The sequence below is a fragment of the Sebaldella sp. S0638 genome (assembly GCF_024158605.1).
In the GTDB taxonomy this organism is placed as follows: Bacteria; Fusobacteriota; Fusobacteriia; order Fusobacteriales; family Leptotrichiaceae; genus Sebaldella.
Map to the genome: position 1 here is coordinate 57,672 of NZ_JAMZGM010000002.1, position 57,671 is coordinate 115,342.

52 protein-coding genes (2 of these 52 cut by a window edge) are annotated in these 57,671 nt (G+C 35.0%); 7 read left to right on the forward strand and 45 right to left on the reverse strand.

Features of this window, described 5'->3' with window-relative positions; translation table 11 throughout:
- Nucleotides 1-93: the 3' portion of a hypothetical protein gene (locus NK213_RS01230; protein ID WP_253346119.1), read on the forward strand. 480 nt of this gene lie to the left of the window's left edge; only the last 93 of its 573 coding nucleotides appear in the window; its start codon lies off the left edge, out of view; it ends in the stop codon at nucleotides 91-93.
- A 44-nt stretch (nucleotides 94-137) separates the two neighbouring features.
- Here NK213_RS01230 and NK213_RS01235 read toward each other — a convergent pair whose 3' ends face one another.
- The 37 genes from NK213_RS01235 to selD form a co-directional block, all read right to left on the reverse strand.
- Entirely contained in the window at nucleotides 138-650 is a 513-nt protein-coding gene (locus tag NK213_RS01235; RefSeq protein ID WP_253346120.1) for a DKNYY domain-containing protein, read from the reverse strand.
- Nucleotides 651-671: 21 nt separating this feature from the next.
- Complete coding sequence (locus tag NK213_RS01240) at nucleotides 672-1,526, reverse strand: ATP-binding protein (RefSeq protein WP_253346121.1); 855 nt, start codon at nucleotides 1,524-1,526, stop codon at nucleotides 672-674.
- 70 nt (nucleotides 1,527-1,596) lie between these two features.
- Nucleotides 1,597-2,127 (reverse strand): hypothetical protein, encoded by a 531-nt coding sequence (locus NK213_RS01245; RefSeq protein WP_253346122.1) that lies wholly within the window; start codon nucleotides 2,125-2,127, stop codon nucleotides 1,597-1,599.
- A 129-nt stretch (nucleotides 2,128-2,256) separates the two neighbouring features.
- Nucleotides 2,257-3,090 (reverse strand): XdhC family protein, encoded by an 834-nt coding sequence (locus tag NK213_RS01250; protein ID WP_253346123.1) that lies wholly within the window; start codon nucleotides 3,088-3,090, stop codon nucleotides 2,257-2,259.
- A 99-nt stretch (nucleotides 3,091-3,189) separates the two neighbouring features.
- Nucleotides 3,190-3,996 carry a selenium-dependent molybdenum cofactor biosynthesis protein YqeB gene (yqeB, locus tag NK213_RS01255; protein ID WP_253346124.1) on the reverse strand — a complete coding sequence of 269 codons (807 nt, stop codon included), beginning with the start codon at nucleotides 3,994-3,996 and terminating at the stop codon, nucleotides 3,190-3,192.
- Between the two features lie 162 nt (nucleotides 3,997-4,158).
- Nucleotides 4,159-4,401, reverse strand: a complete 243-nt coding sequence (locus NK213_RS01260) for a DUF3343 domain-containing protein (protein WP_253346125.1) — start codon at nucleotides 4,399-4,401, stop codon at nucleotides 4,159-4,161.
- An 85-nt stretch (nucleotides 4,402-4,486) separates the two neighbouring features.
- A complete protein-coding gene (moaC, locus tag NK213_RS01265) occupies nucleotides 4,487-4,972 on the reverse strand; it encodes a cyclic pyranopterin monophosphate synthase MoaC (RefSeq protein ID WP_253346126.1) in 486 nt (161 codons plus the stop codon).
- A gap of 117 nt (nucleotides 4,973-5,089) precedes the next feature.
- Entirely contained in the window at nucleotides 5,090-5,521 is a 432-nt protein-coding gene (locus NK213_RS01270) for an MOSC domain-containing protein (protein WP_253346127.1), read from the reverse strand.
- Between the two features lie 105 nt (nucleotides 5,522-5,626).
- Complete coding sequence (locus NK213_RS01275) at nucleotides 5,627-6,724, reverse strand: M20 family metallopeptidase (protein WP_253346128.1); 1,098 nt, start codon at nucleotides 6,722-6,724, stop codon at nucleotides 5,627-5,629.
- Between the two features lie 16 nt (nucleotides 6,725-6,740).
- Nucleotides 6,741-7,715: a molybdopterin-binding protein gene (locus NK213_RS01280; RefSeq protein ID WP_253346129.1), complete on the reverse strand. Its 975-nt coding sequence runs from the start codon at nucleotides 7,713-7,715 to the stop codon at nucleotides 6,741-6,743.
- 25 nt (nucleotides 7,716-7,740) lie between these two features.
- Nucleotides 7,741-8,232: a molybdenum cofactor biosynthesis protein B gene (locus NK213_RS01285; protein ID WP_253346130.1), complete on the reverse strand. Its 492-nt coding sequence runs from the start codon at nucleotides 8,230-8,232 to the stop codon at nucleotides 7,741-7,743.
- 18 nt (nucleotides 8,233-8,250) lie between these two features.
- Entirely contained in the window at nucleotides 8,251-8,838 is a 588-nt protein-coding gene (locus NK213_RS01290; RefSeq protein WP_253346131.1) for an NTP transferase domain-containing protein, read from the reverse strand.
- A gap of 45 nt (nucleotides 8,839-8,883) precedes the next feature.
- A complete protein-coding gene (gene yqeC, locus NK213_RS01295) occupies nucleotides 8,884-9,636 on the reverse strand; it encodes a selenium cofactor biosynthesis protein YqeC (RefSeq protein WP_253346132.1) in 753 nt (250 codons plus the stop codon).
- 18 nt (nucleotides 9,637-9,654) lie between these two features.
- Complete coding sequence (gene hydA / locus NK213_RS01300; RefSeq protein WP_253346133.1) at nucleotides 9,655-11,049, reverse strand: dihydropyrimidinase; 1,395 nt, start codon at nucleotides 11,047-11,049, stop codon at nucleotides 9,655-9,657.
- A 4-nt stretch (nucleotides 11,050-11,053) separates the two neighbouring features.
- Nucleotides 11,054-12,037, reverse strand: a complete 984-nt coding sequence (gene moaA, locus NK213_RS01305; RefSeq protein ID WP_253346134.1) for a GTP 3',8-cyclase MoaA — start codon at nucleotides 12,035-12,037, stop codon at nucleotides 11,054-11,056.
- Between the two features lie 27 nt (nucleotides 12,038-12,064).
- Nucleotides 12,065-12,757: an ATP-binding cassette domain-containing protein gene (locus tag NK213_RS01310; protein ID WP_253346135.1), complete on the reverse strand. Its 693-nt coding sequence runs from the start codon at nucleotides 12,755-12,757 to the stop codon at nucleotides 12,065-12,067.
- Nucleotides 12,758-12,857: 100 nt separating this feature from the next.
- Nucleotides 12,858-13,487, reverse strand: a complete 630-nt coding sequence (locus tag NK213_RS01315) for an ABC transporter permease (protein WP_253346136.1) — start codon at nucleotides 13,485-13,487, stop codon at nucleotides 12,858-12,860.
- Nucleotides 13,488-13,499: 12 nt separating this feature from the next.
- A complete protein-coding gene (locus NK213_RS01320) occupies nucleotides 13,500-14,384 on the reverse strand; it encodes a substrate-binding domain-containing protein (RefSeq protein WP_253346137.1) in 885 nt (294 codons plus the stop codon).
- Nucleotides 14,385-14,534: 150 nt separating this feature from the next.
- Entirely contained in the window at nucleotides 14,535-15,215 is a 681-nt protein-coding gene (locus NK213_RS01325; RefSeq protein ID WP_253346138.1) for a HesA/MoeB/ThiF family protein, read from the reverse strand.
- A 5-nt stretch (nucleotides 15,216-15,220) separates the two neighbouring features.
- Entirely contained in the window at nucleotides 15,221-15,445 is a 225-nt protein-coding gene (locus NK213_RS01330; protein ID WP_253346139.1) for a MoaD/ThiS family protein, read from the reverse strand.
- Nucleotides 15,436-17,259 carry an aldehyde ferredoxin oxidoreductase family protein gene (locus NK213_RS01335; RefSeq protein WP_253346140.1) on the reverse strand — a complete coding sequence of 608 codons (1,824 nt, stop codon included), beginning with the start codon at nucleotides 17,257-17,259 and terminating at the stop codon, nucleotides 15,436-15,438. Before NK213_RS01335 ends, NK213_RS01330 begins: the two co-directional genes overlap by 10 nt.
- Nucleotides 17,260-17,334: 75 nt before the next feature.
- Nucleotides 17,335-19,236 (reverse strand): molybdopterin biosynthesis protein, encoded by a 1,902-nt coding sequence (locus tag NK213_RS01340; protein ID WP_253346141.1) that lies wholly within the window; start codon nucleotides 19,234-19,236, stop codon nucleotides 17,335-17,337.
- 8 nt (nucleotides 19,237-19,244) lie between these two features.
- Complete coding sequence (locus tag NK213_RS01345) at nucleotides 19,245-20,456, reverse strand: molybdopterin molybdotransferase MoeA (protein ID WP_253346142.1); 1,212 nt, start codon at nucleotides 20,454-20,456, stop codon at nucleotides 19,245-19,247.
- A 163-nt stretch (nucleotides 20,457-20,619) separates the two neighbouring features.
- Nucleotides 20,620-21,003, reverse strand: coding sequence for a RidA family protein (locus NK213_RS01350; protein ID WP_012861128.1), 384 nt, complete (start codon nucleotides 21,001-21,003; stop codon nucleotides 20,620-20,622).
- Nucleotides 21,004-21,272: 269 nt separating this feature from the next.
- Complete coding sequence (gene xdh, locus NK213_RS01355) at nucleotides 21,273-23,849, reverse strand: selenium-dependent xanthine dehydrogenase (protein ID WP_253346143.1); 2,577 nt, start codon at nucleotides 23,847-23,849, stop codon at nucleotides 21,273-21,275.
- A 236-nt stretch (nucleotides 23,850-24,085) separates the two neighbouring features.
- Nucleotides 24,086-25,414, reverse strand: a complete 1,329-nt coding sequence (gene ssnA / locus NK213_RS01360; RefSeq protein ID WP_253346144.1) for a putative aminohydrolase SsnA — start codon at nucleotides 25,412-25,414, stop codon at nucleotides 24,086-24,088.
- Between the two features lie 9 nt (nucleotides 25,415-25,423).
- Nucleotides 25,424-28,453 (reverse strand): putative selenate reductase subunit YgfK, encoded by a 3,030-nt coding sequence (gene ygfK / locus NK213_RS01365; protein WP_253346145.1) that lies wholly within the window; start codon nucleotides 28,451-28,453, stop codon nucleotides 25,424-25,426.
- Between the two features lie 154 nt (nucleotides 28,454-28,607).
- Nucleotides 28,608-30,005 (reverse strand): nucleobase:cation symporter-2 family protein, encoded by a 1,398-nt coding sequence (locus NK213_RS01370; protein ID WP_253346146.1) that lies wholly within the window; start codon nucleotides 30,003-30,005, stop codon nucleotides 28,608-28,610.
- Nucleotides 30,006-30,342: 337 nt separating this feature from the next.
- Nucleotides 30,343-31,731 (reverse strand): 8-oxoguanine deaminase, encoded by a 1,389-nt coding sequence (locus NK213_RS01375; RefSeq protein WP_253346147.1) that lies wholly within the window; start codon nucleotides 31,729-31,731, stop codon nucleotides 30,343-30,345.
- Between the two features lie 217 nt (nucleotides 31,732-31,948).
- Nucleotides 31,949-33,346, reverse strand: a complete 1,398-nt coding sequence (locus NK213_RS01380) for a uracil-xanthine permease family protein (protein WP_253346148.1) — start codon at nucleotides 33,344-33,346, stop codon at nucleotides 31,949-31,951.
- 48 nt (nucleotides 33,347-33,394) lie between these two features.
- Nucleotides 33,395-34,747 (reverse strand): solute carrier family 23 protein, encoded by a 1,353-nt coding sequence (locus NK213_RS01385; RefSeq protein WP_253346149.1) that lies wholly within the window; start codon nucleotides 34,745-34,747, stop codon nucleotides 33,395-33,397.
- Between the two features lie 68 nt (nucleotides 34,748-34,815).
- Complete coding sequence (locus tag NK213_RS01390) at nucleotides 34,816-35,097, reverse strand: hypothetical protein (RefSeq protein ID WP_253346150.1); 282 nt, start codon at nucleotides 35,095-35,097, stop codon at nucleotides 34,816-34,818.
- 149 nt (nucleotides 35,098-35,246) lie between these two features.
- A complete protein-coding gene (gene arcC / locus NK213_RS01395; RefSeq protein ID WP_253346151.1) occupies nucleotides 35,247-36,188 on the reverse strand; it encodes a carbamate kinase in 942 nt (313 codons plus the stop codon).
- 130 nt (nucleotides 36,189-36,318) lie between these two features.
- Nucleotides 36,319-37,524, reverse strand: a complete 1,206-nt coding sequence (gene ygeW, locus NK213_RS01400; RefSeq protein ID WP_253346152.1) for a knotted carbamoyltransferase YgeW — start codon at nucleotides 37,522-37,524, stop codon at nucleotides 36,319-36,321.
- A gap of 98 nt (nucleotides 37,525-37,622) precedes the next feature.
- On the reverse strand, nucleotides 37,623-38,930 hold the full coding sequence (locus NK213_RS01405) for a YgeY family selenium metabolism-linked hydrolase (RefSeq protein WP_253346153.1): 1,308 nt from the start codon (nucleotides 38,928-38,930) through the stop codon (nucleotides 37,623-37,625).
- 76 nt (nucleotides 38,931-39,006) lie between these two features.
- A complete protein-coding gene (gene dpaL, locus NK213_RS01410; protein ID WP_253346154.1) occupies nucleotides 39,007-40,224 on the reverse strand; it encodes a diaminopropionate ammonia-lyase in 1,218 nt (405 codons plus the stop codon).
- Between the two features lie 318 nt (nucleotides 40,225-40,542).
- On the reverse strand, nucleotides 40,543-41,571 hold the full coding sequence (selD, locus tag NK213_RS01415; protein ID WP_253346155.1) for a selenide, water dikinase SelD: 1,029 nt from the start codon (nucleotides 41,569-41,571) through the stop codon (nucleotides 40,543-40,545).
- 778 nt (nucleotides 41,572-42,349) lie between these two features.
- Here selD and NK213_RS01420 point away from each other — a divergent pair.
- Nucleotides 42,350-42,511 carry a hypothetical protein gene (locus NK213_RS01420; protein WP_253346156.1) on the forward strand — a complete coding sequence of 54 codons (162 nt, stop codon included), beginning with the start codon at nucleotides 42,350-42,352 and terminating at the stop codon, nucleotides 42,509-42,511.
- A gap of 222 nt (nucleotides 42,512-42,733) precedes the next feature.
- Complete coding sequence (locus NK213_RS01425) at nucleotides 42,734-42,994, forward strand: hypothetical protein (protein WP_253346157.1); 261 nt, start codon at nucleotides 42,734-42,736, stop codon at nucleotides 42,992-42,994.
- 92 nt (nucleotides 42,995-43,086) lie between these two features.
- On the opposite strand, the gene NK213_RS01430 is transcribed toward NK213_RS01425, so the two are convergent.
- The 8 genes from NK213_RS01430 to NK213_RS01465 form a co-directional block, all read right to left on the reverse strand.
- Entirely contained in the window at nucleotides 43,087-44,535 is a 1,449-nt protein-coding gene (locus tag NK213_RS01430) for a contractile injection system protein, VgrG/Pvc8 family (protein WP_253346158.1), read from the reverse strand.
- A gap of 9 nt (nucleotides 44,536-44,544) precedes the next feature.
- On the reverse strand, nucleotides 44,545-45,147 hold the full coding sequence (locus NK213_RS01435; RefSeq protein WP_253346159.1) for a hypothetical protein: 603 nt from the start codon (nucleotides 45,145-45,147) through the stop codon (nucleotides 44,545-44,547).
- A gap of 30 nt (nucleotides 45,148-45,177) precedes the next feature.
- Complete coding sequence (locus tag NK213_RS01440) at nucleotides 45,178-45,906, reverse strand: hypothetical protein (RefSeq protein ID WP_253346160.1); 729 nt, start codon at nucleotides 45,904-45,906, stop codon at nucleotides 45,178-45,180.
- Nucleotides 45,890-47,164 (reverse strand): hypothetical protein, encoded by a 1,275-nt coding sequence (locus NK213_RS01445; RefSeq protein WP_253346161.1) that lies wholly within the window; start codon nucleotides 47,162-47,164, stop codon nucleotides 45,890-45,892. The genes NK213_RS01440 and NK213_RS01445 overlap by 17 nt, the downstream gene beginning before the upstream one ends.
- A gap of 100 nt (nucleotides 47,165-47,264) precedes the next feature.
- Nucleotides 47,265-48,449 (reverse strand): hypothetical protein, encoded by a 1,185-nt coding sequence (locus tag NK213_RS01450; RefSeq protein ID WP_253346162.1) that lies wholly within the window; start codon nucleotides 48,447-48,449, stop codon nucleotides 47,265-47,267.
- Nucleotides 48,450-48,567: 118 nt separating this feature from the next.
- Nucleotides 48,568-49,692 carry a hypothetical protein gene (locus NK213_RS01455; protein ID WP_253346163.1) on the reverse strand — a complete coding sequence of 375 codons (1,125 nt, stop codon included), beginning with the start codon at nucleotides 49,690-49,692 and terminating at the stop codon, nucleotides 48,568-48,570.
- 116 nt (nucleotides 49,693-49,808) lie between these two features.
- On the reverse strand, nucleotides 49,809-50,630 hold the full coding sequence (locus NK213_RS01460) for a hypothetical protein (protein ID WP_253346164.1): 822 nt from the start codon (nucleotides 50,628-50,630) through the stop codon (nucleotides 49,809-49,811).
- Nucleotides 50,631-50,725: 95 nt separating this feature from the next.
- A complete protein-coding gene (locus NK213_RS01465) occupies nucleotides 50,726-55,144 on the reverse strand; it encodes a PAAR-like protein (protein WP_253346165.1) in 4,419 nt (1,472 codons plus the stop codon).
- Between the two features lie 580 nt (nucleotides 55,145-55,724).
- Here NK213_RS01465 and NK213_RS01470 point away from each other — a divergent pair.
- The 4 genes from NK213_RS01470 to NK213_RS01485 all read left to right on the forward strand — a co-directional run.
- The gene (locus NK213_RS01470) at nucleotides 55,725-56,594 is read left to right on the forward strand and encodes a class II fructose-bisphosphate aldolase (protein WP_253346166.1); all 870 of its coding nucleotides are present in this window, start codon (nucleotides 55,725-55,727) and stop codon (nucleotides 56,592-56,594) included.
- 26 nt (nucleotides 56,595-56,620) lie between these two features.
- Entirely contained in the window at nucleotides 56,621-57,100 is a 480-nt protein-coding gene (locus NK213_RS01475) for a PTS sugar transporter subunit IIA (RefSeq protein WP_253346167.1), read from the forward strand.
- A 75-nt stretch (nucleotides 57,101-57,175) separates the two neighbouring features.
- Complete coding sequence (locus tag NK213_RS01480) at nucleotides 57,176-57,472, forward strand: PTS fructose transporter subunit IIB (protein ID WP_253346168.1); 297 nt, start codon at nucleotides 57,176-57,178, stop codon at nucleotides 57,470-57,472.
- A gap of 95 nt (nucleotides 57,473-57,567) precedes the next feature.
- Nucleotides 57,568-57,671, forward strand: partial view of a PTS fructose transporter subunit IIC gene (locus NK213_RS01485; protein ID WP_253346169.1) — the 5' end (the start) only. 928 nt of this gene lie beyond the right edge of the window; only the first 104 of its 1,032 coding nucleotides appear in the window; it begins with the start codon at nucleotides 57,568-57,570; the stop codon falls past the right edge of the window.

Below are 57,671 nucleotides of genomic sequence, written 5' to 3' on the forward strand. Positions count from 1 at the left end.
TCGACAACTACCCTGACTCTGGAAAAGGAGAAAAACGGATGGGTAATTACCACTAAAAATTTATTAAGAGTTATTCCAAAAGACGGACTTTAAAAAGGGCTTATAACAGCCCCTTTTTTATTCTAAAAAATTTGATTTTATTCCGCTTCCCCGTGCATATAGTATTTATTTTTATCTTTTGCCCTGTAAAAATCTACTATCTCAAAAGTTTTTACATCTGCATTTCTGATTTTTCTACCGCTGTAATACACAGAGTTTTTATCCTTGGCATATCTGTATTTTATATATTCAAAAGTCTCAGGATCAGAGTTTTTTATTTTTACATTATTATAATATACATTATTCTTATCTTTAGTATAAAAATCCGATACATAATCAAAAGTGCCGGAATCTGTGCCGGGCAGTTTTTCTCCGTTATAGTATACTGCTTCCCCGCTCATCAGGTAACCGTTCACAAAATTTCTATACTCCTCGTCCATACCTTCAGTTTCAAAAAATTTTGCCTTATTAGTGTCTATATTCCCTATTTTCTCAATATTATAATAAATACTGTTTTTATCTCTGCACGGTCCTTCATATATCTCTGCTGCCTGCGCGGAATATACGTTAAAGAATACAAATAGTGCTGTAACTGCATATAATTTTTTCATTTAATCACACCTTTTTATTATTCAATACTCATCAAGATAACTATGTTTTTCCCCGCCGGCTTTCCAGCCGAGAATTTTTTCCAGATTTACATTTTTCGTGGAATTCAGTATATTTTTCTTTATATTAGGGTTAGTTTTCACCATCTCCCTGATAAGCTCTTTTGTTTCCCGCCTTTTTGAGGAAGTCTTTCCTGCTGCCACTGTACACCCGCAGTTCATTGCCAGAATTCCGTTATTCACAGTAAACTTTATTATATCCTTTTCCTCTACATAATAAAGCGGTCTTATTAACTCTATATCAAAATTATCAGCTTTAAGCCTTGGAAGCATTGTCTCATATTTACTCATCTGAAAGATACTCATAAGCACAGTTTCCGCTACATCGTCCATATGATGACCAAGAGCAAGCTTATTACATCCCAGACTCACTGCTTTGGTATAAAGACTTCCCCTTCTCATTTTTGCACACATATAGCACGGATAATCCTTAGCCATTTTTTCAGCTATTTCAAATATATTATCATCATATATCTCACATGGAATTCTTAAATGATCAAGATTTTTTTGCAGATTTTGCAGATTTTCCGAATTAAACCCGGGATTCATGGAAATAAAAACCAGCTCGAATTTAGTCCTGCTTGCCCTCTGTAATTCCTGTAAAAGCTTAGCCAGAAGCAGGCTGTCTTTCCCCCCTGATATAGCGACAGCTATTTTATCCCCCTCCTCTATCAGGGAAAATTCTTTTGCAGCCTTTATAAAAGGTGACCACAAATATTTTCTGTATTTTTTTTGTATGCTTCTTTCTATTTCATCTGTAGTTTTTAGTTCTGTTACTGGTAATACAGCTTCACAGCTTACATTTGCTAATGAGTTCATTTTTTCTCCTTACTTACTGATATTCCTCTTTATTCTCCTGCTCTGTTTTATATATTATTATCAATATTCTTTACTTATTTAAATTATTTTTCGAATCTCTTTCCAGTTCACACCTAAATTGAACAACTGTAGATGCTGCACCTGTATATGACATATTAATTAATTTTTTATAAGGATACATCTGATATCTTTTCATCCTGAATACTTCTTCTCCATTTCTGCTCTCTTCTACAATCATATAGAGTCTTTGCCCCACTTCAGTATTTTTAGGATATACATCTAAAAGCATCCCCGGAAACCCCTGCATTACAAGAGTTTTTTCATTATCTACATACATTTTCCTGTTTATATCCAGTATATACATTCTGTATTTCCCGTTCTGTACTATATCATCAAAGAATGCTTTTCTTAATTCATCATATCCCAAATGATCTTCATTCTTATCATACACTAATTTTTTGTACTTTTCTGCCTGTTCCTCTATTTTCTGCATTGTTACACATGGATTATCCGAATCAACATAACTGTTAAAATAATTTTCCGTAACTTTATAAATAACCAATGCAGATATAAATATTAAAATATAAAATAATTTCTTCATTTTCCTGCCCCTCAAACTGTTTATTTCCCCCGACTGTTCCTTTACTTTATAAAATTTATTATACAATATTAAATAATTTTTGTATACATAAAAAAACTACCCTAAAATCAAGGCAGTTAATAATATAAACTATTTCAAATGTTTCTGTATTATACTGTCTACAACAGAATCTTCCAGTTTTCTATGCTCGGGAGTTCCTTCGTTTTTCACCATAAGTATCTCTGCCATTATACTCACCGCTATCTCTTCGGGCATTTGATTTGATATATCTATCCCCACAGGCCCGTAAATACGTTTTATATCTTCTCCGGAAAAACCGTCTTTCAGAAGTGTCTCCCTAAGAAATATCTGCTTTTTACGGCTTCCTATTGCCCCGATGTATCTTGCTTTTGTTTTCAGAACCTCTTTTACGAATTCAAGATCAGTAATATGGCTTTTTGTAGTAATTACCACATATGTATTTTCATCTATTGAAGCATTTTTTACTATATCTTTATAAAAACCGACCATTATCTTATCGGCCTTTTGCAGACTCGGCTTATTCAGATAATCTTCCCTGTCGTCTATTACCTCACAGTTAAACCCGAGAAATTTAGCTACTTCCAAAACTTTTTCGCCGACATGCCCTCCGCCTGCAATAACTATTTTTTCATTTGGTCTGAAAATTTTTATAAAACCTTTTACAGTTCCTCCGCACTGCATTTTCAAATCCCCGTCAGGTGTCAGACTGTGTTCAAAATTTCTGTCTGCATCATGTTTCAATGCCTCCACAGCTTCACCTGTTACAAAGTATTCTACTTTTCCACCGCCGATAGAACCGTATGTCTCCCCGTTTTCCCAGACAAGCATAAGAGAACCGGTATCACGCGGTGTAGAACCTCCTACATCTGTTAAGGTTACTAATGCTACTTTTTTATGATCTTCAAGGTTTTCCAGTATTTTTTTCAAAATTAACTCTTCCATTTTACCCTCCTGATACTTTTCTGCATATTTTAGTATTTTATTATCTGTATTCCGGTAAGCTGTAAACATTTAATTCAAATCAAGTACAATATCAAACAATCAGAATCCTCTTTTTTTCATTAACGATATTACAGCTTCAAGCACTGCCCCGCCAATACTTCTCGACTTATCAGAAATGGTAAAACAATTCTTCTGTTCATCTGCTCTGGGATCTATATCTGCTATTTTAAAATTCTTTGTTACATAAAAACCATCTCTTATAATTCCTCTTAATACCCCGTCAATAGAGGCATAAACTTCATTTCCGCCTATCTTTGCGAGAACATCTCCCTTTTTCACTATATCCCCTATATCGTGTATATTCTCTATAATGCCTTCAAATTCGCTGTAAATAACTCTTTCTTTTGTAAAGCCGGCAATATTCCCCGGAACTCCGGTATTTTTCATGGCTTCACCTTCATATATAAGCCTTCCGAGATTATGTCCCCTCATTGTTTCAATAACTATATCCACATCTTTTCCTGCTGTAAATCCCGGCCCCAATGCTACTGTTATCGGAGCCATTCCTCTGTTTGTCCCGTAATTTTTTTTGGCAAGTATCCCGTCTACCAGTGCCACAGGATTCAATATCTGTGTACATTCGGCTATGGGATCTACCAATACCGGAATTACCCTCTCTTCAAACATTTTATTTATTTCATCAAGATATTTTATCTTTTTTGATTTTATTCCCTCTATTTCCATTTCACCTGTATAAACTGCTTCACCATAACATACCTTTCTTCTAATAGAACTTGGATTTTCCACTTCCAAAATAAGTACGTTGAAACCGCATTTATGCAGTTTTTCTATTGAACCTGAGGCAATATCTCCGCCTCCTCTGACTATTACCAGATTTTCATGCATTATTTTCTCCTTCTGCCTGTTTGGCACCTTCTGATTAAATAATTTATACAGGAATTATCTGTAAAAATGAGAAAATATAGTTTTTAATATTTTTGAATTTATTTTTCAAAATTAATAAAACACATATTTTATCCCTGTATTTTTGCAGTTTATACTGTCCTGTTATTTATTTTCCTGCCTATAGTATAACTCGTACTTTCCGTCTTTAAACAAATGAACCTCTTTCACATCAGCACATAATAATTCCTCTATTTGATCATATTCCAGCCTTATGCTGATCCCGCAGCAGTTTTCCAGCTGTATGGGCGGCGGCATTATTCTGTAACGTATATTTTTAGTTTTCAGAGTATCTTCAAATCTAATTGCACCTCTTGTATTATGAAATAGAAACTGATATTCAGACATAAAGATCTCCTTTCTGATAACTAAACACTTCTGGCGAAGCTGTTAAATATGTTTTTTTGTTTAATTCTTTCTGCTTACTCAAAATTTATTCCTCTTCTCTTTTCCAGACTCCGCTTTTTCCGCCGAGTTTTTCCTCAAGCTTTATTTCTCCTATAACCATCCCTTTATCTATAGCCTTACACATATCATAAATTGTAAGACCAGCTACAGAAACCATCATAAGAGCTTCCATTTCCACTCCGGTTTTCCCGCTAGTCTTTACTATAGATTTAATTTTTACAGTACTGTTTTCATCATCTGTCTCAAATTCTATTTTTGCACTGGATAAAAGTATATTATGGCACATTGGTATCATGTTATAGGTATTTTTTGAAGCCATAATTGCTGCCACTCTTGCTACCCCTAGGACATCCCCTTTTTTTATATTTCCTTCTTTGATGGTTTTCAGAGTATCAGGATGCATTTTTATCTCGCCTGTTGCCACAGCTGTTCTATCAGTATCATTTTTTCCGCTTATATCCACCATTACTGCTTTTCCTTCTTTATCAAAGTGGCTTAATTCTTTACTCATGGTTTTCCTTTCCAGATAAACTTTTGATTTATATTTTTTGCGATTTCAGGAATTATCACTACAGTTCCTTACTGCTGAATATTCCCGTTTTGCAGGATATCGCCCGTAACAGCTGTATTATCCCTTTATTTCTATACTGTCATTCTTTTTTATATGCCCGCCTGTTATTACTTTGGCGAAAACACCTTCTCTCGGCATTATGCAGTCTCCCATTTTAGTATAAATACTGCATCTTGTGTGGCATTCCTTTCCGATCTGTGTTACTTCAAGCTCAAAATTATCTCCGATTATTCTTTTTCCCACAGTAAGTGCTGGAAAATCAATTCCCTGTACGATAAGATTTTCCCCGAAACTGCCGAAATCCACTTCTGCACCTTTATTCTTAAAGTTCTCTATGCTTTCATAACACAAAAGACTTACCTGCCTGTGCCAGTTCCCACCGTGTGCATCTCCTTCAAGACCAAAGTTCTCTATTAAATTTATCTCATTTATCTCTTTTTTCTGAGTCCCTTTTTTTGTACTCATGCATATTGCCACTATCTTTCCCATATCTTCCTCCTGAATTTACTGTATCATATTAATTTTATAGAATTTCACATTAATATTTCTTCTGCTATCCCGAAAAAATATTTTACTCCTGTTATCATTGCTTCTTCATTTGGAGCAAAAATAAGGATTATGCAGTTTTGGATTTTCTTTTCCGTTTTTATCCACTCCCAGCCAAACCATACACCCTTTGGCAGGATTTATATACTCTGAAAAATCTTCGCTGAAACTCTCCGGTCTCTCTTTTATTACCAGTGCATCCTTCCCGAATTTTTTCATTATGACCTTTTCTGCAATATCGCATAATTCCTCATCATTATACACTGCTTTATAATCATTTTCAAAAAATTTTATTTCTCCGCCGGCTTCGTATGCTTTTAGTATATTCTCCACTATGAGCTTCATCCTGTTTTTCACTGTCTCTCTTGTTTTTCCGTCAAAAGTCCGCACTGCTCCTGTAAGATGTGCAGTGTCAGGAATCACTCCGTATTCTTCACCTGATTTAAAGCTCGCAGTAGAAATTACCGCGGTATTAAAAGGATCTACATTTCTTGCTACTACCGACTGCAGATTCGTCACTATCTCAGAACCAATAAGAATAGGGTCTTTTACCTGCTGCGGCATGGAACTATGCCCGCCTTTTCCTTTTACATATATATCAAAAGTATCTTTATTCGCAGTAGCAGTACCTCTTTTCACTCCAATTCTCCCCGTTTTTTCTCCGGGCATAACATGAAGTGAAAATACCATATCCATCCCGTCTAAAACTCCGCTTTTTTTCAGTTCTGCAGCACCTCCGGGCGCCATCTCCTCACCACGCTGAAAAATAAATAAGACTTCTCCCTTTATTCTCTGCTTATTTTCAGAAAGTATACGTGCAAGCCCCAGTAAAATCGCAGTATGCATATCATGACCGCAGGCATGCATAATACCGTTATTTTTTGATCTGAAGTCACATTCTGTTTTTTCATCAAGGGGAAGCGCATCTATATCTGCTCTGAAAGCAACTGTCTTTCCCTGGCTGCTTCCTTTTAACTTCCCTATTACCCTTGTTTCTGCCGGCTGAATTATTTCAATATTCCCGAATGACAGAAGCTTTTCTTTTATAAATTCAGTTGTTTTATATTCTTTAAAGGACGGTTCCGGATTCTCATGCAGTATCCGTCTCCATTTTATAATATCCTCTTCTATATTGTCAAAATTCATATTTTCTCCTGTTTTATCAGTTTAATAGTCCGCCGTGTCCCATTTCTACAATATCTCTTTTTGTGATAATATCTCCTGCAAGTATTCTCGGCAGCAGCAAGTCAAAAACAGAATTTTTTGAGAATACTACTCCGCCCGGAAGACCCATTATTACCTTTTCTTCGACATAGCCCAGAAGAAACATAGCTCCCGGAAGTACAGGCGTACCATATGTGACCATCTCACATCCTGATTCTTCTATTGCATCAGGGGTTACATCATCAGGATCAATTGACATTCCTCCTGTACAAAGTATTATATCTGTATCATTAATCATTTTTTTTATTTCAGCCTTGATTTTTTCTTTATCATCAGGTGCAAAAACCTGCTTTATATTTGTTACGCCGTATTCCCCAAGCTTTTCCCCTAATGCTTCTCTGGCTTTATCTTTTATTCTGCCGTAAAAGATCTCACTCCCTGTGGTTATTATTCCCACTCTCAAATCTGAGTTCATCTTTTTTATTTCCATTAGTTCCTGATTTTTCATTAATTCTTTTAGTTCATTAAGCTGTATTTTCTCTATACGCAGTGGTATTATACGCGTAGCTGCTGCTGTTTTCCCTTCTTTTACTACAGTATTATTGAATTTTGAAGCAATTATTATTTCACCTATACTGTTTATTTTATTCAAAAGTTCAACATTTATTTTATAAAGTCCGTCATATTCAGCAACAAAATTTATCTTTCCTTCACGTATTTCCGAAGCATACATACCTTTCCCCATTACGCACTCTTTTATAAATTCTGCTGCATCATTTTCATGGACATAATTTTCATCTTCTTCCCAGATATAAATATTTTCCTTACCAAGCGAAAGAAGCACTTCTACATCTTCTTCCTTTATTATATGCCCTTTAAGAAATTTTGCACCTTTGAAGCCTCCGGGAATTATTTCTGTTATATCGTGGCAGAGCGCCATTCCCACAGCTTCCTTGACGTTTATTTTCTTCATATGTGTTCCTTTCCGATCTTTAAGTTTACTTTCCGCCGCACTCTGATGCACTGCCTAAAAGAATGTCTATCCCGTGAATCAGACTGTCTAATATATATTCCAGTTCTTCTTTTACTGCTTTTTTGCTCCCCGGCAGATTGAATATCACGGTTTCCCCTCTTATTCCGCACACTGCCCTTGAAAGCATGGCCCTTTTGGTAATTGAAAGACTGTAATATCGTGCCGCTTCTGCTACACCGGAAGCCTCTCTTTCTATTACGGCTTTAGTAGCTTCAGGAGTTACGTCTCTTTTGCTGAAACCAGTTCCTCCTGTAGTCAAAACCAGATTTAATTTCAGATTATCTGCCATATTTATCATTTCTTTCATAAGCTCTTCCTTTTCATCGGGAAGTATTACATAACGCTCTACTTTCATATTATATCTTTCTGTTATCTCTTTTATAAGCTTCCCGCTTTCATCTTCCCGTTCCCCTTTATATCCCTTGTCACTGCTTGTTATTATTCCCACTGTATACATAAATTTTTCTCCTTAGAATCAAATTTTTGAAATAAAATATTCATAATCCTCTCTGGTATCTATGTCAAATCCTTCCAAAGGATCATTTATCTCCACATATTCTATATTTTCATTATGAGAATTCATTATCTGTTTTCCACCTGAATCACCTTCAAGTTCCATCAGTTCTTCAAAAAAATCAGAGCCGAAAACTGTGGGTGTTCCGTTTCTCCCCAGATATTTTGGAATTACTATTTTATTTTGCCCTGCTTTACCCAAAATTCCTCTAATTGTATTCCGGCTCAAACCGGGCTGATCCCCTGTAAAAAACATACAGACATCACATTCTCGAAGCTCTCTCAGTCCTGTTTTTACACTTTCGCTTATTCCTAAATCAGGATTTTTATTTATTATTACAGAAAAGTTTTCTCTGTCTGCTTTATAATTTTCAAAAATCTGCTCCACTTCTTTATGAGAAGTCACAAGAATTATTTTATAAAAACCGCATTCCAAAACTTTATCCGCTGTATTTTCAATGAAAGTTTTCTCTTTATATTTTAGTAATAATTTATTTTCTCCCATTCTTCTGGAAAATCCCGAAGCCATTATTACTGCACCTGTTTTCATAGCTCCTCCCTATTCCTCCGAAGATAGCAACTCCGCTCTTATTTATTATAAGTCAGAAACCAGACAGTACGTTTTTTCTTTCAGCGAAGATATTATTATTTTATCAAAAAGCATTTTTTCTTTTATTAAAAGTTCTGCCAGTTCCAGTGCATTATCAAATTCTTTTTCACTGTCAGCCTGATTTATAAGGAGTATTCTTTCTCCTTTTGCTCCTTTGAATAAACCGTTTTCCGAATTTATAATATTAAATAAATGCTTTTTTGTTACATTTTCATCTTTCTCTGCATCGGAAATCTTTAAAAATAATTCCAGTCTGTGTATATTTTCATCATTTATTTTCAGACCCAGACTTTTTATGCTTATTACACCCACTGTTTTATCAGTTCTTTTCACAAAGACAGGCTCTGTTTCATTCCAGCCTTTCAGAGGTCTCATTCTGGAACCGTCTCCTTCTATCACCAGATAATCCCCTTTTTCTTTAAAGCTGTCAATCTCATCAAGACTGAAAGGAAGAAGTTTCCCCTGCTCATTTTCTTCTTTTCCTGCTATATATGCCCCGTTTTTTGTTAATTCCTTATATAAAAAATCGTCTCCCACATATATCTTATAATTTTTCTTTACTTCTGGAATAAACATCTTTGTAGAGGTAGTAAAGATTATTCTGTTATGTTCTTTTAATTCATCACATAACGTGAGACAAAATGATGTTTTTCCGCCGGCCCCTGTTACCACAAGAGTATCATATTTTTCCAGACCGAGAACTTCGCATAAATATTTCATTTTAAAAGTTTTTACCATTATGCCCCCTTATATATGTTAGAATCTTACCAGTTCTTCATTTTTATATCTTTTTATGAATTTACCATATCCTTCTTCACCTATAAATTCATTGTCCTTCACTATAACTTTACCTCTTACTATAGTCATTACAGGATATCCCTGTACTTTTATCCCTTCATAAGGAGTGTAGTCCACATTTTCATGAAGCATTGACTTAGTTATTGTAACTTCCTTATCCTTGTCTATAATTACTATATCAGCATCACTTCCCACGGCAATTGTCCCTTTCTGAGGATACATGCCGTATATTTTCGCAGGATTGGTACTTGTTACTTCTACGAATTTATTTATAGATATTCTGCCTTTCATTACTCCTTCGGAAAAAATCACAGGCATTCTTGTTTCCACACCCGGAGCTCCGTTAGGACATTTTGTAAAATCATCTTTTCCCATTGCCACTTTTTCCTTCTCAAATAAAAACGGACAGTGATCTGTGGCTATTACCTGTATATCTCCCTCTCTTACAGCTCTCCAAAGCGGTTCCTGATTGGATTTATTTCTCAGCGGAGGACTCATTACATATTTTAGTCCCTCATTACCCGGAAGCTTGTATTTTTCATCATCCAAAACGAGATATTGCGGACATGTTTCTGCATATATATTTTCCTGCCCTCTGTCTCTGGCCATTTTTATATAGTCAAGACCAAGCTTAGCTGAAAGATGAACAATATAAATAGGTGCATCTCCCACAAGATGTGCTATATTCAAAATCCTGTTTATTGCTTCTCCTTCACATTCCTCAGGTCTGCTTTTGGGATGGTATTCCGGTGTTGTCATTCCGTTTTCGCTGTAATATTTTTTCAGATAATTTACAGTATCGTTATTTTCGGGGTGAACTGCAATAATCCCGCCTTTTTCCTTAGCTTTTCTCAAAACCTTTATGGAATCCTCATCATGTACCATCTGACCATAGGTCATATATATCTTAAAGCTTTCTATTCCGTCCTCCAGAAGCTGATCCATCTCTTTCAGCCTGTCATCATTTACTTCATAAGGAATTACCCCGTGAAAACCATAATCTATTACTGCTTTTCCGTCAGCCAGTTCATGATAATGATTAACCGGATCATAAAGCGTGGTTCCTCTCGGTCCCTGTCCTATATGATCCACAATAGACGTTGTCCCGCCGCATGCCGCTGCGATTGTCCCTGTTCTGAAATCATCACTTGAAATTGCTATTCCCACATCCAGATGAAAGTGTGTATGCACGTCAATTCCTCCGGGAATAACATATTTTCCTCCTGCATCTATAGTTTCAGGATCGTCCATATCCAGATTTTTCCCTATTTCTTTAATAATTCCGTCTTCAATATAAATATCTCCTTCATATAAGTCCCCTGCCGTTGCAATCAATCCGTTTTTTATTAACATGCTCCTAACCTCCTATAACGCTCATAGTATTTTTTTCTTTCTCCTTCTCTTTATCTTCAGGGTTTCCGGTAAAATTATGCTGTTTATTTTTAAAATATATTTCATTTTTTATTTCTTCCAAAAGTTTTTTATCGCTGGTTTCAGTTCTCAGCATTTTCATAAGATCCAGTTTAGAGTCATAGTAAAGACATTGCTTTAGTTTTCCTTCAGAAGTTATTCTGATTCTGTTGCATGTTTCACAAAAACAACTGCTTAAAGGCGATATAAAACCGACTCTTGTATTGGTTCCGTCTATTTTGTGATATGCAGCAGGCCCTGATATTAATCCTCCTGTATTGGCTGCTGTAGTCTTTCTGTCTTTTGATATTATACTTAATATTTCTTCATTTGATATCCCTTTTAGATTTTGTCCGCATCCTATAGGCATTAACTCTATAAAACGAATATCAATATTTTTATCCACTGCAAAATCTACAAGACTTTTTATGGCATCTTTATTAAAATCATCTATTATCACAGAATTCAGTTTTATCTTTATTTTATATTCAATGGCTTTTTCAATTGACCTGATTACCTTTTCCAGATCTCCGCCTCTTGTTATATAGTTATATTTTCCTTCATCGAGTATATCCAGACTTATATTCAAAGATGACAGACCGTTTGCTGCCAGTTCGTCAAGATATTTCTCCAGAAGAATCCCGTTTGTTGTCATTGCTATTTCTTCTATACTATCAAGGCTGTTTATATTTTTTACAAGTCCGGGAATTCCTTTTCTTACAAGGGGTTCTCCGCCTGTTATACGCACCTTTTTTATCCCCAGGCTTCCCAAGATTCTTATAAGTCTGAAATATTCTTCCATTGTAAGAAGCTTTGATTCATCTATAAAATCTTTTGAAAATTCCGGCAGACAATATACACATCTCAGGTTGCACCTGTCTGTAACAGATACCCTCAAATAATTTATATCCCTGTTAAATTGATCTATCATAATTTACACCTCAAGCAAGTTTATTTGTTAGAGAACCTTTAATATCTCTTTTAAAGATAAATTATCAAAAATATTTTTTATATTTTCCCTTTCCACGCACTCCACTACTTTTCCTTTATCTATAAAAAGTACATAATCTGCTGTTTTTTCTACCTGCATTATATTATGCGTGATTAAAATAACCGTTTTCCCTTCTTCTTTCAGATACATTATCAGTTCTTCCACTGCTTTTATTCCATCTACATCCATATTATTAGTGGGTTCGTCGAGAATCACAAGATCAGTATCCCTGACAAGAACCCTGAAAAGAGCAGTTTTGGTTTTCTCACCGCCTGAAAGCTTTCTGGCATTTTTCTCAAGTAATGGTTCTATATTAAAAAATTTCATATATTTTTCCAGATTTCTTTGAAAATCTATCTTCTTTTTTGAGTATTTAACAGGAAGAAGTATATTATTTCTCACAGTATCATTAAAAATATAAAAATTCTGAAGCATAAGAGTAATATTGTCCTTTACTTCCTCAAACTGCTTCCCGTCGTAGGTAATGCTGCTCTCGCTGAATTCTTCCACACCTGCTATACCGTTTATAAGTGTGGATTTCCCGCTTCCGTTCATTCCTACTACTGCATATATCTTATTAGATTTTATATCTATATTCTCCACATCTAATACTATTTTATCATCATATCTTTTTTTTGCATATTTAATTTTTATATTCAAATGTACACCTCTTAATTTTGAATTTAGACAATACTGCATCAGCTGTTGATAAACAACAGATATTAAAATAAACAGCGGTATCTGACTGAAAATATGCGAATCACTTTACTAAGTAACCTATAAAGAAATTTATTGAGAACGATATAAACAGTAAAACCAGTCCCAGTATTATACTTTCATTAAAATTACCTTTTCCTGTTTCCATGGCTATATAAGTGGTCATAATCCTTGTATACCCTTTTATATTGCCCCCTATCATCATAGCAGCCCCTACTTCAGATATTCCCCTTCCAAAACCTGTGGATACTATAGAAATCATCTGAGGCAGACTTTCTTTTATCATAATAAAAACAGTATGCTTCTTTAAGATACCCAAAGCGGCACAGTTTCTCCTTATATCTTCTTCTATGCTGTTCAGATAGCTGTATGTCAGTGAAATAATAATAGGCAGTATCAAAAATGTCTGTGTAATTATAATTGCCGTAGGTGTAAAAAGGAGTTTAAAGGACCCTAAAGGCCCTTTTCTTGATAACAGCAGATACATAAGAAGCCCCATTAATACCGGAGGCATACTCATAAATGTATTGGTTAGTTTTATTACTAATTTTTTCAATCTGAAATCTTTGAATAAAATAACCAGTGAAATCAAAACTCCGAAAACCGTTGCGGCTAATGTAGAAATTACACTTACAAATAATGACAGTAATATTATTGAAATAATTTCATTCATTATATTCTCCGGTTATTTTTTGAAATTTGGCGTAAAAAGTGATTCTCCGTATTTATCAACTCCGAAATTTTTAATCATCTCAAGAGCCTTGTCACTTGTCATCCACTCTATAAATTTATCAGCTTCTTCTTTATTCTTGATGCCCAGCTTATCATAATTCAGTCTGATCAGGCTGTACTGATTATATAATTTTTTATCATTCTGTACAAGTATTCCCAGTTCAAGCTTGTCTTTCATTGAAAGATATGTAGCTCTGTCAGTAAGTGTATAAGCTTTTTTTTCATCAGCCATCTGCAGTACGGCACCCATTCCTTTTCCTGCTTCTACATACCATGGTGCCTGCGGTGTTATATTTATGGCTTTCCATATACCTTTTTCCTTAACATCTGTTCCTGATTCATCCCCTCTTGATATAAACTCAGCCTTTTTGTCTGCTATCAGCTTAAATGCTTCGTCTATATTGTCAGGAGTTTTCTCTTTAAGTTTCAGGCTGTCGTCTTCAGGTCCCACAAGTATAAAATCATTATACATGAATTCTATTCTTTCAGTCCCGAATCCATTTTTTACAAATTCTTCTTCTTTTGCCTTAGCATGTACCATTAATACGTCAGCATCTCCGCTTTCACCTATTTTCAATGCTTCTCCTGTACCTTTAGCCACTACGCTTACTTCTATCCCTGTATCTTTTGTAAATTCAGGGAGAAGATAATCCAAAAGACCTGAATCCTGTGTACTTGTAGTTGTCGCCAGTATTATTCTCTTTCCGTTCTCTTCCTGCTTTTGCTCAGTTTTTGTTTCGGCATTTTGTGTTCCGCCAGTTGCCTCTTCTTTTTTACCGCATGACAAAATTCCCAATACCAAAGTCGTCAACAATATTAATTTTAAATACAGTTTCATCTCTTTCCTCCTATATATAAATTATAAAAATGCCTTCCCAAAAGCATGTCTGATTGGTGAATAACACAGGTACGGCATTAGTTATACCTTTTTTTCATATTTATAATTTTTTTCAGCAGGGAAAAGTGCGTGGGGCACCTCTCCCTGTTTTTATAAATTTATTATTTCAGACTCATTATTCAGCATATCTATGAACAGAATCTTTTTCCTCAGCAAATCACCGCGTTTAATAAGCAGCTTTATCACTTCGGAACTTTGGTAAGATGCTGTACATGATGCTGTGAACGGAAGATTGCCAAGTATTTTTTCCACACCTTTATCTTCTTTTCCTTTATAGATAATATCCAGAGTTTTATCTCCGGGCAAGACTGTGGCAACCTGACCGTACCATCCTCCGATTGCTCCGTGAACCAAAGGTATATCCAGCTCTTCGCATACTTTCTGTAAAAATTTTTTGGTTTTTATATTATCAAGTGCATCTACTACTACATCACTGTTGTTTATTATTTTGGCATAATTACTCTCATCAAAAAAATCATATATATATTTTACTTTTATTTCGGGATTTATTTCCAAAATCCGCTCATATGCAGATTCTGCCTTGCTTTTTCCCAGAAGTTCCATTTTTGAATACAGCTGTCTGTTCAGATTAGACTCTTCAAATACATCTCCATCTACGACAATAAGGCTTCCTACACCTATTCTTGCCAGAATCTCGATAATGTACCCTCCTAATCCTCCGCAGCCGATTATACATACTTTTTTTTCAAAAAGAGCGGCATTTTCCTCCTCGGATATTGCCTCTATATTCCTTCTGTATCTTTCCTCCAAATTTCTTATCCACCTCCCACCGGCGGAAACAGGGAAAGCCTGTCGTTATCTTTAAATTTATAATCAAGCTTGCCGTCAATCCCGTTTACTAACAGTATTGCCACATCTTTTACGTCTATTTTCAATTCATTGAGAACATCATGAGGGGTAGTATTTCCATCTACAGGAAATTTTAGTATTTTCCCTCTGCCTTCTCTGAAATATGCAAATAATCTAACTTCTATTTCCATGAGTATTCCTCTATACCTAGTTTTTTTAGTGTTTCCTCTGTAGGGATACTTGTATTCTTATCCCATCCTCTTACTTCATAATATTCAGGAAGAAGCTCTGACAGCTTATGAACCCATCCTTTAGACGGCCCGTCGACTATACTGTCTTCGAGAAGTCTTTTTGGAAGTGTGTCGTCATCTTTATCTATTCCCGCACGTAAGTTATAAAGCTTTTCAAGTGTCCAGATTCTGTCTCCGGCTTCCATAAGACTGTTTACATCGAATACTTCTTCTCCGTAACATGCATTTGCCATATCCACGAAATCCTGTGCCCCAAGACCAAAAGTGGTAAATATACAAAGTCCCAGAGAATCAACCACAGCTGTAAGATCATGGAAAACTTTGGCATAAGCTGGCTTTCCTTTCAGCTCGAATCTGTCCAGCTTTTCAGGCTGACCGAGTATTTCAGGACTGATCATATATCCTTTTACGTGACATGCCCCTCTGTTACTTACTGCATATGTAATACCGTGACCTTGTATTCCTCTCGGGTCATAGGCAGGAAGTTCCTGTTTCTTCACAGTCATTGAAAGCTCCGGAGCCCCGTGTTCATCACACAGTCTGTATGAACCTTTTGCAAGTTCATATCCGAATCCTTCTCTTTCTCCCATTTTTCTTGTCCATTCCACGATAGCTTTACTGTCTCCCCAGTCAAGGCTGAGACCGTCTCCTGCTATCTCTTCATCTTTTATAAGACCTTTTTCCTTTAGTTCCATTGCGGCTGCTATAGTAGCTCCTGCCGAAATAGTATCCAGTCCGTATTCATTACAAAGTTCATTTGCTTCATTAATAGTTTCCAGATCATAGTTGTCACAGTCAGAACCAAATGCCCATATTGTTTCATATTCCGGACCTCCTACTTCTCTTCCGTCTTTTAATTTTACCCATCTTCCGCATCCTATTGTACATCTGTAACATGCAGAATTTCTTACCAGACTTGTTTCTCTCAGAGTTTCCCCGCTTATATCATCTGCTTTCGGTGCATATGATTCCTGAAAGTTTTTCACAGGAAGTACTCCGTTTTCATTAATAATGTTTACCAGTACTGCCGTCCCATATGTAGGAAGCCCGTTTCCTGCTACAGGATTATCCTTTAATATCTTTATTTTTTCCAGTGCTACTGCTTTTGCCTTGGCAGGATCAGCATATTCCAGCTTTTTAGTTCCTCTTACCACTACAGCTTTCAGGTTTTTAGAACCCATAACGGCTCCTACTCCTCCACGTCCCGCTGCTCTGTCAATATCATTCATAATTGCCGAAATAAGTGATAATCTTTCACCTGCAGGTCCTATACACATTACCTTTGCATTTTTATCAGTTTCATTTTTCAGGATTTCAGTGGTTTCAGTTACTTTCTTTCCCCATAAATGAGCTGCATCCCTGATTTCCACCTTGTCATCCTCAATATAAAGATAAACTGGTTTATCTGCCTTTCCTTCAAAGATAATCATGTCATTTCCGGTAAATTTAAACTCTGCTCCCCATCTTCCTCCGGAATTGGAAAAAGCTAATGTACCTGTAAGCGGTGACTTAGTCATAACCATGTATCTTCCGCCTGTTGGCATTGTGTATCCTGTGCAGGGCCCTGTAGCTATAATAAGCTTATTTTCAGGACTTAACGCATCTACCTCCGGATCTACCTCCTCAAACATTATTTTGGCTCCCAGCCCACGGGCTCCAATGAATTTTTTTGCTTTTTGAATGTCCAAATTCTCTTCGCTGATACTCGAGTCACTTAAGTTTACTCTTAATATTTTCCCAACATATCCTCTCATACTTATCCTCCTAACCAATTTTTTGTATTTATGTCAAATAATTTAGTAATTAATCAGTTCAGAATTTTTCTGAATTTATAAGTATATCATTTCTCCTAATTCATCATAAGCATACCCCCCCATTTTATCAAGCTGTTTTTTGTACTTATCACTTTTTATAGTATTAAGAAATTCTAAAAACGATTCTAACCCGAGATATTTCACAGGCATAACCAGATCATAATGTTCGTCACCTATTGGTATAAAGTCAAGATTCATTATGTTAGCAGCGGAATAAACACCTATACCGCAGTCGGCATCTCCGTTTTTCACTGCTGCTGCCACTGTAAGATGTGTCATCTCTTCCCTGTCATAACCTCTTATCTCCCCAGGGCTTATCCCTGCTTTTTTCAGCTCATAATCAAATAAAAGTCTTGTTCCTGATCCTTTTTGTCTGTTTACAAAGCTTAGATTATTATTTTTTATATCTTCTATTGAATTAACAGAAAATTGTCTGTCTTTTCTGACCATTATTCCTTGTGTTCTTTTTACGAATTTTATAAGTACCAGTTCTTTTCCGGGAATATATTTTTTTATAAAAGGAATATTATATTCTCCTGTTTCCTCATCCAAAAGGTGCATTGTACTTATATGACATTCTTCATTTCTAAGAGCGGTGATCCCTCCCATACTTCCCACATGTGCTGATGAAAGAGTATATCTGAAATTTCTGTTTTTCATCATATCTGATGCGGTATCCAGTATAGGATCATGACTTCCTATAAGAACAAGAGTATTTTTTATCTCTTTTTGTGTTTTCAAAAGTTTTATTTTTACTGTTTCCCCTTTTTCATATCCTTCATAATTCTGCGGTATTTCCAAAACACCGTCACAATTCACAAGGGACATAGTAGTACCTGCACCTCTCTGCAAAGGAGTGGCAATATATTTGTCATCTACAAGACCTATTTTTACCCTTATAAACTCAAGATATTTCAGCGATGACATTACCCTTCTGGATAACACCGCTTCTATTTCCTCTTTTTCATCAAAAAAGTTTATATATTTTGATATTACAGGTTTTACTATATTCTCCATTACAAAGTATGCTGACACAGGATAGCCCGGTACTCCTATTACAGGTTTTCCTGATATTTCACCCAATATTGCAGGCTTTCCGGGTTTTATTGCTATACCGTGAATATGCACTTCTCCCAATGCACTTACTGCATCATAGGTGTAGTCTTCTCTTCCTGCTGAAGAACCTGCATTGATTATTACCACATCACATTCACGGGAAGCTTTTTCCAATACAGCGATAATATCTTCTTTTTTATCTTTTGTAATGCCGTAAACCTTGGAATCCATTCCCCATTCATTTATTTGAGCCGCAAACATTTTACTGTTAAACTCTATAATATCACCGATTTTCAGATTATCATTCACTTCCACTATCTCGTCTCCTGTGGGAATAATTCCGACAAGAGGCTTTTTATAAACATTTATCTTGGAAACTCCGCCGGCAATCATAGCTCCTATATCTACAGGTCTTATTTTATGGTTTTTTCCGATAATCAGCGTAGATTCCACTATATCCTCGCCGAGCGACCTTATGTTCTCCCATGTAGAGACACTTTTATATATTCTTACAGAAGTTTCGCTTTCTTTTATTACATCTTCTATCATTATCACTGCATCAAAATTTTCAGGTATCGGATCTCCTGTATCTACTTCCGCATAATCTGTTCCTTTTTCCAGAATCACATAATTCTTTTCATTTGCTCCATGTGTCTTAACTGCTTTTACAGCGATACCGTCCATTGCGGAACAATTATAAAAAGGATTAGATATTTTGGCATAAACACCCTCGGAGCTGATTCTTCCAAGGCTGTCTTTAGTCCCGATCTCCTCTGTGCTTTCTTTTATATTTAATAATTTTGTGTATGTATCCAGTGCTTCGTTTATATCATAATTGGTAAGATACGTTTTATCCTTCATAAACACTCCTATAATTCATAAACTTTTATTTTTTCCCCGCTGCTGACACCCTCTTTATCTTTTTCTATAATTATAAATCCGTCAGCTTTGGCAAGTACAGCTACCGAAGAAGATTTCACCCTCAAAGGCAGTGCATATGTTTCACTGTCACGTTCTTCCAGTTTTACAGGAAGAAACTCGCTTCTTCCCATTGCTTTATGATAATTGGTATCAAACAACGCAGTTATAAATTTATCTTTTTCAGAAAATCTGTTTATATATTTTTCTATTAATGTTCTAAAAATTACCAGCACTGCAAACGGGTTTCCCGGAAGACCGAATATCATCTTATCTCCGCTTTTGGCTATAATAGTGGGTTTCCCCGGTTTTATTGCTATACCGTGTATCAGCACTTCTGACCCTTCTATACTTTCTATTGCGCTGATTGTATGGTCTCTTTCACCTACAGAGCTGCCTCCTGATATCAGTACTATATCACACTTGGAAAGTGCTTCATTCAGAGTACTTTTTATTTCTTCTTCATCATCTTTTATTATTCCAAAATTATACGGAACAGCTCCTGCTCTTTCTGTCATTCCGCAGAGTGACAGAGAATTACTATTTCTTACCTGTCCGGGTAAGGGCATTTCATAATATTCTATTATTTCGTCTCCTGTGGAAATTATTCCCACTTTGAGCTTTTTATGTACTTTTATATTTTTTATTCCCAAAGCTGCCAAAAGTCCCATATCATATGCCTTTATTTTACGAAATGCTTCTAATACTAATTCTCCCTTCTCTATATCTTCACCAATTGAATTTACATTTTCAAGAGGGCTTACAGTTTTTCCCATAAGAATGTCATTTTCTGATAATTTTTCCGTATATTCCACCATAACTACAGAATCTGCACCTTTCGGCATCATTCCCCCTGTTGGTATATACGAGCTTTCACCTATTTTTATTTCCTTTTCGGGAATACTGTTCATCTTTATTTTTTCTGCTACTTTTGTAATAATAGGCATCATTTCGGAAGCACCGTTTACTGATTTATGATTAATTGCATACCCGTCTACCGTAGATCTGTCAAAATGAGGAATATTAATATCCGACATTATATTTTCAAATAAAATTCGTCCCAAAGATTCCTCTATAGGTATTTCATCATAAATATTTTCCTGTTTCTGCTCTTCCAAAACCTTTATTACTTCTTCTAAATCTGCTATTTTGAATAATTTCATCTTATCTCCCGCGCAATAAACTTTTTTTTAGTTATTTTACATAATTATCAATCTATTATAAGTTTACCACTATTTTTCAAAAAATCAACTTTCTTTATTATTTAAAAGTACTCCCCGGAATGTAATTAAACAAACTTAGGGGAGTATCGTAAATAAAATTTATTTAAATGTGCCCTACTGCTTCTATCTCTATAAGAGCATTTTTAGGCAGTGTTGCTACTTCAAAAGCTGATCTTGCAGGATACTCAGTTCCTTCAAAGAATTCATTATATACTTCATTCATTGCTGCAAAATCATTAATATCATTTAACAGGATTAACACCTTTACTATTTTACCAACAGAACTTCCTCCTGCTTCCAAAACAGCTTTTACGTTTTCAAGACTTTGTCTTGTAGCTTTCTTTATATCATCACTTACAAGTTCTCCTGTTTTTGGATCAATAGGGAGCTGACCCGAAGTATAAACTACGTCCCCTAATCTAATTCCCTGTGCATATGGACCAATTGCCGCAGGAGCATTTGGCGTACTTATCACTATTTTTTCCATTATTTCCTCCTAATTTTGTAATCAATTTTGATTTTTATTTTATTTAATTATTTAGCTTAACATAAACTCTTTCTAAAATCAACTTTCTGACAGAAAATATAACAGTTTCTGTACATATATCTTTCTTTCAATTGTCTGAATACAATAAGAAAATACTATGAATACTTCTGTATGCTAAAGTTTGATTTTATGACGGTTTAATATACTCATCAGCTTTTAACCGGTACCGCAGCAGATAATTCTCTGTATCTGCTGCTTCCGGCTTCTGATTATTCCTCTATTTTTTTCTTATTATAAGGAGTTTCACCTAAAGGAAGTTTTGTTCTGAATTTTTTATCAAACATGTAGTATGCATCCTGTACTGCCGGTGCTGTAGGTATACTTGCTATTTCTCCCACACCTTTTGCACCGTATGCCATAGGATTATGTGCATCCTTTTTTACTATAACGGCTTTTATTTCCGGTACCTGTGTAGCTCTGAACAGCCCAAGTGTACCGTATTTTACCTTTGGTATAGAATCAACAAGGGGATAATCCTCTGTTAAGGCATATCCAAGCGACATTACCACGCCGCCTTCTATTTGTCCTTCTACATTTATAGGATTTATAGCAGTTCCCACATCATGTGCGGCAACTACCTTTTTAAGCATTCCGTTATCATCAAGGATTACTATCTGTGTAGCATAACCATATCCTACGTGACTCACAGGATTAGGAACATCTGTTCCCATAGGATCTGTTTTAGCCAGATATTCAGCATAAAATTCCTGACCTTCAAGATCTGCAAGTGTTTTTCCATTATCCAGCTCGTCTTTTACCATTTGTGTTACTTTTCTTACAGCTTCTCCTGTAACAAGTGTCTGTCTCGAAGCTGTTGTTGTTCCTGAATTTGGTGTTCTGGCTGTATCCGGAGCCTCCATTACGATTAATTCCGGAGCGATATCAAGTGTCTGAGCAGCTATCTGCAGCATAACAGTGGCAAGCCCCTGTCCTATACATGCAGCTGCTGTTCTTACATGAACTTTCCCGTTTTCTACAGAAGCTTTACATCTTCCGGTATCGGGAATTCCCACACCAAGTCCGCTGTTCTTGATTCCGCACCCTATTCCTACATATTTTGCATTATCATATTCTTCTTTTACAGCTTCCAGAGTTTCCACAAAAGCTGTACTGTCATCGGCAATCTGACCATTCGGAAGTATATCTCCCGGTTTGATTGCATTTCTGTATCTCATTTCCCAATGAGATATTCCTACCATATCTGCGAGTTTATTCAGGCAGGCTTCCATGGCAAATAATGACTGTGTTACCCCGAATCCTCTGTACGCCCCTGCCGGAGGATTATTCGTATAATACGCACTTCCCTGAATACTTACATCCTGAAAGTTATACGGTCCGGCAGCATGTGTACATGCTCTTTGCAGTACCGGTCCGCCTAATGAAGCATAAGCTCCTGTATCTGATATTATAGTGGCTATTAAGCCCTGTACTATACCGTTTTCATCACAGCCTACAGTGAAGTCCATTTCCATCGGGTGACGCTTTGTATGGTACAGTATACTTTCCTGTCTTGAAAACTTTACTTTTACCGGTCTTTTCAGCATGTATGCTGCCAAAGCTGCATGGTGCTGAACTGACATATCCTCTTTACCTCCGAAACCTCCGCCGACAAGCTTACTCTGTATTCTTATACGGTCTGGTTCTATACCGAGCATCTGAGCTATTTCTCTCTGCTCATCATAGATATTCTGAGACGCTGTATACATCAAAAGCTTATCTTCACCGTCAGGCATGGCTATTGCGCACTCAGGCTCCATAAATGCATGGTCTGTAAAAGGAACTGAAAAGTGATCTGTTACTACATATTTTGAATTTTTTATCTTTTCTTCAGGTGCTCCTCTGTATAAATCCTGATGGAATAAAAGGTTGCCTTTTTCGTGTATCTTAGGCGCTCCTTCTTTCATTGCCTCAATAGGATTTCTAACAGGTTCCAGCTTTTCATATTCTACTGTTACCAGCTTTTTAGCTTCTTCCAGAATCTCTTCCGATTCAGCTACTACCAATGCCAGAGCATCTCCTACATATCTTGTTTCCTCACCTTCACCTATAAGTGCAGGCCAGTCTTTTACAAGGTGTCCGAGATTCTGAAGCTCAGGCAGATTCTGTTTAGTGAATACACCCGCTACTCCGGGATATTCTTTTGCTTTTTGTATATCTATTTTTTTCACAAGAATTCTTGGAAACTCAGGTCTTACACATGAACCGTGAAGCATTCCCTCCATATGAATATCATCCACATATACACCTGTTCCAAGTGTCTTTTCCACTGCATCCACTCTTTCAAGGTTTTCACCAACGAGTCCTTTGCAGTGTACTTTTGGTACTTCTTTATTTTCTCTGAATATTTCAGCTGCAAGATTTACCGCATCAAAAATTTTGATATATCCGGTACATCTGCATATATTACCTCTAAGAGCTGTTTTTATTTCATCCAGAGTGGGACTTGTGTTCTTATCCAGTAAAACTTTACTGCTTATTACCATTCCCGGTATACAGAAGCCGCACTGTACGGCTCCTGTCTTACTGAATACATAAGCGTAAACTTCTCTTTCTCTTTCACTTAATCCCTCTATAGTTATAATACTTTTTCCGTTTATTCTTTCAGTAGTAAGCACACATGCTCTCATTGCTTTCCCGTCCAGTATTACTGTACAGGTACCGCATGCACCCTCGCTGCATCCATTTTTAGTTCCTGTTAACTCTAAGTCATCCCTTAGGTAATCCAATAAATTTTTCTTATTATCAGTACCATATTCTTTTCCATTAATGTTAAATGTATAAGTCATTTTTTCCTCCATCTTACCAATTATTAAGATATTATAAAACGACTATCTCTAGTATACATTGCAGTAGAGTGTTGATAATGTATTTATAAACCATTATTCCTGATGTATTGACATTAATTGGTATTCGTTATTTCGAATATCATTCAGACAAAACACCTTTTCCCCATCAAAATCATTAATTCCCAAAACACAAGTAAGACAGGGTATCAGGGTACCATTTTTTTACGGTTAAATTACTATATACGATTCCATAATTTCTGTGCAAGTTCCACACTTTTTGCAGCTATTCTTTCTTCATCAATATCTACAAGTCTTCTTTCGTCCATAACCACACGTCCGTTTATTATTGTAGTATCTACATTACGTCCCGTTACGCCAAACAGAATATGTCCGTTTAAATTAGTTTCATTCAGAGGTGTAGGTCCTTTGTAATCTACTATAATAACATCAGCGTAAGCTCCCTCTTTTAGTATCCCGGTTGTTCCTTCAAGGAATCTGTTTACTATTTTTTTGTTATTGTCAAATAGCATTTGAGGCGGTTCTACCCATCCTACGCTTGGAAGTTTATTTTCATGTTTATGAATAATATTTGCTACTTTATATGATTCAGTCATATCAGCAGTATATCCGTCAGTTCCCAGTCCTACTAATACTCCTCTTTTCATCATTTCTAAGATTGGAGCTATTCCTACTGCATTTCCCATATTTGATTCAGGGTTATGAACTACAGCTACATTACTTTCTTTTAACATATCTATTTCATCACTGCTCAGATGGATACAGTGTACTGCTATACTCTTTTCGTTCAGCACTCCTCTTTTATACCATCTTTCGATTACTCTCTGGTTATACTTCGCAAGAGAGTCAGCTACATCTTCTATACCCTCGGCACAATGCACATGGAATCCTGCATTAACAGCAGCAGCGGCAGCAAGACTTTCATCAAGAGTTTTATCTGATATTGTCATAGAAGCATGGAATCCAAAAAGTCCTTTCAGCATATCATCTTTTTGCTCGTTAGTATATTTAACAAAATCTGCATTCTCTTTAATTCCTGCTCTTGCTATAGCTTCCCCGTCTCTGTCAGAGATTTCATAACACAGGTTACTTCTGATCCCGAATTCACGTGCAGCATCAGCTATTTTGAAAAGGCTTCCTTCTACTGCATATGCACTGGCATGGTGATCTACTACAGTAGTAACACCGCTTTTTATCTGCTCGATCATAGGCATAGCCGCACTGTAATATACATCTTCCAGACTCAGAGTTCTGTCAAGTCTCCACCACAGTCCTTTTAATACATCACTGAACATAGTTGCCGGAGGATTATCCAAGAACATACCTCTTGCAAATGTGCTGTAATAATGCATATGAGGATTTATAAATCCGGGCATTACCAGACGTCCTTTTGCATCTTTATACTCAGCATCAGGATACTTAGCTTTCAGGTCTTCAGTTTTTCCGATTTCCTTAATAACCTTTCCATCTATTAAAACTGCACCATTTTCAATATACGGATTATTTTCGTCACGTGTAAAAACTCTTCCGTTACCTATTAAAATCATTTCTACCTCCTATAAACTCATTATATAATATGAGTAGTCTTTTAGTATTGTATTTAGCACTTCATTCATTTCATTAGAAATCTGACCGTCACCTAATGTATGGCTTATTACACTTCCGTCTTCTTTTCTTACTTTGAATGTATCATTTCCAAGCGGAAGGAATCCTTTATTAGTGCTGTCTACGAAATCCTCTTCTGTCCAGAATACAGTTATTTTGTCTTTATAAGGATTTCCTGTATGAGGACAGAAAACACCACAGTTTCCGCATTCGTTACACATTCCGTCTAAGTGAACTATCTGATGTTTCTGGTTAAACGGCCCGTTATTTATTCTTACCATTACATTTGCTCTGTTAGGACATACATCACAGCAAAGTTCGCATACCTGGTCACAAGTCAGACAACGTGCACCGTCTTCTTTAGTTTTTGTATTTGCTCTTAGTATTCCTTTTCTTTCATATAATATTTCTTCTTTCTGAACTACATTATATCTTTCAAAATCAACTGTTAATCCTGCTTTATCCAGAATATCCTTCGCTATTACCTTAGCATCCGCTATAGCTTTTACTATTGTAGATGTACCTGATTTACAGTCTCCTGCTATATAAACATTAGCAGAGCTTGATTCATTGAACTGGTTAATATTTACATAACCTCTGTCATTTAATTTCAAATTATTTTTTTCAAATAATTCGGTATCTACTCTGGCACCTACAGCACTTACCACTGTATCAAATTCCAGCGTTTTCATCTGTCCTGTACCTTTTATTCCTCTTCTTCCAGACTCATCTATATCTGATAGTTCCATAACTTCACATACAAGATTTTTGCCGTCATAAGACACTGGTGATAATAATTCCTGGAATATTACACCGTCACCCAGAGCCTGTTCTTTTTCTTCAGGTTCTGCCGGCATAAATTCTCTTGTTCTTCTGTATACTATAGATACGCTTTCTACTCCCGGAGCTCTCTTGGCTGTTCTTGAACAATCCATTGCTACGTCTCCGCCGCCGAGTACAGCTACTTTTTTACCTAAAGATATGTTGATATCGTTCTTTTTGGCATCTTCAAGGAATTCAAGTGCATCACGCAGATTTTCTCCGCCTTCTTTTACAGGAATTATTCCTTCTTTCCAAGCACCTGTAGCCACTACTACAAAGTCATATTCCTTTTTCAGTTCTTCTACATCATAATTTTCATTTACATTATAAATAAAGTTTACTCCTGCATTTACTGCAAGCTGATAATCTCTGTTTATCATTTCTGATGAAATTCTGAATTCAGGTATTATATATTCCACAATTCCATAAGGGCGGTCTCTTTTTTCCAATACAGTAACATCCATTCCGTTTCTTCTTAAAAAGAATGAAATAGCCACTCCTGCCGGCCCTGCCCCTATTACCACTGCTTTTTTCTTAGTTACTATATTTGCTTTTTTCATATTTGCCAGATACTTATCCTGTGCATTTAAAACTGCTATCTTTTTGGCATTTCTTATTTCAAGCGGAGAATCATAGTCAAGTCTTGTACATTTATGCTGACACTGATGGTCACATATTGTACCTGTAACAGCAGGTGATGCATTATCATTTACTATTACTTTAAACGCCTCTTCAAAGTTCCCTTCGCTTACCAGCTTTAAATACTCGGGTATCTGCTGTTCTATAGGACATCCTCCGTCTTTACAAGGTGCTTTTGCACAGTCGTATAACGGAAGAATTGATTTTGTTTTTCTTGACCCTACAGGTCTTGCACTTTTTACATGATATTTATTTATAGTCACACTTTCTGCAAGATGTTTCAGGCTTTCAAGGTCTATACCGTGGAATTTTCCTGCAAGTAACGGCTCTATTGTTTCTGCAAGCTGCGTAGTTCTTTCATATCCACCCGGCTTTAGAATAGTAGTCGCTATAGTTATAGGCTGTATTCCTGTTTTTATAATCTCTTCTATATTGAAGAAATCTGCTCCTCCAGAGAATGATATAGGAAGAAGCCCTTTGAATTCCTGTGATAATTTATCAGCCAGACTTATAGTAAGCGGAAATAATGATCTCCCTGACATGTACATTTCTTCTCCCGGAAGCTCTTTTCTTGCTATTCTTACAGGGAATGTATTAGTCAGCTTAACACCGAATTCAAGACCAAGTTCTTTTGAGAATGCAATAAGACGAGTAAGCATTGCTATAGCATCTCCGTACTGCAGGTCATTTTTGAAATGGTGGTCATCAAATGAAATATAGTCATATCCCATTTTATCCAGAATCCCTCTTGCGAATTCATATCCCAGAAGTGTAGGGTTACACTTTATGAAAGTATGCAGTTTCTTCTCTTCCAGAAGATATCTTGCTATTCTTTCTATTTCAGCAGGCGGACATCCGTGTAATGTTGATAAACATATTGAAGGACAAACGCTTGATGAAATATTCTCTACATCTTCTTTTGTAAGTCTTTGAAATTTATCTAGATTATTTAATAAATATTCTTTACATTCTTTCCATATTTCTGTAGTAGAAGCGTCTTTCAGACCTTCTATAAAAGCATCAATTTTAGGTGATTTTATACCGTCAAGGTCATATCCCACACTCATATTGAAAGCAAAATCTCTTTTATCGCTGATTCCCAGCTCTTTTCCTACCACATGAAGTGCAAACCATGCTTTTATATATTCATTATAAGCTTCTGGAACAGTAAGCTCTGTAGACCATTCCACGTTATAACATTCATCTTCGGCATTTATACAAGGTTTTGCCACACACTTTCTCAGGTCTTCACCATCCATCTGCTGAACTGTTTTCAATTCCACAAAACGGGATCCAGTCAGATATGCTGCTACTATATTCTGTGCAAGCTGTGAATTCGGCCCTGCTGCGGGTCCTATGGGAGTGCTTAGCTTGTCGCCGAACATTACTATGTTTGTTCCGCTTTTGTTTTTATAAAATTTATCTTTTCTTACTCCAAAAACTGTTCCCTGTTCTTCATATTCCTGAAAAATCCATTCTACCATTGTACCAAACGGGATTAATCTCATTAAATCACTCATTCTCTTTATCCTCCAACATTTTTTATTTATCTTCTTACAAAAATCTATAAACTTTAATAAGCTGTCCTAAATTCAGATATTAATACATCAAGCCTTTTACGGCAATCAGACATAAAAAACCGAACTTTCAGGATGCCTGTTTATTTCTGTATTTCTATTGCTCTTCTTTTTTCTCTCCTACTCCGTTAAACAAAAGATTCAGCAATATTGCACTTAAACTTCCTGTTGTTATTCCGCTGTGGAAAAGTGTCCCTACCCATTCAGGGAAATTATCGTAAAATCCCGGTACTGCTACAGGAATCAAAGCCAGTCCTATACTCACGGCTACTATCATCCCGTTTTTTGTTCCGTCGAATTTTACTTTAGACAAAGATTTTATTCCATTTGCAGCTACCATTCCAAATAGTACAAATCCTGCTCCGCCTAGTACAGGATACGGTACAGAAGCTATTACTCCCGCCATCTTAGGCAAAAGACCTAACATAACAAGCATAACCCCTGAAACTGCTACTACGTAACGGCTTTTTATACCTGTAAGACTTAATAATCCTATATTTTGTGAAAAGGCAGTATACGGAAATGTATTAAAAACAGAAGCTATCATTGTAGCAAAACCATCAGTTCTCAATGATCTTGTCAAATTTTTATCATCCAGTTTTCTTCCGCTTATTTTATGAACAGCTATAATGTTTCCCGTTGCTTCGGTCATAGTTACCAGCATTACCAGAAGCAGAGAAATAATAGCAGTAATTTCAAAACGGGGAAGCCCGAAATGAAAAGGTGTTACAAATCCCAGCATTTTTGCTTCTTTTACCAGAGTAAAATCTACCATTCCAAATGCATAGGCTGCCAATGTTCCCGTTAATAAACCAAAAAGTATGGCAAGGTTACCCAGATTCCCCTTTAAGAACTTATTTAGAAGCAGTATTAAAATCAATGTCCCCAAAGCCAGAAAAACATTTGCCATGCTGGCAAAATTAGGAAGCTGCGGGTTATTCCCTGCTGACCATCTAATAGCCACCGGTAGTAAAGACACTCCTATTATTGTAACTACTGTTCCTGTTACTACTTCAGGAAAGAATTTCAGAAATTTCCCGAAAAAAGGAGCTACCAGAAATACAAACAGTCCGGCTATAAGAACAGCACCGAAAATCGTGGTAAGTGCCGTATAAGGATCTCCCTTATATGTTCCCGCAATCGCTACCATAGCATTTACAGATGCGAAACTTGTTCCTTCTATCATTGGTATCTTCCCTCCGATGAATTTACCTATACCGAGGGATTGTGTAAGAGTAGCTATACCAGCTATTAATAAATCTGCATTTATAAGAAATAAAATCTCGCTTTGTGAAAGTCCGGCTGCATTTCCCACTATTAATGGTACTGCCACTGCTCCGGCACACATCGCAAGTACATGTTGCAGTGCAAATGCCAGTGTCTTTCCTAACGGAAGTTTTTCATCCACAGGCGCTATTGTGTTTTCAGCCTCATAATTTACAGTCTTGACTTTTGCTTGATCAAATGAATTATCCATTGTTTTTTCGTTATCCATATATCTCCTATCCAAATAGTCCGCTATTATTATGTTTTGTGCATCTTTTCAATATTGTTTTGTCTAATAATACCAACTTTTATATTTTATTTTCTTTACTTTATTAATATATATTTGGTTTAAATAATCAGTAGAAATAATAATAACAAACTAAAGACGAAGATATTCAGAAACAACTACTGTTATCCGATCAGATTATTTTTTTAACAATCTAACCAAATGTGGTACAGCTGCTTTGACATTTTTATTATGAAAAACATAACAATACCTGTCAAAATATTAATACTCTGTCTCATATACGCCCTGATGTGCAGCATTCCGAGACAAATGCAAATACTTAATTTTTATTTGCCAGTATTTCCTCTCTTCTTCTTTCCACTAATTGTGATGCATGGCTGTGAGCTTTTATTGCAGTTTCCCGCGTATTTATAGTTAAGACTATACCATTTTTTACTACTACTTTCCCATTGACTATTGTCATATCGACCAGACTGCTGTTTCCGCAGCATACCAATGAAGTCAGCGGATTATGGCATCCCGCATACGCTATATCAGACAGATCATATACGACAATGTCTGCTGCCTTATCTACTTCAAGTGTTCCTATATCATTTCTTCCTAATACCCTTGCTCCGCCTTTTGTTGCAATTTTCAATATTTCATATGCATTTAAACCGTTTACTCCGTATTTCAAATGATTCAGCAGGTACGCTCTTCTAACTTCTTCCCACATATTTGATCCGTCGTTAGAAGCACTTCCGTCCACTGCTATTCCAATATTTACTCCTGCTCTAAATAATTCTGTTGTTCTGCATATCCCGCTGTTTAATTTCATATTTGAACTTGGACAGTGAGCTATTCCGCTTCCTTTTAATCTTTTTAATTCATCATCATTAAAATATATTCCATGGGCGAACCATACATCAGGTCCGATCCATCCGGTATCTTCCATTAATTCTACCGGTCTCATTCCGTATACTGAAATACAAAATTCTTCTTCATCCATAGTTTCAGCCAGATGTGTATGTAGCATTACTCCTTTTTTTCTGGCTAATTCAGCCGAACTTTTCATTAGACTTTTTGTAACCGAAAATGGTGAACATGGGGCTAACGCCACTCTTTTCATTGCATAATCTTTAGAATCATGAAACTTATCTATTAATCTTTCCGAATCCAACAGTATTTCTTCTTCATTCTGAACCACACTGTCAGGCGGCAGTCCTCCCTGTTCCTTTCCACGCGACATAGAACCTCTTGTTGCATGAAATCTTATTCCTATTTCTTCTGATGCTCTGAACTGTTCGTCTATTAATGTACTTTTACTAGTATTTGGAAATACATAGTGGTGATCCATTGTTGTAGTACACCCTGTTTTTAGTAATTCTGAAAATCCTACCATGGAACCGTAATATACAGTTTCCTCGTTCAGATATTTCCAAAATTCATACAGCCCTTCCAACCATGGAAAAAGAGGCATTTCCTGCACCTCGTCTATTCCCCTGAACATAGTCTGGTATAAATGATGGTGAGTATTTACAAAACCCGGAAGAACTACTTTTCCAGTTGCGTCAATTACTTCAGTATCACCTTCTCCATCCGTATGGATGTCTTTTTCTATTTTTATTATCTTGTTTCCTTCAACAAGAATATCATAATTTCTCAAAATTTCATCTTTATCATTAAAAGTTACCAGATAATCAACATTTTTCAACAGTAATTTTGACATGGGCTTCTCCTCCAAATTTAGTTTAGAAATTAAGAAGACCTCAATTTTAGTTTTTATAAATCCTTATGTACGGTATTTCTTCCCCCGTGAAGAACAGAATCGAAACAGACAGCCCTTTTTCATCAAAGTCTGACTGTTTCGCTTTCTGACATGCTATATAATTCTACCCCGAAACTGATCAAAATCAAATCGGTTTATTCCTAAAATATTACACTTTTTATTCCAGAACAAGATTACTATCTTCTTTGATTTCTTCCTCAAGCATAGCTGCCTTAGCCAGTTCCTTGTCCTCTTTGCTAGGCGGGAATATCAAGTTCGCAATTATAGAAACTATACATACACATGCTACTGTATCTTTAAATATAAAGTTTATAAAAGTCGGCAATTGTTCTGTTACTTTTGGATCTCCCCCAAGTCCAAGACCAATACCGAAAGTCACACCTAAAATTATAACATTTCTTTCACTAAATCCTGCTTTAGCTATCATTTTTATACCGTTTATCAGTATCATTGCGAAAACCGTAATAACTGCTCCTCCAAGAACGCTGCTTGGCATTGCATTAAATATTGCACCGATTTTCGGGAAAAGCGCTGCACCCATTAAAACAAACGCACCCATAGCTATACACCATTTGTTAACTACTTTAGTCATAGATACTATTCCTGCATTCTGCCCAAATGCCGTATTCGGCAGAGCATTAAACAATGTAGCAGTAGTAGACCCAAGAGCATCAGCGAGTATTCCCCCTGAAGTTTCTTCTCCTGTAGCTTCCCTGTTAAATCCTGCTATTGTGATACCAGAAGTATTACCTATTGTCTCAAGTCCTGAAACTATATATATAGCTGCAAAACTTAAAATAGCTTCCAAATGGAATTCGAATTTCCATGGCATTACTAATGGTACTGGAAGCGCAAGCCATCCTGCATCAGTAATATGGCTGAAATTTACTTTACCAAGCGGCATTGCCACCAGATAACCCACTACCAACCCTATTAATATCGCAGATATTTTCCACATTCCTTTTCCAAATCTCTGTAATGACATTATTACTGCGAATACTAAGAATCCTAAGAAAAGATTCTTTGGCGACCCGTAATCCTTTGATCCTACTCCCCCTGCGAAGTAATCTACTCCTACTTTTAACAGATGAATACCTATAGTTATTAATACAGCACCTACTACTAACGGCGGGAAGAATTTTTTAAGCGGTTTGTAGAAGAACCCCATTATTACTTCCACCAAACTTCCTAAAAGTGCTCCGCCCAGTACTCCTGCCAGTCCATACTGCAGTCCTACGTTTTTAGCTGTAGGTACGAATGCAAATGATGTTCCCATTACTATCGGCAGACCTGCCCCGATCTGAAACTTTCCGATTTTTATAGGATATAACTGAACAAATGTAGTTAATCCTGAAACAAACATCGCACACTGTATCATTCTCAAGCTTTGATCCTGAGGTAATTTCAATACCCCTATAAGGATTAATACCGGAGCCAGATTTCCTGTAAACATCGCAAGTACATGCTGCAATCCTAAAGGAAACGCCACTCCAAAACTTGGTCTACCGTCTAACTGATAGATTAATTCATGATCATTCTGATTTTTCTTACCCATAATATTTTCCCTCCAACAATAGTTTTTTATATAAAAAATATTTATAAATTAGTTTTTATTTTCGAACTTTTTACGTTCTTTTTCTTCATCAACTATTGTTGCTTTAGGTAAAATAATATTGAGCGTGAACGCTAATAGTGAAGAGATTACTACAGCCGAACTTCCGAATATTATTCTTATAGATTCGGGAAAGTGACTGAGAGATTCGGGTACCAGTGAAATACCCATACCTAATGCTAATGATAAACCGACTATTGTAACATTTCTGTTAGATAATTCATCCTGAATAATTAATCTTATTCCGGTCATTGTTATCATCCCAAAGACAGTTATTGTGGCTCCACCAAGAACAGACTGCGGAATTGTTGTCATTATTGCCCCGATTTTAGGTATAAATCCTGCAAGCAGAATTACTGCTGCTGCCAAACCTAAAATATAACGGCTGACTACCTTCGTCATTGCTACTATTCCCACGTTCTGACTGTATGTCGCTGTTGGAAGTCCGCCGAAAAACGAAGCTACTACACTGGATAAACCATTTCCCATAATTCCTCCTGCGAGTTCCTCATCTGTGGCTTCCCTTCCCATTCCTCCTACCGTAGTAGCAGAAATGTCACCTACTGCCTGTACAGAGTTTACTATATATATTATTGACATTGATATAATGGCATTGATCTGAAATTCCAGTCCGAAATGCATAGGTTTCGGAACAGAGAACCATCCCGCCTGACTTATACTGGTAAAATTAACCATTCCCAGCATAAATGCTGCCGCATATCCCACAACAATACCTATTAATATAGAGGCAAGCTTCACATAACCTTTACCAAACTGGTTACATATCAGCACTACCACTAAAGTCAAAACCGCTACTCCCCAGTGTTTCAGCGAACCAAATTCTTCTTTTGGAAGATTTGCCCCGCCGGCCATATATTTTATAGCTATGGTATATAATGAAAGTCCTATTGTAAGTACCACGCTTCCGGCTACTATCGGCGGAAAATACTTTCTGAGATATTTCAGAAACATCCCCACAAATATAGCTACTATCCCCCCTACTAACTGAGCTCCGAAAATGGCTTTTATTCCATACTGGGAACCAAGTGTAGTAAGTGTCGGAACATACGCAAAACTGACACCCATTATTACCGGCAGTTTAGCACCAAATTTCCATACCGGGTAAAGTTGGAGCAATGTTGCTATACCGGCTATAAAAAATGCACACTGTACCAGTAAAGTCTTATCACTTTTACTTAACTTACACACATTGGCAACTATTATTGCCGGTGTAATATTTCCCACTACCATAGCCAGCACATGCTGCAGTGATAACGGAAACGCTGCTTTAAATGACGGTTTCCCGTCTATGTCAAATACTGAATTACTTACTGTTTTACTCACGTTTCTCCTCCATTCTACTTCTTCTCAAAAAATCAATCATTTTTGATTTTCAAAAAATAATCAATTTTTCAAAGTGCCATAAACTTCCGGCGAATCCTTCCTCTCCTTGCTGTATTCGTAAAAAATAACAAGCTTGGCAAGAGTGCCGGAATCGCTGCAATATTTAATTGTGGAAGTCCGAAATAGAATGGATTTGAAATTATTTTCACTTGTCTGTTTATTAGTAAACTCTCTCTCTCAAATGGTAAATTCTCTTCTTTTGGACTTTTTCTAATCCTAAATGACTTAATTTTATTTATCTGAAAATTTCTTTCAACCTTAAGTCTTCCTCTTACTTCACCATCGCTCATATTTCTACACCTCTTTCACCGGCTTATATCCGGTTGATTTATTCGTGCCCTTTTTTTATTTCAATATACTGATAAAAGTATATTTGATTTAGCCTGGAAGTATGTTGTCTAAAGTTAATTTATATTGAATTCATAACTTTTATAACATTTTATTTATCATCTACTATTACTGTTCCTGTTAATCCTGCTATTCCGTCTTTTGCTTTTTCCAATGACGTAACAAGCGCTCTTCTTCCTGCTTTTGATGCAGCAAAACCTAGAGCAGCCTCTACTTTTGGAAGCATTGATCCCGGAGCAAAATGTCCTTCTTTTATATATTTTTTAGCATCATCTATTGATAATTTATCAAGCCACTGCTCATTTTCCTTACCATAGTTTATAGCTATTTTTTCTACTGCTGTCAGTATGATCAGATAATCTGCATCCATTAATTCAGCGAGCTTTGCTGATGCGAAATCTTTGTCAATAACTGCGAATTCCCCAAGAGTTCCTTTTCCTTCTACATATTTTATAGGAATTCCTCCTCCACCAACAGTTATAACTATTTGTGAATTATCAACAAGTGTTTTTATTGTTTTCTTCTGCACTATATCCACAGGCTTTGGAGAAGCAACTACTCTTCTGTATCCTCTTCCTGCATCTTCCATCATAGTGTATCCCTGTTTTTCAAGCTTTTCAGCCTCTTCTTTAGTATAGAATGCTCCTATTGGTTTATTAGGGCTTTTAAATGCAGGATCATCACCGTCTACTAATACTTCAGTAACTATAGTAGCTACTTCTTTATCAATATTTCTTCTTTTTAATTCATCTCTGATAAATCTCTGCAAATGGTAACCTATATATCCCTGACTCATTGCTACACATTCAGTTATCGGCATTTCAGCGAAGCTGGGAAGATTTTTTGTGGCAGAATCCATTGCCAGATTTATCATCCCTACCTGAGGACCATTACCATGGGCAAGTATTACTTCATGTCCTGCTTCAATCAGGTCAACTATAGGTACAGCTGTTTCCTTTACTGCATCTCTCTGTTCTTTAGCACTGTTTCCAAGTGCGTTTCCTCCTAATGCAACTACTATTCTATTTTTCATTATTTCCTCCAAAATTTTGAATTAAAATAAGACTGCCTTTTTTGTGATGTAAGATGTTGTGCAACTCTTTAGGCAGTCCTATGGATTTTATATAAAATGTGCGCTAACACCTAAATAATACTAAATATTCTTATTTTTCAAAAAATCTTGGTTTTTTACCTTCACTAAGAGCTTTTAATGTAGCCACAGGATCTTTTACTTTACTTAAGAACATCATAGCAGCTATGATATATGGTTTATATCCAGCTTCTTTATATAAAGGTACTCTGTATCTGTCGAATACTGATGCTTCTACTTCTCCTTCTTTGCAGCTTACTCCTGTAATATCTGCTGGTAAACAGTGCATGTAAAGAGCTTTTCCTTCTTTTGTTGTCTTCATTAACTCTTCAGTACACTCCCAATCTTTATGGTTAGCATTTTGAGCTAATAATTCTTTTTCTAAAACGTTGATTTCGTCGAATTTTCCTTCTCCGTAAAGATTAGTTCTTTTTTCCATAGCTGCAAATGGAGCCCAGCTCTTAGGATAAACTATATCTGCATCTTTAAACGCTTCAGCCATATTATTAGTTTTTGTGAAACTTCCTCCAGAAGATTGTGCATTCTTTTTAGCCACTTCTTCTACTTCAGGCATTACTTCGTATCCTTCTGGGTGAGCAAGTACTACTTCCATACCAAATCTGCTCATAAGACCTATGATCCCTTGAGGAACTGACAGAGGCTTTCCGTATGACGGAGAATATGCCCAAGTCATAGCGATTTTCTTTCCTTTTAAGTTTTCTACCCCGCCGAATTCATGGATAATATGTAACATATCAGCCATACTTTGAGTTGGGTGATCTATATCACACTGTAGATTTACTAAAGTTGGTCTTTGCTCTAACACACCGTCTTTGTGTCCTTCCTGAACAGCTTGTGATACTTCCTGCATGTAAGTATGTCCTTTTCCAATATACATATCATCTCTGATACCGATTATATCAGCCATGAAAGAGATCATATTTGCAGTTTCTCTTACTGTTTCCCCATGAGCAATCTGTGATTTTCCTTCATCAAGATCTTGTACTTCAAGTCCTAAAAGATTACAAGCACTTGCGAAACTAAATCTAGTTCTTGTAGAATTATCTCTGAATAATGAGATTCCTAATCCGCTGTCAAATACTTTTGTAGTAATGTTTTGCTCTCTTAAGTTACGTAAAGCGTCAGCTACTGCAAAAACTGAATTTAATTCGTCTGTTGACTTATCCCATGTTAAAAAGAAATCGTCATTCAGCATTCCTTTGTTATCTAATTTTTCCAATCTTGCGATTATTTCTTCAAATTGTTTCATTTTATCCATTATTAATTTTCTCCTTTTTTATTTTTATTTTATTATCTATCCAACTCTTCATAATCCTTTTTATTTATTATATAATCACCCTTTTATATAATACTGTATTACTTTGTATAAGTTGACGGAATTGCAGCGTACATAGCAGCACATACTACTAAGTCGTCTTTCCAAGTTTTTTCATTTGGAGCGTGAGCCTGAGCTTCTGCACCTGGTCCAAAACCAATACAAGGAATTCCGTTACGTCCCATGATAGAAACACCATTTGTAGAGAATGTCCACTTATCAGTTAACGGACGAGCTTTTCTCATAGCTTCTGTTTCTTGTGAACCTATACGAGTATCTCCGTAAAGTCCTTTGTAAGCTTCTTCTAAAGCTATTGTAACTTTGTGATCCTGAGGAATTACCCATGTAGGGAAATAGCACTCTATTGGATAAACAAGTCCTGTGAATGACGGACGAGAATATTCGTACATTGATACTTTTACGTCATTTCCGTATTTCTTAACATTTGGTAAGTTACGGATTTCGTCAAGACAGCTTTCCCATGTTTCACCGGCAGTCATACGACGGTCTAATGAAACTGCACAAGAATCTGCTACTGCACAACGGCTTGGTGAAGTAAAGAAGATTTCAGAAGTAGTAACTGTTCCACGTCCTAAAAACTGAGCTTCTTTCCATTGCGGATTATTTTTTTCATCAAGCATTTTTGCAAGACCTTTTATGTCTTTATCATCTGCTGCATTTTCGTTTAGGGCACGGATGTCCTGAAGAATGTCAGCCATTTTGTAGATAGCGTTATCTCCACGTTCTGGAGCAGAACCATGACAAGATACACCTTTAACATCTACACGAATTTCCATACGTCCACGTTGTCCTCTGTAGATACCACCATCAGTTGGTTCTGTAGAAACAACAAATTCAGGACGAATTTTGCTTTCTTTGATCATATATTCCCAGCATAGTCCGTCACAGTCTTCTTCTTGCACTGTTCCTGCTACTAATACTGTATATTTATCGCTTAGCATTCCTAAGTCTTTCATGATTTTAGCACCGTAAACAGCTGAAACTATTCCGCCAAGCTGATCAGAAGTTCCTCTTCCTCCGATACTTTCGTCATCTTCATATCCTTCATACGGATCAAACTTCCAGTTAGTTATTTCCCCTATACCAACTGTATCTATGTGTCCGTCAAAAGCTATTAAAGTTTTCCCTGTTCCCATGTACCCAAGTACATTTCCCATAGGATCAATTTCAGCTTTATCAAAACCTAATTTTTCCATTTCTTCTTTGATTCTTCTTGAGTGACCTTCTTCGTCAGCGCTTTCTCCGGGTATTCTTATAAGATCCCTAAGAAACTTAGTCATGTCAGCTCTGTACCCTTCTGCTTTTGCCTTAATTGCATCAAAATCCATTTTAATAACCTCCATATTATATTTAATTATTTATCTAAAATCAGATAGCCCGCTATCCATATTTTATTTACTGTTCTTATAAATCGATACTCGGTACGTCTCCGTCCCAAACTATAGACTTGTACTTATCAGGATCTGTATCTCCCTCTGTACTAAATAGTAATATTCTTGAATCCTTATTTAAATTCAGTTTTTCTCTTAATTCTTTATATCTTTCATCTTTCATAAGCAGTGCTACTACACCTAGTGTAACAGCTCCAGATTCACCTGATGTTACCTGCTGATCACCTTTCATAGGAGCTCCAAGCATTCTCATACCTTTCGCAGCTACATAATCAGGACATGATAAAAATGCACTTGCATAGTTCTTTAATATTTCAAAACCGATTATATTCGGTTCTCCGCAAGCAAGTCCTGCCATTATAGTCTGCATGTCTCCGCCTACGTTTACAGGTTTTCCGTCTCCCTGAACTGCTGATTCGTAATAGCAGTTAGCAAGATCAGGTTCTACTACTACAGTAACCGGAACATTATCTTTGAATACAGAAGCGAAGAAACCTTGTACTGCTGCTGCAAGCGATCCTACACCTGCCTGTATAAAGATATGAGTTGGTCTGTCTACACCGGATCTTTTCATCTGCTCCAATGCTTCAAGAGCCATAGTTCCGTAACCTTGCATTATCCACACAGGTATGTCTTCGTAACCTTCCCATGCAGTATCCTGTACAACCACTCCATTAGTAGCTTCGGCATTTTTAGCGGCAAGTCTTACGGCGTCATCATAGTTCATATCAGTGATACTTGCATCAGATCCTTCTGCCTTTATATTATCAAGTCTTATTTGTGATGACCCTTTAGGCATATATACTACTGATTTCTGCTTTAATCTGTTGGCAGTCCAAGCTACACCTCTACCGTGATTTCCGTCTGTTGCTGTGTAAAATGTTATATCACCCAATTGTTTTTTAGTTTCATCAGAAATAAGCTTATTATAATCTAACTCTGATATATCTTTTCCTAATTTTTCTGCCAGGTATTTCGCCATTGCAAATGACCCGCCTAACACTTTAAACGCATTCAGACCAAATCTGTACGACTCGTCTTTTACATAAATACCCCCGACTCCTAATTCTTTTGACAGATTTTTCAGGTCTGCAAGTGGAGTTTCCTCATATTGCGGAAAGCTTTGGTGGAAGTTTTTTACTTTTATTATTTCTTCCTCTCCTAATATTTTTATACTTTCCTCTTTGTTTGATTTAGGCATTGTATTCATACGCCATCTGATTTCTTCCATTGTCTCTGGTATTCCCCTCTCTAAAAGATATTTTTTTTATTAACTTTATATTTAAATCAGTATTTAAAAATACTAACAATAAAGTACTTATTTAGTACGTTAGATTGAGTATACACCGTGTATTTAACGGTATGCAATTACCATTGTTAATTTTTTATTTATCTTCATAAATAGTTATTATGAAGATAAATAATTTTTATATAATCTAGTACCTTTTCCTGTCTGCATACAGATACAGAAGTAAGGAGGCACAAGTATTCCGACTTTGTTATGATGTTTATTTTGAATTAGTGTTGGATAAAACTGTCTGTAACATGGTTATCTGAATAAAATTGATTTTTCCTGTTTCTCTATTACAGTTCCTATTATGTGTGACTTGATTTCGAGTTTGTTTAATTCTTCCAGCATCTTTTCGGCATCTTCACTGCTGCATGATACCAAAAGCCCGCCTGATGTCTGCGGATCAAATACAATATTTCTTAAGTATTCGGGAATATCGGTAAATTCATACTTTCCTTCCAGATACTCCATGTTATTGAACATACCGCCGGGAACTAATCCCTGATTCGAATACTCTTCCGCTTCTTTTATAAATGGAATTTTTTCTTTGTGCAGTTCTATTGTTACACCTGAAGAACTGGCCATCTCATATGAGTGCCCCATAAGTCCGAATCCTGTAACATCTGTACAGGCAGAAATATTATATTTTCTTATTATTTCCGAAGAATATTTATTTAAAGTCGTCATTGATTTAATAACAGCTTCTTTAGAATGGTCTGATGCCTTTCCGCCTTTCACTGCAGTGCTTACTATTCCTACACCGAGCGGTTTTGTCAGTATGAGAACTTCTCCTACTCTGGCACCATAATTTTTTAATACTTTGTCAGGAGAAATTATACCTGTTACCGCCATACCGTATTTAGGCTCTTCGTCCTCAATAGTATGGCCTCCTACTATAATTGCACCGGCCTCTTTTGCCTTATCCAGGCCTCCTCTTAAAATCTCCCCTAATACTGAAAGGTCAATACGATTTGGAAAACAGACTATATTCAGTGCTGTTACAGGATCTCCCCCCATTGCATAAACATCGCTCAAGGCGTTAGTCGCCGCTATTACACCAAATGTGTAGGGATCGTCAACTATAGGGGTAAAAAAATCTACTGTCTGAATTATTGCCATCTGATCATTTAATTTATACACTCCGGCATCATCCGAAGTTTCCATTCCTACAATTAAATTCTCATTGTGTACTTTAGGTAATTTTTCCAGCACTTCTGAAAGCTTCTTAGAAGAAAGCTTTGCTCCGCAGCCACATTTTCTTGCGTATTCCGTTAATTTTATTTCCAATTTTCACACCTCATTCTTTAAAGTTAAAATATATTATCTGCTGTACACTGGCAGAAATCCATGTTTTTTAGCTCTTTTAAACATAATGCTGTATTTTTTTAATATGAATGATCTTTATTTCATTGTACCCTAATTTTTTTATTTGTCAATATGTTTTTTGAATTTTTTTTCACTCATTTCACTATTTTTCATTTCATATTACGAAAAAATACTATAAAAGCCTTTATTTTTGGTATTTCTACAAGTGAACTAAAAAAAATAATTTTTGTATCCAATGAACTACATTTTATTCATTTTTCAAAATTTTATACAATTATTTGAAAAAATCAGATTTTTTATAAATCCGGTGATATATTGTTCATTTTTACAATATTGCTGTAATTTTCGGTATCTTATACCAATTTACTGCTGAAAGAAAGCAAAATCCTGTATTTCCAGTAATTCTTCAAAATAAAAAACTACTGTTGTTTAGCGCTGTAATTTATATAAAATCCTCCTTTCCTTATTCACTTCTTTCCCTTTAAATATAGCACGTATCTGCTCTTTAGTCAATTTACAGATTAAACATTGCAGTAATTTTTATTTAAAAAAATAAAAATAAATTTAATTTTCAATTTTTAATTTTCTTTGTATTCTCTTTGTTATTGATTCTTTTGCAGTTTCTTATATTTTTTTATAAAAATACAGAAGATTCTATATACAAATATATCTTTAAATATTAAAAAAAATAATGTATAATAGGTTCAGAGAAAGTGTTTTTCTTTCCGGAGGTGGGATTATGTTTGAATTATTAATAATTATTAGCGTTCTTATATGGTTTATTATTTTAATGATCGTAAAATTTCATGTCAGAAATAGAAATAAACCGACTATGCTGGAATTAGCCCTTATTTTTATGCTTACTATACCGTTAATCGGCTCATTCCTGATACTATGGTAACGTATTGCTATAAATCTGAAGAGACTGTTTAATATAGGATTTTTCGGGATAAATTTATCCGGAAAGTATATTTCAAACAGTCTCTTTTTTTCTTACAAAAGTATAGTAAGTTACTTTTTATCAATAGATTTGCGTATTTCAGAGAAAAGTGCTATTATATCATTATAATAAATTTTAATTTTTAAATAATTTTTTACACAAATATCAGGGGAGGTATTTATTATGAATGAATTTAAGGAAAAAGATTTACTTTTTCATTTTTTGGAAAGCATATATGAAAACAACACTGATAATTCCTCTATTGACAGAATAGAAAAAAAGCTTTTTGATAAACTTAATGCAGTAAAAAAGACAAAGCAGATAACCAGTCCTGATTTTGAGGTTATTACTGATCTTATTCATGAATTATGCGGTGAAATAAAGTATCGTTATTTTATTCACGGCACCCACGCCGGAAATGTTATTGACGAATTCTCCGACTAAATCATATTACTACCTTCTATTAACATAAATATAAAAGAAGTCTTTGTCTGACTTCTTTTTTTGATATATGATATTTTGAAAGCCGTTTTTTTTTAATTATTATGTATTTTCTCCCCTTTTAATCTTATATCTTCTTTGGATTCAATAACCACTGACTCTTCTTTTCCTTTCAAAACGAGATTTCTACCGTAAAGAAGCAGGTCTTCCAAAGCCTCTATCCCCATGATACCGTCAGAAACTGCAATATAGCTCTGCGTTCCCCTGTGTATTATTTTATCAGCTTCTTCTATAATATCCGGCGATTCCAGTTTACAGGATTTTCCTGATAATATACTTATTTCATTTTTATCAATTACCATATTAAAATCCCCTTCATTTATATGAAAGTTTCTTTTGGTATGATCGCTGAATCTTCCGCTTCCTGTATTATTCACACTCCAGTTTACACGAACGAATTTCTCTTCTTCATTCGGAAAAAAGACATCTACTATGTCACCGATTTCTGGAGTACAAAAAAGACCAGTGTTAGTGGTACTGTAAAAAACACTGTACGGAATGGTAAATCTCTCAAAACCATAGTCTTCATAGCTCTTCCCCAGCTTTGCAAGGCCCTGCGAAAATAATACATGCATAACGGCTATATTATCCTTTTCAAAGACTTTTTCCACTTTTCCTTCTATTACACATCCTCTGATATTTATATTTTTTATTCTTTTCAATTTATAATTATCAGGAACCAGTTCGTATTCACCAAGAAAAACGGAATGTCTGAGTTCTGTTTTCCCGCTTTTTATTATAAATTCATTCTCGCCTTCCAGGGTTTTTATACTTACACTTTCTCCTATATTAAAAACCTGTGTCGAATAAATTTTGTAACTCATCTGTTCATCTTCTCTTATCATCTCATAATCTGTATATTTCATATCTTCGTTTTTAACAATTGTAGCATTAACAAAACCAAATGTAAGTGTCCCCCCATATGTGGACAGTATGCCCAATCCCAGATGTGAAGCTATCCGCACAAGAAACTCCCAGTCAGTCTCCCCGAACTGCACTATCAGATTACCTATAGCAGTCTCCGCCTCATCTGCGAATAATATATCTATTTTTTCATTTTTATATTCTTTTCCTATTTCACTGACAACTTGTCTGAATGTCAATCTGACATCCTGAAAAACTCTGTATTTTTCCTCCCTGTCCATTTTTTCACTTTTCGAATATGCTTCTGCCTCGAATCTTCTGCCTTTGCTGCCGTAGTTTATATATCTCGATCTTTTTATAAAGCCGCTGAAAACTATCACTTTCTCTGTTTTTTTATTTTCATTGCTTTTATTCAGACAGATTTCTATTTTACAGTCTTTTATCTGATTTAGTTCTTTGTACACACTTTCATCTTCTTCTGCTAGTTCTACGCCTAATTTTAGAATTTTATGCTTATTTATATCGCCGTATATAAAAAAATCCCTGATCATACTGCCCTTCATTTCATTTTCATTCAGTATAACGGTCATATCTCCCTTTTCGTATCTCTCAAAATCCATCTCAACCCCCTACTCAATTTTTATTTTATCTCCATTGTAATATTTCTGTTTCAGCTCAAGAATAAATTCACCGTTTCCCTTTTCAATATCAAATTCCTGCTCAAAATTCCTTACATACATATTTTCAAACAGCAAATCCATTGTTTTATCATTACCCAGATTTATCTCCATTATCACATCTTTATACTCATTGTCGCTTTTATAATCAAGAGCCCACTTTGTAAGTCCGGTGATATTTCTTTTATTATGTTCATAAAAATTACCCGGGTCAAATTTTTTAATATCCTGAAATACATTATCATTCAAAAGTTTTAACTTCTCCTGATACGGCTTTTTTATTCCGGCTGTACTGCTCTCGGAGTTGTTATTTCTATACTCTTCCAGCACAGAATTTATCTCCGTAAAAGAGTCTTCTCCATCTGATTCTTTCAATCCCGAAAGCATTTTACCCCTTATTCTCACCACTACCTCGCTGTCTGTATTTGCAAAGTTCCTGTACTCAGCTGTTCTTGTTCTGTATTTCACTGAAATTATTTCATCAGAAGTTAGTATCATTCCATCCTGATTATTTTCGTCACTTTTATTATTGAATATACTGATTTTAAAATTCATTTTTTCACCCCGATATTTTAAAAATTAATATTAATAAACTGCCATACTCCCGATTACCAGCGTTTCTTCCACGCCCAACACCCCAAAATGATACTCATAAAAATATTTCGGCCTAAGTCCGAGGGGTATGAACAATTCGTTAATAATTCCGGTTACTTTTCTTGTTTTCATATCTTTTTTATGCCCCAGATAAATAACTATATTTTTATCTGAATATTTATTATCATACACAATTGATTCAGGAAAAAATTTCTTTATGATTTTTTTCAGGCATCTAATCTGGTTTCTTCCTTCGTTAAATTCCAAAAATACCTCTGCTATACTGAGTTTTTCTTTCATATTCAAAAATGAAAAGTTATTTTTCACCTTTTCTCCGACAACTCCATCTTCTATATTTCTCACTATTTCCTTACAATAAAAATCTTTCTTGGTCTGTCCCTCATATAGATCAAAATTCCCTAATAAATGCAAAGTGATATTCAACAGGCTTTCTTTAAGATTTTTATCCTCTGCTGCTGTATCCGGATTTAGCAAATAACTGTAAATATCATCAAATCTGAAAAAAGGATTTGTTTCTATCTGGTATTCCCTGCTGTTTTTTTCAGATATAATGTCATTTATATTTTCCGGATTCAGTTCGAAATAAGGCGATATCATACGACTTTTTACGAATTTTATTTTCTCATTTTCAATGCCGTTATCATTTACCAGTAAAGACCAGATATACTGAAAACTCTCATTATTAGATTTCCCTTCCATATTCCACCCCTATACAGTTATATTCATGAAATTTCAGCTGAAGTTCTGACATTATAAAGCTCAAAAGATCTTCTGTGAGATAATCCCGTTCTTTTATTTCAAAATATATATAAAGATTTTCCTTTCTTCCTTTCAGCTTGAACTCATCTGTTAAAAAACTGTTCATATCGTAACATTCCAGTGTGTTTTCAAGTTCTTTATCAGTCATATAATAATCTTTGAATATAATTTTATTTTCCAATGCTTTAAAACTTATTATTATCCTCTTTACTTCAGCTTCGCTTCTCATTTTCACATCTGACTCTGCTCTTATTGAATTCAGAAAATTATAGTCTTTTTCATTATCTAAAAGAGGAAATTCCGCATTTTCAAACCTTTTTTTATTTACATTCTTTTTTATTATCCATGTTTTCCAAATACTGTTCTCTTTATTATCAGTTATTACATACAGCGTTTCCTGTTCTTTATAACTTAAAAATATGTGATCTTTCGGGTAAATGTACACATCTTTTTCATTATTCAGCTTTATCATATGCTCATAATGAATTCTGTCTTCTGTGGGTCTCACAAGGTGTGTTCCTATTATGTCTCTTTCTTCTATATTCCATACAAGTATCTGATCATCATATACACTGCTGTCCAGTTCCTCAAAGTCCACATATACCTTAAAATCCTCAATTTTTGAAATTTCAGCTTCCATATCAGGATTCTCATCTGTCTGAACCACTTTATACATTTTCATTGCATAAGCTGTATTAAATGTTCTCCAATTTATCCCGTTTACATCGAATACTTCGTGAAGTTCATGCATCTTCTTCAAAAATCTTTCATCAGGAACCAGTTTCACATTTATATCATAATATTTTTTATTTCCTACAATGTTCGCCTCGAATATTCTGCCTTCCAGTTCCTTTAATTCCGAATATGATTTTTTTATAAACACTGTTTTTAATATTCTCTCTTTATCCGTCAGCGGTTCCAGCCTGTTATCAGTTAAAGCTGCTTTGTTCAGTACAGGATACAGAAAATCTTCATACAGATAGTAATTTTTTTCCGGTATCAAAGCGCTGTATATAGTTGTTTCCTTCTCTTTTACCTCTACTGAATTAAAAATTCTTCTCTCAAACTCTTTTTTTCTGTCTTCCAGTTCATCGACAACCATCTGAAAAGTAATCAGTGAAGTCTTTCTATACGTTTCTCTTTCTTCTGCATTCATATTTTTCAGTTCATTATCTATAAGGTTTTGCAAATATCTCAATTTCCGCCTCCTTTTCTGCTTTCTCATAACAAATTACCTTTTTAAAAGTTTTGAAATGATTTTGAGCATGTTTCATAAGTTAATTAAACTAATGACTTTTTTAATCTGTTCTTTTGACCTCATATTCTTCATTTTCAAGATTTGGTTTTAACCCGCAGTATTTTCTGAGCCTGACAATGTTATTGTAAAACTTTACTTTTTCATCATATTTGTCTGTAAAATACTCCCAATACTCTCTGTTGTTGGTATTTCTCGGCACAAAAAAACGTATTACTCTCAAAAGAACTCCCTCCAGCGAATATTTTATTTTGTCTTTATTTAAAACTGCAGATTTATCTGTTTTTACCAATAATTCCAAACTTCTGACTGCTTTGTAAAACTTTTTTTCTTCAATTAATATTTTTGTTTCATTTATTAATTTTAATAATTTTTCTTCTTTTATTTCGACTTCTTTTTTGAGATTCTCAAATTTTTGAAACTCTGTATTATCAAGCTCCGAAGACTTTATCTGTGTTTTTTCTTGTATTCTTTTTTGGGCATGTTCTTCTGTTATTGATTCCAGTGTTGGTTTCTTCTGTAAATTTGAAACATTATTTTCTCTTTCTTGTTTTGAATCATTAATTTTACAGATATTTCCTTCGTTTTCTGTACTTTCTTTGTTTTCTGCTGATTTTTTTGATAATGTATACTCTCCAGAGCTTTGTATAACTGCTTTCTGTTCTTCAATTTTTTCAGTTAAATTTATGTTTTCATACGGAGCTTCGATAACATCAAAGTCATTCAAATCACTATAAAGTTCCTTACTTAATTCTTCGGATTTTTTATGTACATTTTCTGTTTCTGAGTTTGACGTTTCTGAATTCTTTATATCACCTATATTTTCTGTATCTCCTATATTCACTTCTCCATCTTTTAGTTCTCCTAAAGAAACTGTTTCCCCATAAACATGTACTTTATCTAATAAATCAAAAAATTTATTAATTTCAGTATATTTTGTATTTTCATATTCTTCCTGTATTTCCCAAAATTCATCTTTGTACTCTTCTCCATATATTTTTTCTAAAAATGAATTTAATATTCTCCCTTTGAACCTATCTCTAATTACTGATGTAAATACTATTTCACCATATAAATCCGATATTTTTATTCCTAAATCCATTCCTTCAATATTTCTGTTTATTTCATTCAACATTTTTTCTCTATCTTTTTTATTTTGATTCTTCAGATTATTCAAAGTTTCTTTTTGTGTCCTTATGTATTCAATAAATGCTTTTGCTATTTCCAAAACCTCCTTCCCCTAAAAATCTATGTTATTCTTTTTTTCAGATATGTTAATTATTTTTGCTATTTTTCACCTTTAAATATTCACTTTCTGAATTTTAATAAACATTATCCAGCGGAATTTAATGATTTTTTATATCCTCGAGTATCCACTTATCCTGTGCTGTTTTCTTGAAGTATACTTTTTCTTCATACTCTTCTGTTATTTTGGCATTTGCTATGTCAAAATTCATCTTTCCTTCTTCTTTGTATAAAATATGCTTTAATGTGATCAAAAGTCCGTCTTTTATATCTTCTTTATGTGAAATATAAGTTTTAATTACTAAATCTTTTTTCAGTTCTGGAGAAGTTTTGAATAATTCCCCAAAATCCTCCATGTCCTGCTGGACATAATATTTTTCATAAGATGAATCAGCATCCCATGCATAAATATCATATAAATAGCCTAAAACAGCCTCGTCACTTTTAGAAAGCAGATATTTAGGTGATTTGTCCTCTTTTTTTAAGACATATTTTCCTTTTTCAAAAGTATAATATTTTATTATTTTTTCTGAAACAAGAAATTTTTCAGGTGTATGTTCAGTATCAACTATATCTTGGATATAATTATTAGTTTCGACTTTCAAATCATAGTTATCTTTCCCTTTTTCTTTATTAAATTCATAATTATCCACTCCAACTTTACATAAGAAAGAACAGTAACTATGCTCTGCCACAGAAAAAAGCCGGATCATCTTATTTTTTTCAGGAGTGAATTCAAATACTGTAGAATTAGTATGCTCACTATCTTTTGAGAATGTTACGGTTATCTCCATGCCGTCAGTTCCATCACCCACAGAAATAAACTTCATATTCTCGTCACCTGTAAAAATGTCTATTCCTAAGCTAAAACCTTCAATTTCTCCCTTATTTTTCAAAATGATATTTTTATCTTTTAGTATTTCAAAAACAGCATAATCAAATTCTCCTATATTACCATTATAGTCAAGGACTTCTCCGTTTTCATCTGCTTCTTTGGATTCCAAAAAGACAAATATTTTGTTTCCGATTACTTTATACCCTGCTATTTGTGTTCTTTGATAGCTTTTACCTTTACTCTTTCGCAGGACAAATTTTTTTGAGTCAATATCTGTATAAATCTTTTCATTTTTATATATTTTATTTAATATAGTTTGATCATTGAATGTAAATGATGAAAATGCGTTTATAAAAAACAGAATACATAAAATGCAAATAACCTTTTTCATGATGACCTCCCTGTTTTATTAATATCTGATATTTATGATTTTCACTTTTTTTAAATTATTCAATGGTATTTCATGGATTTCGCGTCTAAATACATATTCTTTTTATAAAATCTACTTTACCTGTTTTTCAAAAAATATATATAACCTTTTTCATATTCTTCTATCATATCTGCCTCCTTTTTTTCATCTGTAGTCAGACTTTTTTCTTTCCAAAGAGTTCTCAATTTTTCATGAACTCCATTAAATACTTCTATTTTATACAATTTTTCTGTAGATAAATACACACGATGTACCTGTAGTTTAGGAGTAATTCTTAAAATTTTTGCTATTAAATTGCCATTTTTATCGTATTCTTTTATAATTCCTTTTGGTTTTAATGGTGTTCTTTCATCAAGTATTTCACTATTCACAGGATCTGTTCTTACATTTTCATATTCTTCAACAACCATAAAAGTACCAAGATATTTATAGTTTTCTATTCTTTCAAATGAGTATACTGTGGTTTTATTCTCAAAACTATGATACCTCACAGATTCTATATCATAAGTCTTAAGAATTCGTGTCAAAATTTCTCCTTTATCTGTAGTAAGTTCAAAATCAGCAACGATATACCTCCCATCTTTTGATCTTCCATAACTTTTCCTCACAAAAAATGGAAGAATTCCATCAGCAACATCGAGTCTTTCAAATCTATCCTTTGATATTTCTGGTGAATAATACAGCATTGTAAAAACATTAGAATCAACATCTTCCCAGCCACAATAATAAAACTCTATTTTTCCATTATTCCAGTCAATTTTATCATTATCCAAAATCTGACTTTCTATTCTTTTTATATATATTTTTTTATCTTTTTCAATATCTTTTGAAAAAGACAAATATGCAAAAAATATTATTAATAAAATTATTATTTTTTTATTTTCTTTTATTATAATCACCACCCATATTAGTTTTTAAGTTACTACTTATGCTATACTTCATTATCATATCTTATTATTCCATTTACTATTCCTTCAATATATTCAGGAATTTTTTAAAAAAAAGTCTCTGTGTCACTCCATGTTGAAATAAAAAAGGGTTCTAACATTATTGCTGGAACACTAGGTATTTCTTGCATTAAGACACCACCACGTCCTCCTTTACAATCTTTTAATCCACGATCTCTTAACCTCAATTTTTTTACAATTTCTTTCTGCATACATTCTGCTAATTTTTTTGTCTGTTCTCTTCCGCTGTGATAAAGCATCTCAGTTCCTTTACCCTCTGTTTCAGCATCATTAAAATGAAATTCTAATACTATAACCTTTTTATATGTTTTTTTCAATTCTACAGCTATTTTATTTAATGTTTGAGCATGATTAGTTATTCCATTTGTTCTATACGCCAATATGTCACCATTTATATTGTATTTTTTCATAGCTGGTATCAGATAATTTTTAAGTAATATATCATTAGTTTGAAATTCCACAATTTTAGTATTCTCTATGTATTTTATTGATGACGGCGGAGAATAGCTAATATCAAAAAAACCATTTGTTATTTCAGTGTTTTTATCCCACTTTGAAACACTCCCCGGATCATAAGTAGTTTTATTCCTCATCCCATGCCCAACTGATAATATAACAAATATATCCCTTCCTTTGTTACTATTTGGACATCTATCATCTTCCAAACAAGTTCCTTTTTCATTTTCTTTTGGCTTCTCCCCCTCCCCTTTCTTCACCTGCACATCACCACTCTCAGGCTTACTCCCAAGATCAGGCATACTCAACCCATTCCCCGGGCTATCCCCACCAGTATTCACAGTAGTTCCATTAATAATATCCAGCAATTTGTCTCCTACTATCATACCTTGATGTGATCCTAAACCAACCGGCTTTCCATTTCTGTTTCCAATCGTCCCTTGATGATTGGAATTCCCTTGCCTATCTGAAACACCTGTCATATGGTCATTCCCCGGATTAATAACACCACTATGACCATTATTAGAGCTAAGCCCGCCAGCTGTATGACCAACGCGAGAATTATTATTCCCAGAGTTCCCGCTGCCCAAAGCAGCTTCTCCACTTACCGCCTCTTGCCCAGAAACAGAGGTTCCCCCATGATTCGCATTCCTTTCCACTTCCCCGAAAGGACACCCTGTAACAGATTTCATTTTCTCTCTAATCTTCGCCAATATTGAATTCCCAGTTGGTACTTCTTCTATGAGTTGATATAACTCATACCCAATCCTGTCCAATGTCTGAACATCCACTTTTGTCTTTATTTCCTGACTCTTTTTAATTTGCCTTTCCTGTATCTTATCATATGTCTCATAATTTGATACGCCCCCAATATTTGGATATGTATTTCTCTTTCTTTTCTCCTCTGCCTCTTTCTGATTTATTTCTTTCTCTATTTCTCTTAATGTTTTCTCATCTGTCTTTTCTCCCATTGCCGCTTTCAAATACCCATAAACAATACTTCCAAACCTGCCGGTATCATAAAATTTCCTTTTATCAAAATCACAGGCCGTATCTCCATACTTCTGATAAACTCCCTTAACATCTTTTTTAGGTACCGACATATTTTTAGCTTTACTATTCGCACTTTCCGCTGCAGCGTTAATTTTCCCCATTAGCAACAAACGCCTGTCTCTTGCAGAATTCCTCGAAGCAATTCTCTCTTTATCTCTGATTCTCGCTTCAAAATCATCATATCTTCTCTTAGCTTCCTTTATAGTTGCCTTTTTCAAAGTTTCGCCAAAATAATCTCCGGGTCTGATCCGCTCTTTCTCCGCTTCCTTCCATATGCCATAAAGCCTTTTTCTCTCTGCTATTATAGCGTCATTGTCTTTCTTATACTTCCTATAATTCTGGCATTCCTTTTTCAAAGATGTCTGCATAAAATTCTTATTTATTGCAACACATATCTCCAAAAGCGACCTGTAACCACAGTCCACTTCCCTTTTACTAGGCTTGGTATTCAGAGTATTTGTTTTAGCAGTCCCCACTGAAGCCGAAGAACTACCGCCTTTACCTGAGTTCTGACCCTTACTCTGATTCTCGTTTTTTCCTGCCGCAGAAGGCTTTACAGGAGCAGGCTGTGACTCTCCCTGTTTTTGTCCCGGATTGTCTATGCTGATAATCCCGCCATACTTGCATTTTATTGTAGATATATCCAAAAGAGCAGGTACCCCGCCGACCTCGGCATCAGTATTTTTTTCCCACATATCCAAAAGTTCCGGCTTACACGCTGAAGCTGATTTGCAGCTCCTAAACGGCAGTATATTTTTATCTTTGATATTTGCCTGTTTACCGCCGCGCAGAATCACACTGTCTCTGCTTACATTTATTCTGCTTATGCCCTCACCTAATGTACATTTCAAAATACAGTTTTCATTCACATAAAACTCATCTGCAGGTGTAATAATATTTTTCAAATCATAAAATTCCCTGTAAAAAGAGTACAAATTCATGGAATCTTTTCCTGCGGCATAATCTCTTAACTCTTTCACATCAGGAAAATGCCCCGTAATTATTCCCCTGTCTCTGCCTGCTGTTTTCCCGTCAGTATAATCACCATAATTATCAATTATCAGATTATGTATTTTTCTTATATGCTTTATTTTATTTCTCTCTTTGGAATTTATCCATATATCAAGCATTGTGGTAATTCGCATATCTTTCCCAAGCTTCTCAAGCTTGTCATACATTCCCTTTCTATCGGGATGAGGCAATTCAATTCTTCCAAAATTTTCATCATACCATAAAAAATAATTCCTCAATATATTGCTGTCACGATATTTATGCCCGTCAAAATATTTCTCTTCTTTTTCTCCTTTAAATCCCGTTTCCACCTTTATAAATTCCATTAAAAGATTATCCAGAAATCTTCTTGCCAAGGGATATTTTCTTACACTGTTTTCATCCACAGAAAAACTTTTTCTATGTTCTCCTGCCATTTCAAGTCCTCTCAGCAGATTTTCACTTCTCATTTTGTGAAAATACTCTTTTTCCTTTTTGGGAACCCGCAGAAGAATTTCATCTATATCCTTTACTCTCTCCATATATTTGTCATATTTCTCAGGAAGATTATATTTTATAACCGGTTCTTCTTTTTTCTTACCTGGGTCTTTAATTAGCTGTGCTATCTGAGCAATTTGAAATTCTCCGGTTTTCTTGTTTTCAGTATAATGAACATCGGGAAATTTCACATATTTTGCAGCAAATTTACTAAATACATATTCAAGTGTTTCAAGCTGTCCCATTTTCGGAATAGGATAATAATACATGTAGTATGCCACATCCTGTATTCTCAGCAGCTCACTTTTTTCATTACGTCCCCTCAGCACATCAAAACCGTACTGCCTCACTATATTACCCGGCTTGTTACCGGCTTTTGTAGCTTTATCATATAGAGCGAGCATTATATTTATCTCTTCCTTATTTTCCTCAAGTATGGTTTTCCCGGTTTTACTCTCTACATATTTAATATAGTCACCATTATATAAATCAGGATTTATAAATTTTTCCTCAAGCCTCTTTATTACAGCTTCCTCTGCTTCCACATAACCTGCAGCAGGAGGCTGTTTTCTCATTGTTTTATCTTCTTTATAAAATTCCGTATCCCATACTTCCTCGTATTTCTGCCCTTTAAATTCATATATACCTTTTTCTTCTTTCTCCGGCACTTCCTGTGATACTGCAGCAGTACTTGTTTTATTACTTCCTTTATTCATCTCTTCTTTCAAAATGATCTCGTCTTTGAATGAATCATTTTTTACTACTGCTATATTATCCAGCCGGCAATTATCCTTATGACCGCAGATCATTGATAAATCATGACCCTTTAATTCTTCCATATAAACTAAAACCATGGTTCCGTTGCCATCTGTAGGTATTTTTCTCCCTCCTGACGATAAAAAAATCCCCATTCCACCCTGACCGGTCAAATGACTTCCAGCAAGAAGTCCGGATATTGTTATAAAAAATTTTTTCCCTTTTGGGTTTCCTAACTTTTTATTTTTCCCGTTTTTAAGTACCCTTAAAAGAGCTTCTCCGCCTTTAGAATTCCCTCTGGTATCTGTATATACCGCATGCGGATGTACTGTTATCTCCTTACATACATAATCCATGATGCCCTTTTTAGTATGCTTTTTTAGATATGCATCCAGATAATCCCACCTTTTTACCATGGATTTCATTATCAAATCATCTTGTGCTGCCGGATTTCCCAAAAAATTCTTTCTGCTCTGTATCCCCCATTTTTCTCTGGCTTCTCCAATATAACCCATACTGGAACTGTACCAGTTCAAATCTTTCATAATATCTCTTCCGACCTGATACTTTCCCATATATCCATATGAATTAAGCAGATTATAATTATTCGTACTCTCATGCTGACCCAGTTTGTCAAAAAATTCTATTGCATCTTCATTAAGTTTTTTACCTTTATACTCAGTGTATACCATATAACCCCTTTCAATATAGTTTACTTTATTTATAAGACAAAAAATGATGCTTTTGGTATAATTTTCCAACCATATATATTTACCTAATCTTAGCATATCAATAATCATTTTTCAATATTTTTTAATAACTAAATTATATTTTATTAATAAATAAAAATAAGAACATTCATTCTATTTTTATTTTAATGGTATAAATATATAAAAATTACTAACAAATCAGACAAGAGGACAGAGTGTATTTCTTACTGTAAGATGATTAAAAAAAATAAATACAAACATTAAAAAAATTATTTTATAAAATAAATCAAATAAAAATTTTTTTGCATTTTTATTCCTAAAGTTAGTGCAAAAATAGATTTTATCATTTCTTTACTTTGAGAAATTTTAAGGTAATATATTATTGTTCAGAACAAATACATAATTTCATTTCTACACAAATAAAAATATTAATAAAACAAATATTAAAATTTCAAAAAAACATATCCGGAAGCATACACATATACAAATAAAATCTTCACAGCAAAATTATTTATATTAACAGGGCCCTTTATATAAAAAAACTATTTTAGGAGGAATGATAATGTTAGTTAACATGAAAGAAATTCTGGAAACAGCAGAGAAAAACCAATATGCCATAGGATGTATAAACACACCTAATGTAGAGACTATAAGAGCTGTCATAGGTGCAGCTGAAGAGCTTAATACTCCCATTATTATCGATCATGCACAGGTGCATGACCCGCTTATACCTATTGAAAGAATAGGACCTGAAATGATTGCATATGCGAAAAAAGCTAAAGTTCCTGTATGTGTTCATCTTGACCATGGAAGTGATTATAACTTTGTTATGAGAGCAATAAGAGCGGGATTCCCTTCTATTATGTATGACTGCAGCGAACTCCCGTATGAAGAAAACCTGAAAAACGTAAAAGAATTTACCAAAATTGCCCATAATCTCGGTATTACCGTCGAAGCCGAAGTTGGTATCATGGCATCTTCAGAGGAAGATTCACACGGCGGAAAAGCTCTTACGAACGAAGAAATCAGAAAATATTTTACAGATCCTAAGCAGGCTGCGGAATTCGCAGAAAAGACAGGATGTGATGCTCTGGCGGTTTGCTTTGGTACTATGCACGGGATTTATGCCGAGCCTCCTAAATTAGATATCACAAGAGTAACAGAAATACGTACTGCCCTGCCGGAAAGCTGCAGAGTGGTAATGCACGGCGCTTCAGGGGTAGAGTTTACCGAAGTGCAGAAAGCCATTGATGCGGGATGCTCTAAGATAAACTATTATTCATATATGGCTAAAGCCACTACAAAGTTTGTAATGGAAAAAACTGCAGAAATAAACGGCAAAATACCGTATCATGAGCTGCAGGAAGCTGCGTTCGAATTTATGAAAGATTATGCCAAAAATGTCATAAGAGCTTTCAAAAACGGTAAATAACTTACTTTTAAAGGAGATGTACATTTGTGAAAGAAATTAATTTATCAGATGTGATTCCGAACAATCTGGTTATTCTAAATCATGAACCATTTCAAAGCAAAGAAAAAATGTTTGATATACTATCCGAAAAATTTGAAAAATCCGGAATTGTTTCTGATGCCTGTGCATTTAAGCATTCGCTGGAACATCGTGAAACCCTGGGTTCTACATACATGGGGAATCTTATAGCACTTCCCCACGGCAGATGTAAAGAAGTTCTGAAACCGGGAATGGCTTTTTGCAGATGTTCTGATATTTTTCCTTATGAGTCATATAATGAAAAAGGCGACGTCAGATATATATTTATGCTTGCCATATCGGAAAATGACACTTCCAATAATTATCTCCGTATGCTGGCTAAGCTTGCCGGTCTTCTGGCAAAAGACGAGTTCGTAAATTCACTGGACTCTGTTAATGATCATCATGAACTTATGAATTTAATAGAAAATACAAGTACTGATGATTAAATTCTCTGAAATCTAAAAACTTTTATTATACATATTCTGTTTATTTTGACAGATTATGTCACAGGGAGGTATATTATGAAAATTATTGCTGTTACATCTTGTGCCACAGGTATAGCACATTCTTACATGTCTGCCGAAGCAATAAAAAAAGCTGCTAAAGCAAAAGGTTACAGCTGTAAAGTGGAAATTCAGGGAGCTTTGGGAATAGAAAACCAGCTCTCGAAAAAAGATATTGATTCCGCAGACCTTGTTATCCTTGCAAATGATGTAGGTTTGACAAAAGCTGAACGTTTTGAGAATGTTCCAAAGGAAAAAATCAGAAAATTTTCTCCTCATGAAATTATAAAAAAACCTGATATTATTTTTGAATAATAAAATATTTAATAAAAAACTTTGCCTAAAATTGTCTGCAGTGAGAATTAATAAAATGAATTGTAGTTTTTAAATAAGAAAGAGAGGGTAAATGAATGAAAGATAATGTTAAAGAAGTTTTTCATGAATTAAAACAATCCATGCTTACAGGTGTATCATATATGCTTCCGTTTGTAGTGGCAGGAGGTATTCTTATTGC

What these genes read in the sequence shown, in the direction of transcription:
- NK213_RS01370 (WP_253346146.1), bottom strand. Translation starts at nt 30,005, where the DNA reads ATGGATAACGAAAAAACAATGGATAATTCATTTGATCAAGCAAAAGTC.
- NK213_RS01330 (WP_253346139.1), bottom strand. Translation starts at nt 15,445, where the DNA reads ATGGAAATAGAAGTTAGATTATTTGCATATTTCAGAGAAGGCAGAGGG.
- NK213_RS01270 (WP_253346127.1), bottom strand. Translation starts at nt 5,521, where the DNA reads ATGGGAAAGATAGTGGCAATATGCATGAGTACAAAAAAAGGGACTCAG.
- NK213_RS01345 (WP_253346142.1), bottom strand. Translation starts at nt 20,456, where the DNA reads ATGAAATTATTCAAAATAGCAGATTTAGAAGAAGTAATAAAGGTTTTG.
- moaC (WP_253346126.1), bottom strand. Translation starts at nt 4,972, where the DNA reads ATGAGTAAAGAATTAAGCCACTTTGATAAAGAAGGAAAAGCAGTAATG.
- ssnA (WP_253346144.1), bottom strand. Translation starts at nt 25,414, where the DNA reads ATGATTTTAATAGGTAACGGAAGAGTTTTTACACGTGACGAAAATAAT.
- NK213_RS01440 (WP_253346160.1), bottom strand. Translation starts at nt 45,906, where the DNA reads ATGGAAGGGAAATCTAATAATGAGAGTTTTCAGTATATCTGGTCTTTA.
- xdh (WP_253346143.1), bottom strand. Translation starts at nt 23,849, where the DNA reads ATGACTTATACATTTAACATTAATGGAAAAGAATATGGTACTGATAAT.
- NK213_RS01465 (WP_253346165.1), bottom strand. Translation starts at nt 55,144, where the DNA reads ATGGTATACACTGAGTATAAAGGTAAAAAACTTAATGAAGATGCAATA.
- NK213_RS01480 (WP_253346168.1), top strand. Translation starts at nt 57,176, where the DNA reads ATGAAAATTATTGCTGTTACATCTTGTGCCACAGGTATAGCACATTCT.
- yqeC (WP_253346132.1), bottom strand. Translation starts at nt 9,636, where the DNA reads ATGGTAAAAACTTTTAAAATGAAATATTTATGCGAAGTTCTCGGTCTG.
- NK213_RS01320 (WP_253346137.1), bottom strand. Translation starts at nt 14,384, where the DNA reads ATGAAACTGTATTTAAAATTAATATTGTTGACGACTTTGGTATTGGGA.
- NK213_RS01435 (WP_253346159.1), bottom strand. Translation starts at nt 45,147, where the DNA reads ATGAATTTTAAAATCAGTATATTCAATAATAAAAGTGACGAAAATAAT.
- dpaL (WP_253346154.1), bottom strand. Translation starts at nt 40,224, where the DNA reads ATGGAAGAAATCAGATGGCGTATGAATACAATGCCTAAATCAAACAAA.
- NK213_RS01235 (WP_253346120.1), bottom strand. Translation starts at nt 650, where the DNA reads ATGAAAAAATTATATGCAGTTACAGCACTATTTGTATTCTTTAACGTA.
- NK213_RS01335 (WP_253346140.1), bottom strand. Translation starts at nt 17,259, where the DNA reads ATGAGAGGATATGTTGGGAAAATATTAAGAGTAAACTTAAGTGACTCG.
- NK213_RS01390 (WP_253346150.1), bottom strand. Translation starts at nt 35,097, where the DNA reads ATGAGCGATGGTGAAGTAAGAGGAAGACTTAAGGTTGAAAGAAATTTT.
- NK213_RS01245 (WP_253346122.1), bottom strand. Translation starts at nt 2,127, where the DNA reads ATGAAGAAATTATTTTATATTTTAATATTTATATCTGCATTGGTTATT.
- ygfK (WP_253346145.1), bottom strand. Translation starts at nt 28,453, where the DNA reads ATGAGTGATTTAATGAGATTAATCCCGTTTGGTACAATGGTAGAATGG.
- NK213_RS01340 (WP_253346141.1), bottom strand. Translation starts at nt 19,236, where the DNA reads ATGAAGGATAAAACGTATCTTACCAATTATGATATAAACGAAGCACTG.
- moaA (WP_253346134.1), bottom strand. Translation starts at nt 12,037, where the DNA reads ATGATAGATCAATTTAACAGGGATATAAATTATTTGAGGGTATCTGTT.
- NK213_RS01405 (WP_253346153.1), bottom strand. Translation starts at nt 38,930, where the DNA reads ATGGATTTTGATGCAATTAAGGCAAAAGCAGAAGGGTACAGAGCTGAC.
- NK213_RS01280 (WP_253346129.1), bottom strand. Translation starts at nt 7,715, where the DNA reads ATGAAGAAAATAAACGTCAAGGAAGCTGTGGGAATGGCGCTCTGCCAC.
- NK213_RS01250 (WP_253346123.1), bottom strand. Translation starts at nt 3,090, where the DNA reads ATGGAAGAGTTAATTTTGAAAAAAATACTGGAAAACCTTGAAGATCAT.
- NK213_RS01285 (WP_253346130.1), bottom strand. Translation starts at nt 8,232, where the DNA reads ATGTATACAGTGGGAATAATAACAAGCAGTGACAAGGGATATAAAGGG.
- hydA (WP_253346133.1), bottom strand. Translation starts at nt 11,049, where the DNA reads ATGTTAATAAAAAACGGATTGATTGCAACGGCAGGGGACTTATATGAA.
- NK213_RS01315 (WP_253346136.1), bottom strand. Translation starts at nt 13,487, where the DNA reads ATGAATGAAATTATTTCAATAATATTACTGTCATTATTTGTAAGTGTA.
- NK213_RS01350 (WP_012861128.1), bottom strand. Translation starts at nt 21,003, where the DNA reads ATGGAAAAAATAGTGATAAGTACGCCAAATGCTCCTGCGGCAATTGGT.
- NK213_RS01290 (WP_253346131.1), bottom strand. Translation starts at nt 8,838, where the DNA reads ATGAAAACAGGTGCAGTAATAATGGCTTCGGGATTTTCCAGAAGAATG.
- ygeW (WP_253346152.1), bottom strand. Translation starts at nt 37,524, where the DNA reads ATGGATAAAATGAAACAATTTGAAGAAATAATCGCAAGATTGGAAAAA.
- NK213_RS01420 (WP_253346156.1), top strand. Translation starts at nt 42,350, where the DNA reads ATGTTTGAATTATTAATAATTATTAGCGTTCTTATATGGTTTATTATT.
- NK213_RS01275 (WP_253346128.1), bottom strand. Translation starts at nt 6,724, where the DNA reads ATGAATTTTGACAATATAGAAGAGGATATTATAAAATGGAGACGGATA.
- NK213_RS01380 (WP_253346148.1), bottom strand. Translation starts at nt 33,346, where the DNA reads ATGGGTAAGAAAAATCAGAATGATCATGAATTAATCTATCAGTTAGAC.
- NK213_RS01470 (WP_253346166.1), top strand. Translation starts at nt 55,725, where the DNA reads ATGTTAGTTAACATGAAAGAAATTCTGGAAACAGCAGAGAAAAACCAA.
- NK213_RS01455 (WP_253346163.1), bottom strand. Translation starts at nt 49,692, where the DNA reads ATGAAAAAGGTTATTTGCATTTTATGTATTCTGTTTTTTATAAACGCA.
- arcC (WP_253346151.1), bottom strand. Translation starts at nt 36,188, where the DNA reads ATGAAAAATAGAATAGTAGTTGCATTAGGAGGAAACGCACTTGGAAAC.
- NK213_RS01240 (WP_253346121.1), bottom strand. Translation starts at nt 1,526, where the DNA reads ATGAACTCATTAGCAAATGTAAGCTGTGAAGCTGTATTACCAGTAACA.
- yqeB (WP_253346124.1), bottom strand. Translation starts at nt 3,996, where the DNA reads ATGCATGAAAATCTGGTAATAGTCAGAGGAGGCGGAGATATTGCCTCA.
- NK213_RS01430 (WP_253346158.1), bottom strand. Translation starts at nt 44,535, where the DNA reads ATGGATTTTGAGAGATACGAAAAGGGAGATATGACCGTTATACTGAAT.
- NK213_RS01425 (WP_253346157.1), top strand. Translation starts at nt 42,734, where the DNA reads ATGAATGAATTTAAGGAAAAAGATTTACTTTTTCATTTTTTGGAAAGC.
- NK213_RS01375 (WP_253346147.1), bottom strand. Translation starts at nt 31,731, where the DNA reads ATGTCAAAATTACTGTTGAAAAATGTTGATTATCTGGTAACTTTTAAT.
- NK213_RS01260 (WP_253346125.1), bottom strand. Translation starts at nt 4,401, where the DNA reads ATGTCTGAATATCAGTTTCTATTTCATAATACAAGAGGTGCAATTAGA.